The following is a 57,671-nucleotide window of genomic DNA, read 5'->3' on the forward strand; positions in this document are numbered from 1 at the left end:
AGACTGCGGCGCATCGTGAGGTGCTGCGGGCGCGGGTGCTGTTGGCTGCGGCGGACGGCGTCGCGAACAGCGCGATCGCCTCCGAGCAAGGTGTGACGCCGGTGACGGTGCGATCCTGGCGCAGGTCGTTTGAGGCCGACGGCTTGGCGAACTGGGGGAAGGTCGCGCCGGGGCGGGGCCGCAAGCCCTCTATCCCGGAGGAGACGATCGCGAGGATCGTCACGCTCACCAAGACAACCCGCCCGAAGGGGCACACGCACTGGTCCTGCCGGACGATGGCCGATGAGGTCGGAGTCAGCAAGGACACCGTGCAGCGGGTCTGGTCCGAGCTGGGCCTGCAGCCTCATCGGGTCGAGAGCTTCAAGGTCAGCAACGACCCGCGGTTCACCGACAAGCTCGTCGACGTGGTCGGGCTCTACCTCGACCCGCCAGAGAAGGCCGTCGTGCTGTGCATGGACGAGAAGAGCCAGATCCAGGCGCTCGACCGCACCCAGCCCAGCCTGCCGATGAAGAAGGGCCGGGCCGGCACCATGACGCACGACTACAAGCGCAACGGCACCACCACCTTGTTCGCCGCCTTGGACGTGCTGACCGGACGAGTGATCGGCCAGTGCCTGCCGCGGCACCGGCACCAGGAGTTCCTGACCTTCCTCAAGACGATCGACCGGGAAGTCCCCAACGGCCTGCAGATCCACGTCATCCTGGACAACTACAGCACCCACAAGCACGCCGAGGTGCAACGCTGGCTCAGCCGGCACAAGCGCTTCCACCTGCACTTCACCCCGACCAGCAGCAGCTGGCTCAACCAGGTCGAGAACTGGTTCGGCAAGCTCGAAGGCAAGAACCTGCGGCGCGGTGTCTTCGGCAGTGTTCGCGAGCTCATCGCCAGCATCGAGGAGTTCCTCGAGGCCACCAATGACGACCCGACGCCCTACGTCTGGACTGCCACCGCAGAGTCCATTCTCGCCAAGATCGCGCGCGCCCGCGACACCCTCCAACAAGTAGTCAGCTAATCAAGAGACGGACCACTAACAGGCGTTCGCGCTCGCCACCGCCCACGATGCGGCCGGGGCGCTGATCCGAGGTGTCGAACGAGCTCACCTTCGCCTTCGGCGAGTCCGCAGCGACGACGGCGTCCTGCTCATCGAGCCACCAGTCGGGGCGGCGTGGATGAGGTGCCAGCTCATCGCAGCCGCTGCTCGCTACCGTCGTCGTGCACCTCGATCGGCATGACCCACCAGCCCTCAACCCCGCGGGCGGTGTCTCAGGCCAGTACGTCGTCGAGGTGGGCGTGGATGCAGGCCAGGGCGACCGCGTAGGAGCCTGTTACGCCCACCCCCGCAGGCGCGCCCCAGGAAGAGATGGGGCAGGGTCGGACTTGGAGGGATGGTCCCCTCCCCCTGATCCGAGGAGCACCACCTATGGCAACACGCACCGCTCGCACCGCCTGGAACGGCGGGCTCATGGACGGCTCCGGCCAGGTCGAGCTGACCAGCAGCGGCGTCGGCACCTACGAGGTCGACTTCCCCAAGCGCACCGCCGACAGCTCGCCCGGGACCACGAGCCCGGAGGAGCTGATCGCGGCGGCGCACTCGTCCTGCTTCGCGATGTCGATCTCCAACGAGGTCGCGCAGGCCGGTGGCACCCCGCACAGCGTCGAGGTGGTCGCCGACGTCACCGTCGGCCCGGACAGCACCGGCGGCTTCGGCCTCACCGTGCACCTCAAGGCCGTCGTCGAGGTCGAGGGCCTCGACGACGACACCTTCGCCAAGGCCGCCGACGCGGCCAGGTCCGGCTGCCCGGTCAGCAAGGCCCTCGCGGCGATCCCCGTCACCGTCGAGGTCGTCCGCGCCTAGCGCCGTCGTCTCGAGAGCGCAGGGCGGGGCGCGTCGATAGGGTCGACGCGTCCCGCCCTTCCGCATCCCTGGAGCTCCCGTGCCCACCGCTGATCCTGTCGTCACCCTCACCGTCGAGGCGGGGCAGGCCGGGCAGACGGCGGGCGCGCTGCTGGTCGCGGCCGGCGGCAGGGACAGCGCGGTCGCGCGGGTCAACGGCGAGCTGGTCGACCTGGCCCACGTGGTCGCCGAGGGCGACGTCGTCGAGCAGGTGCCCTACGCGAGCCCCGACGGCCTCATGGTGCTGCGGCACTCCGCGGCGCACGTGCTCGCCCAGGCGGTGCAGGCGCTGTTCCCCGGCACGCTGCTCGGCATCGGGCCGCCCATCAAGGACGGCTTCTACTACGACTTCCTGCCCGAGCGGCCGTTCACGCCGGAGGACCTCGCCGCCATAGAGAAGAAGATGAGCGACATCACCCGGCAGCGGCAGACCTTCAGTCGCCGCGTGGTGACCGAGGCCGACGCGCTCGTCGAGCTCGCCGACGAGCGCTTCAAGTGCGAGCTGATCGGCCTCAAGGGGTCGGCCCCGGAGGAGTCGCCCGAGGTCGGCGGCGCGGAGCTCACCATCTACGACAACCACGCGGGGGAGACGCTCGCGTGGAAGGACCTGTGCCGCGGACCGCACCTGCCGACCACGCGCGACATCCCGGCGTACACGCTGATGCGCTCTGCCGCCGCCTACTGGCGCGGCGACCAGAAGAACCCGCAGCTGCAGCGCATCTACGGCACCGCCTGGGCGACCAAGGACGACCTCAAGGAGCACCTGCGGCTGATCGAGGAGGCCGAGAAGCGCGACCACCGCAGGCTCGGTGTCGAGCTCGACCTCTTCAGCTTCCCCGACGAGATCGGGTCCGGCCTCGCGGTCTTCCACCCCAAGGGCGGGGTCATCAAGCGGGAGATGGAGGACTACGTCCGCGCGCGCCACATCGAGGAGGGCTTCCTCTACGTCGGGACGCCGCACATCTCCAAGGAGGGGCTGTTCCACACCTCCGGGCACCTGCCGTACTACGCCGACGGCATGTTCCCGCCCATGGAGATGGAGGGCAGCGACTACTACCTCAAGGCCATGAACTGCCCAATGCACAACCTCATCTACAAGTCGCGCGGGCGGTCCTACCGCGAGCTGCCGCTGCGGTTCTTCGAGTTCGGGTCGGTCTACCGGAACGAGGCCTCCGGCGTCATCCACGGGCTCACCCGCGTGCGCGGGCTGACCCAGGACGACTCGCACTCCTACTGCACGAAGGAGCAGGCGCCGGACGAGATCAAGCACCTGCTGAGCTTCGTGCTGTCGCTGCTGCGCGACTTCGGGATCACCGACTTCTACCTCGAGCTGTCCACCCGTGACGACAGCAAGCCCGACAAGTTCGTGGGCTCGGACGAGGACTGGGCGACCGCGACCGCCGTCCTCGAGCAGTGCGCCCGCGACACCGGCCTCGAGCTCGTGCCCGACCCGGGCGGCGCGGCCTTCTACGGCCCGAAGATCTCCGTCCAGGCCAAGGACGCGATCGGGCGCACCTGGCAGCTCTCGACGGTGCAGTACGACTTCAACCAGCCGCGCGGGTTCGAGCTGGAGTACCAGGCTGCTGACGGGACCCGCCAGCAGCCGGTGATGCTCCACTGCGCGAAGTTCGGGTCGATCGAGCGCTTCATCGGGGTGCTCACCGAGCACTACGCCGGTGCCTTCCCGGCGTGGCTGTCGCCCGTGCAGGTCACCTGCATCCCGGTGCACAGCGACTACGACGGCTACCTGTGGGACGTCGCGGCGAAGCTGAAGGCGGCCGGCATCCGGGTGGAGGTCGACGACTCCGACGACCGGATGCAGAAGAAGATCCGCAACGCCCAGAAGCAGAAGGTCCCCTTCATGCTCATCGCCGGTGGTGAGGACGTCGAAGCGGCTGCGGTGTCGTTCCGCTTCCGCGACGGCACCCAGGACAACGGCATCCCGGTCGACGAGGCGGTCGAGCGCATCGTCGCGGCGGTGCGGGCCCGCACGTGAGCGACCCGACCGCGCACGAGGAGCAGCAGGGCGTCGGGATCCGCGACGCCTTCGATCGGCTCTACACCCCGCACCGCCTGGCCTACATCAAGGGCGAGGGCAAAGAGGGCTGCCCCTTCTGCGACATCCCGGCGCTGTCCGACGACGAGGGCCTGGTGGTCGCGCGTGGGGAGGTCTGCTTCGTGGTGCTCAACCTCTACCCCTACAACGCCGGCCACCTCATGGTCGTCCCGTACCGCCACGTCGCGGGCTACGACGAACTGACCGACGACGAGGCCGCGGAGGTCGCGACGCTCACCCAGCGCGCCATCCGGGCCGTGCGCCACGCGACGGGCGCGATGGGCTTCAACGTCGGCATGAACCTCGGGGTCGTCGCGGGTGCCGGCATCGCCGCGCACCTGCACCAGCACGTCGTGCCGCGTTGGGGTGGCGACACCAACTTCATGCCTGTCGTCGGCCACACCCGCGTCCTGCCGCAGCTGCTCCCCGACACCCGAGCCCTGCTGGCGCAGGCGTGGTCGCGGGTGTAGCCAGAGCCGGACTCCGGCTCCTGGTGGTGGTCGTCTTCCTCACGCCCCTGGCTGTCGTGCTCTCCGGGTCGCTGCGCGAGGTGGGCCTGCCACCGCCCGCCGGCCTGGAGCTGCTGCCGAGCTCGCCGTCGCTGTCGTCGTACGCACGACTGCCCGAGGTCGTGCCGCTGGGGCGGCTGCTGCGGAACTCCCTGCTCGTGGTGGCCGTTGCGGTGCCCGTGACGACCCTGCTCGCGTCGTGGGCGGGGTTCGCGATGGCGCAGCTGCCGCAGCGGCGGCGGCGCGCGGTCGTCGTGCTGGTGACCGCGCTGCTGCTCGTGCCGCTGCCGATGGTGTGGGTGCCGCGCTTCGTGCTCTACCTCGAGCTCGGGCTGCTCGACACGCTCGTGCCGCTGGTCGCGCCAGCGCTCGCCGCGACGACGCCGTTCACGGTGCTGCTGGCCTATCGCGCGTTCCGTCGGGTGCCGCCGGAGCTGTGGGAGGCGGCGCGGCTCGAGGGCGCGTCGGCGCTGACGACCTGGCGGCGGGTGGGGTTGCCGCTCGTGACCGCGACCACCACGGCGATCGCGGCGGTCGGCTTCGTCTTCCACTGGGGCAACTACCTCGACGCGCTGCTCTACGCGCGCTCCGCCGACACCCGGACCTTGCCGCTCGGCATCGGTGAGCTCGCGACCCTCGACGGCGTGGAGCAGCCGGTGCTCTTCGCGGGTGCGGCGCTGCTGGCGATCCCGGCGGTGCTGGCGCTGCTCGCCGTGCAGCGCCCGCTGCTCGGCTCACGGGACGCGACGTGACGGTGCGGCTCGAGGGCCTCGGGCTGCGCCACCCCGGGGCCGAGGGCTGGGCGCTTCGCGACGTGACGCTGACGGTCGAGCCGGGGGAGGTGCTCGCCGTCGTCGGGCCGTCGGGGTCGGGCAAGACCACCCTGCTGCGATTGCTCTGCGGGCTGCTCGAGCCGACCGAGGGCACCGTCGAGCTCCGCGGCGAGCCGCAGCGCGGGGTCCCGCCCGAGCGGCGACCGGTGGCGATGGTCTTCCAGGGCTTCGCGCTCTTCCCCCACCTCACGGTGCGCGACAACATCGCCTTCGGCATGCGGGTCCGCAAGGTGCGCGCTGCCGTGCGGCTGGCCCGGATCGAGGCGGCCGCCGGGCCGCTCGGGCTGACGCCGCTGCTCGACCGGCTGCCCTCGGAGCTGTCCGGTGGCGAGCGGCAGCGCACCGCGCTGGCGCGCGCGCTCGTGCGTGACCCGGCGCTGTTCTGCCTCGACGAGCCGCTGTCGGCGCTCGACCCGCTGCTGCGTGCCGACGCCCGCCGCGGCCTGGCCGAGCTGCTGCGCGCCGACGGTCGCTGCGCGGTGCTCGTCACCCACGACCAGTCCGAGGCGATGACCCTCGGCGACCGGGTCGCGGTCCTGCGGGCCGGTCGGCTCGAGCAGGTCGCGACCCCCCGCGAGCTCTACGACGCCCCCGCGACCCCCTTCGTCGCGTCCTTCGTCGGCACCCCGCCCATGTCGTTGCTGACCGGCGCCGACGGCGTCGCCGGCCCGCTGCGGAGGCCGGGCCTGACCGGTCCGTCGGTGCTCGGGGTCCGCCCTGAGCACGTGGCCGTGGGTGCCGGTGACGACGCGGTCGTCGCCTCGGTGGAGGACCACGGGCACGAGGCCTGGGCGCTGCTCGACACGGCCGCCGGGCGGCTGGTGGCCCGCTGCGTGCCCGGGTCCGCGCCGGCCGTCGGCACCCGGGTCGGGGTCGTGGTCGACCCGGCCCGCGTCCACGGCTGGCCCGCGCCATGACCCCCGCGCAGCCCGGCCCTCCCCGCATGATCATCAGGGGATCTGCACGCGACACGCCGGGGCGCCCCGTGCAGGAGTCCTGATGATCACGGGGCGCCCGCGGTGGGTGCGTCGCCCGTCGTACGACCTGGGCCTGTGGATGCTGCTGCTGCCCTTCCTCGTAGGCGCGGTCGCGCTGGTGCTGGTGCCGGCCGTCGTGACCGCGGGGTTCGCGTTCACGAGGTACGACGGGCTGTCGCCCGCGCGGTTCGTCGGGCTGGACACCTACCGGCAGCTGTTCGCCTACTCGGAGTTCGCGCGCGCCCTCAAGGCCACGGCGATCTTCCTCGCCCTCGCCGTGCCGCTGCGGGTGCTCGGCGGGCTCGGCCTCGCGCTGCTGCTGCACCGGCGCGAGCGGCTCGCCGTCCCGGGCCGGGTGGGGGCCTACCTCCCGACGGTGCTGCCCGATGCCGCGACCGCGCTGGTCTTCCTGTGGGTGGTCAACCCGGTCTACGGCCCGGTTGCCGTCGCGGCGCGGGCTCTCGACCAGACGCCCGGGCCGATCCTGCTCGACCCGCTCGGGGCGCGGCTGACGATCGTGGCGATCGCGGTCTTCAGCCTGGGGGAGGGCTTCCTCGTGACGCTCGCGGCACGGCGCGAGGTGCCGCCGGTGCTCTACGAGATGGCGCGGCTCGAGGGGGCGCGTGGGGTCGGGCTGTTCCGGCGGGTGACGCTGCCGACGCTCGCGCCGGTGCTGGGGCTGTTGACCGCACGCGACCTCGTCACCTCGATGCAGCTCGTCGTCGTGCCGGTGCTGCTGCTCACCCGCGGCGGGCCGCTCGGCTCGACCAAGCTGCTGCCGGTGCTCGCCTACGAGCGCGGGTTCCGCGAGCTGAAGTTCGGTGACGGCGCGGCGATCGCGCTGCTGCTGCTCGTGCTGACCGCGGTGGTGGTGGCGGTGCAGTACCGCCTGCTGCGTCGCTGGACTCGCGGGGCCGGCGTCCTCTAGCGCGAGCCCGCAGGGGTGGCTGATCGTCGCGTGACGACACGCCGGGGCGGGCCGCGACACGATCACCATTCCGCAACGATGGTGATCATCTCCTCACAGGTAGCGGGCCATCAGCAGGTCGTCCACGTCGACCCCGTCGATGCACCACTCGCCGCGCCGCACGCCCTCCACGACGTAGCCCTCGCGGGCGTAGAGCGCCTGCGCGCGGGGGTTCGTCCCGAAGACGCCGAGCCAGATCTTGCGGGCGCCCTGGGCCCTGGCTGCGGTCTCGGCGGCGCGCAGCAGGGCCGTCCCGACCCCTCGGCCACGCCGGTCAGGGTGCACCGCGACCCCCTGGACCCCGAGCACGTGGGCGTTCTCCGCCAGCTCCGTCCAGTGCTTGAGCTTGAGGTAGCCGACGAGCTCGCCGTCGATCTCCGCGACGAGCAGCGTCGACGGCGGCGTCGCGTCGGAGAGGAACGGCCCGCCGCGCGTCATGACGGATGGGAAGCCGGAGCGGCTGTCCCAGGCGACCGCGTCGAGCGCGGCCAGCGTGTCTTCGTCCGACGGCACCGCCCAGCGGGTCGCGACCGTCACGCCAGCACGTGCGGCGGGGCCGGCTCGTGCGCGAGGTAGCGGCGGGTGAAGGTGCCGGTCCCGTGGGTCAGCGAGCGCAGCTCGACGGCGTAGCGGGCCAGCTCGAGCTCGGGCACCTCGGCGTGCACGACCGAGAGGTCGAGGTCGTGGTCGGCCAGCGGCTCGTTGCCGGTCACCCGGGCGCGCCGCCCCGACAGGTCGCTCATCACGGTCCCGACGAAGGCGGTCGGCACGGTCACCGCCACCTCGTGGACCGGCTCGAGCACCGTCGTCCCCGACGCGGCCGCTTCCCGGACGGCGAGGGCACCGGCGGACTGGAAGGCGGCGTCGGAGGAGTCTACCGAGTGGGCCTTGCCGTCGACGAGGGTGACCGACAGGTCGACGAGCGGGCGGTGGACGTCGTCGCCGTGGACGCCGCGCTCCATCTGCGCGCGCACGCCCTTCTCCACGGAGCCGTGGAACTGCGACGGGACCGACCCGCCGACGACCCGCGTGGACCAGACCAGGCCCGAGCCCGACGGCAGCGGCGCGACCTCGAGCACGACCACGGCGTACTGCCCGTGCCCCCCGCTCTGCTTCACGTGGCGGCCGGTCACGGTCACGGGCGCCGCGAGGGTCTCGCGCAGGCTGACCTGGTACGCCGGGGTCGTCACCGCCACGCCGTGGCGTGCGGTGAGCCGGTCGAGCAAGACCTCGGCGTGGGCCTCACCGACGCACCACAGGACGAGCTGCCCGGTCTCCGCCTGGCGCTCGAGTCGCACCGTCGGGTCCTCGGCGACGAGGCGCTGCAGGGCGGTCCCGAGTTTGTCCTCGTCGGCGCGAGACGCGGCCTGGACCGCGACGGGCAGCTGCGGCTCGGGCAGGTCCCAGGCCTGCACGAGCAGCGGGTCGTCCTTGGACGACAGCGTGTCACCCGTCTCCGCGGAGGTCAGCCGCGCGACCGTGCACAGGTCGCCCGCGCCGCAGGACGCCACCGGGCGCAGCGCCGACCCGAGTGGGGTCGAGAGCGCGCCCACCCGCTCGTCGACGTCGTGGTCGGGGTGGCCGCGGTCGGCGAGGCCGTGACCGCTGACGTGCACGGCGACATCGGGCGTCAACGTGCCGGAGAAGACCCGCACCAGCGACACCCGGCCGAGGTAGGGGTCGGTGGTGGTGCGCACGACCTCCGCGACCAGGGGCCCGTCGGGGTCGCAGCTGATCGGCGCGGCTGGGGAGCCGTCGGGTCGGGTGACCGTCGGGCAGGGGTGCTCGAGCGGGGTCGGGAACGCCGAGGTGAGGATCTCGAGCAGCTCGTCGGTGCCGAGCCCGGTCAGTGGTGCGGCGGCGAGCACGGGGTAGAAGTGCCCGCGGGCCACGGCTGTCTCGAGGTCCGCGACGAGCGTCTTGCTGTCGAGCTCCTCGCCCGCGAGGTAGCGGTCCATGAGGGTCTCGTCCTCGGACTCCGCGATGATCGCCTCGATGAGGTCGCCGCGGTGGCCCTCGACGAGCGTGAGGTGCTCCGGGTCCGGGTCGCGCTCGACCCGCTCGCCCGACGACCAGTCCCAGACCCGCTGCGACAGCAGCCCGATCAGGCCGGCGACCGAGCCGTCGTCGGAGTGCATCGGCAGGTAGAGCGGCAGCACCCCGTCGCCGAAGACGCGCTGGCACAGCGCGACGGTGTCGTCGAAGTCCGCGCGCGGCTTGTCGAGCTGGGTGACGACGACTGCCCGGGGCATCCCCACCGCGGCGCACTCGTCCCACAGCTGCTGGCTGAGCGCGTCGACGCCCTGCACCGCCGACACGACGAACAACGCGGCGTCGGCCGCGCGCAGCCCTGCGCGCAGCTCCCCGACGAAGTCGGCGTAGCCGGGGGCGTCGAGCAGGTTGACCTTCACCCCGGCGTGCTCCAGGGGCGCGAGCGCCAGGGACACCGAGCGCTGCTGGCGGTGCTCGACCTCCTCGCTGTCGCAGACCGTCGTGCCGTCCTCGACCCGACCGGGCCGCGCGATCGTGCCCGTGCGGGCCAGCAGCGCCTCGACCAGCGTCGTCTTGCCGGCCCCCGCGTGTCCGACGAGGACGACGTTGCGGACGAGCTCCGCAGGGCGCGGCGCCGGTGCGGGCCCCGCCTTGCCCGTGTCCCTTGCCATGTCGGCCTCCGGCTCGTGGGGGTGGCGGGCGGATGCCCGTGCCCGCACTCTGCCGCGCCGGAGCGCCTCGCGACAAGCCGCCACGGCTAGCCTTGCCCACATGCTCAATCTGCACGTTCGGCCGGCGCTCGCCAAGGTCGTCGACCCGGTCGCCCGCGTCCTGCTCCGGGCAGGCGTCGGTCCCGACGCGATCACCGTCGCGGGCACCCTCGGGGCGGTCACCGGCGCGCTGGTGTTCTTCCCCCGCGGCATGTTCTTCACCGGCACCGCGATCGTGTTCTTCTCCGTCCTCACCGACCTGCTCGACGGCACCATGGCGCGGATGCGCGGCACCTCCAGCCGCTGGGGTGCCTTCCTCGACTCGACCTGCGACCGCATCGCCGACGCGGCCATCTTCAGCGGTCTCGTGCTCTGGTACGCCGGGGACGGCGACTCCCTGCTGCTCTGCGCGGTGGCCGCCTTCTGCCTCGCCGGTGGGTCGATCGTCAGCTATGCGAAGGCGCGCGCCGAGGGCCTCGGCCTGCGCTGCGACGTCGGGCTCGCCGAGCGCGCCGAGCGGCTCATCCTCGTCCTGCTCGGGACCTTCCTCGTGGGCCTCACCGCTCCGGAGTGGGTCCTCGCGGTCGCGCTGTGGCTGCTCGCGGCGGCCACGGCCGTCACCGTCGGCCAGCGGCTGGCCGAGGTCCGCCGCCAGGCGAGCCTCCCGGCGTGACCCGGCTCGCTGGAGTCGTCGCGGGCGTCCTGACCGGGCGCGCGACGGATGCGGCGTACGCCGGTGGCTGGGCCCTCGTGAAGGCACTGCCCGAGGGGGTCGCGGCCCGGCTCTTCGACCGGGGGGCCGACCTGTCGGTGCGGCGCGGAGGCAAGGGCGTCGACCGGCTGCGCGCCAACCTCGCCCGCGTCGCGCCGGGCCAGGACGTCGTCGGCGCCGCGATGCGCTCCTACGCCCGCTACTGGCGCGAGGTCTTCCGGCTCCCGACGATGCCCGTCACCTACGTCGTCGCCCGCACCGAGCCCGTCCACGAGCACCACCTGCGCGACGGCCTCACGGCCGGCAGGGGCGTCGTGCTCGCGCTGCCGCACAGCGGCAACTGGGACACCGCCGCGGTCTGGCTGATCGGCACCGGCACCCGCTTCACCACCGTCGCGGAGCGCCTGCGTCCGGAGTCGCTGTTCGACCGCTTCGTGGCCTTCCGCGAGTCGCTGGGCATGGAGGTGCTGCCGCTGACCGGCGGCGAGCGCAGCCCCTTCGACGTCATGGTCGAGCGGTTGCGCGACGGTGGCTGCCTCGCCCTGCTCGCTGACCGCGACCTGTCGGCCCGCGGGGTCGAGGTCGACTTCTTCGGCGCCCGCACCCGGATGCCCGCGGGCCCCGCCTCGCTCGCGCTGGAGACCGGTGCGGCGCTGGTCCCGGTCCACCTGTCCTTCACCCCCGACGGGTGGTGCATCGAGTTCTTCCCGCCTGTCGCCCACACCGACGTCGCGACGATGACCCAGGCGATGGCCGACGCCTTCGCCGACGGCATCGCGCGGCACCCCGCCGACTGGCACATGCTGCAGCGGCTGTGGCTCGAGGACCTGGAGCCCAGACCCGAGGCAGGCCCGTGAGGGTCGGGATCGTCTGCCCCTACACCTGGGACGTCCCCGGCGGCGTGCAGGCCCACGTGCGCGACCTCGCCGAGTCGCTGATCTCCCAGGGCCACGAGGTGTCGGTCCTCACCCCCGTCGACGAGCCCGACGAGGCAGACCTCCCGTCCTACGTCGTCCCCGCCGGCCGGGCCGTCCCCGTGCCCTACAACGGCTCGGTCGCGCGGCTCGCCTTCGGCCCCCTGTCGCTCGCCCGCACCCGTCGCTGGCTGCGCGAGGGCCGCTTCGACGTCCTGCACGTCCACGAGCCGACCGTGCCGTCGCTGTCGATGCTCGCGACCTTCGCCGCCCGCGGCCCCATGGTCGCGACCTTCCACACCGCCACGACCCGCAGCCGCGCCCTGCAGGTCTTCGGCACCGCTCTGCAGCCGGGTCTGGAGAAGATCACCGGCCGGATCGCGGTGTCGCCGGCTGCCCGCCGGGTCGTCGTCGAGCACCTCGGCGGTGATGCGGTGCTCGTCCCCAACGGCGTCGAGGTCAGCCGCTTCGAGGGCGCGCAGCCGTTCCCCGACCGCGGCGACGCCCCGACGGTGTGCTTCCTCGGCCGCATCGACGAGCCCCGCAAGGGCCTCGCCGTCCTGCTCGAGGCACTGCCCGAGCTGGTCCGCCGCGTCCCCGACGTCCGGCTGCTCGTCGCCGGCCCCGGTGACGTCGAGGAGGTCCGATCCTCGGTGCCGCTGGCCCTGCGCGAACGGGTCGAGCTGCTCGGCCTGGTCAGTGACGCCGACAAGCCGCGGGTCTACGCGAGCGGCGACGTCTACTGCGCGCCCAACACCCACGGCGAGTCCTTCGGCATCGTGCTCATCGAGGCGATGGCCGCCGGCACCCCCGTCGTCGCGTCCGACCTCGAGGCCTTCCGCCGGGTGCTCGAGGACGGGGGAGCGGGCGTGCTCTTCCCGGTCGGTGACGCCGCCGCCCTCGCGGAGGCGCTCGCGGACCTGCTGGCCGACCCGCGGCGCCGCGCGGCGCTGTCGGCGACCGGCCACGAGGTCGTGCGCCGCTACGACTGGGCGACCGTCACCCGCATGGTCCTGGCCGTCTACGAAGCGGTGCGCGAGGCCGCACCGGTCGACCTCGACGACGTCCTCACCGAGGAGCTGCACGGGCTCGCCGACTCCGTCGACGGCAGCGACGACGACCCCGGCCGGCTGCTGCCGGCGCTGCGGTCCTGGATCGCCCGGCTGGACCCGCGGTGACCGGCGTCGGCAGCGTGACCACTGCGGTCGTCGTCCTCGTCCTGCTCGCCTCCTACATCACCTGGACCGCCGGCCGCCTCGACCGCCAGCACGCCCGCGTCGACGCGGCCTGGGCAGCGCTCGATGCCCAGCTCGTGCGACGGGCCGCCGCCGCCCGGGCTCTCGTCCCGCTGCTGCCGCCCGGCCCGGCGACCGACCGGATGGCGGCGCTCGCCCACGACGCCGTCGAGGCCGGTGACGAGGGCAGGGAGACCGTCGAGAACGACCTGACCCGCGCACTGCGGGCCGTCGTCGCGCACGCCCCCGCCGGCGCGGCCCTCGACGAGCTCGCCGCCGCCGGGGTCCGGGTGGGGCTGGCCCGGTCGTTCCACAACAGCGCCGTCAAGGACACCCGCTCGCTGCGCTTCAAGCGGATGGTCCGGGCACTGCGGCTCGCCGGGCGGCGTCGGATACCGGTCTTCTTCGAGATCGACGACACCGCCCTCACCTGACGGCCCCGCGGTCGGCGGCCCTGTCCCGGCACCGGCCCTGTCCCCGGCACCACAGCACGCTTGCCGCGTGGCCAGCACGGGCGCGTCTGCCGGACGTCCGCGGCCCTGGGACGTAGCGTCGCCCCGTGACCACCCGGACGCGCGGCGCCTTCCCCCGGGTCGTCGGCGGCCTGCTGCTCGGCGCCGCCCTGGTCGCCGGCTGCGGCACCGAGCCCGCCGCGCAGCAGCCGCCGGCCGCGGTGCCGGTCAAGGCCACCGCCGCGCCCGCCACGACCCCACCCGTGACAGCGCGCCCTACGCCCACCGGGCCGGCGAGCCCGCTGACCGGCACCCGCCCCGCTCCCACTGCCGGGCTGGTCGCGCTCAAGGTCGACAACTCCCCGCTGGCCCGGCCCTACCACGTCGGGCTCGACCGGGCGGCCGTCGTCTACGAGGAGCTCATGGAGGGCGGGTCGACCCGCTTTCTCGCGCTCTTCGACGGCAGCGACCGGCGCGAGGTCGGCCCGATCCGCAGCGTCCGGGAGAACGACATCGAGCTGCTGCGGCCCTACGGCAAGGTCGCCGTCGGGTTCAGCGGCGGCAACACCGGCGTGAAGCGCAAGTTCGCGGCGGCGGTGCGGGCCGGGCGGGTCCTCGACGCCTCCTACGACGCACTGCCCTCGTCGTACCGCCTGGGGGCCCTGCGCAAGGACGCCCGCAACTTCTTCACGGTCCCGGCGACGCTCGTGCGCCAGCGCCCGCAGGCGGTCGTGCCGCGGGACGTGGGGTTCCGCTTCGGTCCGGCGCTGCCGGGCGCGCCGACCCGCACCGCGCGGGTGGGCTTCTCCCACATCGCCCGCGTCGACGTCCGCTACGACCCGCCGAGCGGGAAGTGGGCGGTGTTCCAGGACGGCCAGCGGATGCGCGGGGTCGCCGCGGCCAACATCGTCGTGCAGCGGGTGCGGGTCCGCGGTAGCCAGTACTCCGACGTCAACGGCCAGGTCAGCCCCTTCTCGGTGACCACCGGGAGCGGCGAGGTCACGGTCCTGCGCGACGGCCGGCGCACTACCGGGACGTGGAAGCGGCTCGGCGCGGCGACCGGCACCCGCTACTACGACGCGAAGGGGCGTGACATCGCTCTCAAGCCCGGCCCCACGTGGGTCCTGCTGCTGCCTTCGGGGCGACCGTTGACCTTCGGCTGACCTAGGATGAGGGCGCTCCCGCTCCCTCTGGAAGGCCCGCCATGACAAGCCCTGTGACCGGTTCCCCGCTCGTCAAGCGCGGCATGGCGGAGATGCTCAAGGGCGGCGTGATCATGGACGTCGTCAACGCCGAGCAGGCCCGGATCGCCGAGGACGCCGGGGCCGTCGCGGTCATGGCGCTCGAGCGCGTGCCCGCCGACATCCGCCGTGACGGTGGCGTCGCGCGGATGAGCGACCCCGACATGATCGACGGCATCAAGGCCGAGGTCTCCATCCCGGTCATGGCCAAGGCCCGCATCGGCCACTTCGTCGAGGCCCAGGTCCTGCAGGCGATCGGCGTCGACTACATCGACGAGTCCGAGGTCCTCACCCCCGCCGACTACGCCCACCACATCGACAAGCAGTCCTTCACGGTGCCGTTCGTCTGCGGCGCGACCAACCTCGGCGAGGCGCTGCGCCGCATCTCCGAGGGCGCGGCGATGATCCGCTCCAAGGGCGAGGCCGGCACCGGTGACGTGTCGCAGGCGACCACCCACATCCGCACCATCCTCGGCGAGATCAAGCGCCTCACCGTCATGGACTCCGCGGAGATCTTCGAGGCCGCGAAGGAGATGCGGGCCCCCGTCGAGCTGGTCCGCGAGACCGCCGAGCTCGGCCGGCTGCCCGTCGTGCTCTTCACCGCCGGCGGCGTCGCGACTCCGGCCGACGCGGCGATGATGATGCAGCTCGGCGCCGACGGCGTCTTCATCGGCAGCGGCATCTTCAAGTCCGGTGACCCCGTGTCGCGCGCCCGCGCGTGCGTCGAGGCCACCGCGTTCTTCACCGACGCCGAGCGCATCGCCAAGGTGTCGCGCGGTCTCGGCGAGGCCATGGTCGGCATCTCCGTCGACTCCCTCGGCGCGGGGGACCTGCTCGCCAAGCGCGGTTGGTAGCCCCGCTCGTCGGCGTGCTCGCCCTGCAGGGCGACGTCCGGGAGCACGTGGCCGCGCTCGAGGCAGCAGGGGCGCGTACGACGCCCTTGCGGGCGCCCGGTGAGCTCGCCGGTCTCGACGGGGTCGTGATCCCGGGCGGGGAGTCCACCGCGATCGGCCGCCTGCTCGGGCTGTTCGACCTGCTCGAGCCGCTCCGGGACGCCGTCGCACAGGGCCTTCCGACGTACGGCTCCTGCGCCGGGATGGTGCTGCTCGCCGACGAGGTGCTCGACGGCCTGCCCGGTCAGCCGCTGCTCGGCGGGCTCGACGTGTCGGTGCGGCGCAACGCCTTCGGGTCGCAGGTCGACAGCTTCGAGGCCGACGTCTGCTTCGCCGGGTCGCCGCTGCACGCCGTCTTCATCCGCGCGCCCTGGGTCGAGCGCGTCGGCCCGTCGGTCGAGGTGCTCGCCCGCGTTGCGTCCTACGACGCGAGCGCGCCGCTGCAAGGCCGACCGCAGGACGCCACGGACGGCGATGTTGGTCGGGCCGCCGGTAGGGTCGTGGCGGTGCGGCAGGGCGCGGTGCTCGCGACCGCCTTCCACCCCGAGCTCACGGGCGACACCCGCGTGCACGGACTGTTCGTCGAGATGATCCAGGAGGCGCGGGGATGAGCGGCCACTCCAAGTGGGCGACGACCAAGCACAAGAAGGCCGTCGTCGACGCCAAGCGCGGCAAGCTGTTCGCCAAGCTGATCAAGACCATCGAGGTCGCGGCCCGCACGGGTGGCCCGGACCCGGCCGGCAACCCGACGCTCGCCGACGCGATCGCCGGTGCCAAGCGGCTCTCGGTCCCGTCCGACAACATCGAGCGGGCCATCAAGCGCGGCAGCGGCGAGATGGGCGACGCCGCGGCCTACGAGGAGATCACCTACGAGGCCTACGGCCCGGGCGGCGCCGCGCTGCTGGTGGAGTGCCTCACCGACAACCGCAACCGCGCGGCCGCCGAGGTCCGGATCGCCATCACCCGCAACGGCGGCAACCCGGCCGACCCCGGCTCGGTGGCCTACCTGTTCGGCCGCAAGGGCGTCGTGCTCATCACCAAGACCGACGGGCTCACCGAGGACGACGTGCTGACGGCTGTTCTCGATGCCGGCGCCGAGGACGTCAACGACCAGGGCGAGGCCTTCGAGGTGCTCTGCGACCCCACCGACACCCGCGCCGTGCGCGACGCCGCCACGGAGGCCGGCCTCACGGTCGACTCCGCGGACATGGCCTGGCTGCCTTCGCTGTCGGTGCCGCTCGAGGACGAGGCCGCCCGCAAGGTCCTCAAGCTGGTCGACGCCCTCGAGGACCTCGACGACGTGCAGAACGTGTGGGGCAACTTCGACGTCTCCGACGAGGTCCTCGAGTCCGTCTGACCGCCCCGCCCGGCCGCGGGGGCGTCAGACGAGCGAGATGACGGTGCGGCGCTGCTCGAGGCGCAGCAGGTGGCGCAGCAGGTCCGGGTCGAGCCGGCGCAGCGCGTCGACGGCCGCGGGGTCGAACTGCGTGCCCGCGTGGCGGTCGAGCTCGTCCAGCGCTGCGGTCAGCGACAGCCCCTGGCGGTAGGGCCGGTCCGAGGTCATCGCGTCGAGCGCGTCGGCGACCGAGAACAGCCGGGCCTGCACCGGGATCTGCTCGCCGACGAGGCCGCGCGGGTAGCCCAGGCCGTCCCACCGCTCGTGGTGGGTGAGGACCAGCTCGGCGACGACGGGGGAGAAGCCCGCCTCGCTGACGATCCGGAAGCCGATGTCGGGGTGGCGGTCCATGACCGCGCGCTCGGCCTCGTCGAGGGGACCCTGCTTCTGCAGGACCGCGTCGGGGACGCCGATCTTGCCGACGTCGTGCAGCAAGAACCCGAAGGCCAGCTGCGGGTCGGCGGCCAGCGCCGGGTCGACCTCCTCGAGCAGCGCCTGACCGAGGGCGGCGACCCGCTCGACGTGGCCGCCGGTGGTGGAGTCGCGGGCGTCGATCGCCCCGGCCAGCGCGGCGGCGGTCGACCGGTGCCGGTCGGCGAGCTCGGCGGCCGCGGCGTCGGCGACGGCCTTCGCGGCCGCGAGGTCCTCGGCGAGCGCCTGCAGCCGCACGACGGAGTCGCGGGTCTGGCGGAGGTACTGCTGCTGGCCGACCCGCACGAGCAGCGGCGGCACCAGGAACGCGACCAGCCCCCACAGCCCCGCGGTCGTCCAGGCGTAGCCGAGCGCGGCCGCCAGCACGCCGTACGCCGCGAAGTGGGGAAGCGACCACGACAGGTCCGTGCGGAAGACCTCCGCGGGCGTGCGTCGCTGGTCGAGGCCGACCACCAGCGCGACGAGCCCGTTGTCGACCGCGAAGTAGCCCAGGCCGCTCGCCAGCCCCGCGACCCCGAGCGCGGGCAGGGACGACCACGGGAGCAGCGCGAAGGGGACCGCGGCGACCCCGGCGGCGACGACGAGCGCGGCGGTGTTGAAGACGTACTGCTCGGCCCGCCGGCTGCGCGCGGCCGCGGTCGTGGCCAGTCCGGCGGCCCCGGCGGCGACGACAGCGGCGACCGGCTCGCCCGCGGCCAGCGCCGCCAGCACCGGCACGGCCGACAGCGAGACCGTCGTCGAGCCGTAGACCTCTTCGCCGAGCAGCTCGGCCGCGACCGCGAGACCGGCGAAGACGGCGACGGCCAGCAGGGAGGCGGGCGGGGCGGCCAGCAGCACGACGGCCAGCACGACGACGGCGCCGAGCAGAGCGCCTGCGACGGCGGTGACGACAGCGCGCTGCATCCGGCGTACCCCCTTTTAGACCCATTCCCGTGAGACCGGTCCCGAGAGTGGCACGCAGTGCACCGCCCAGCACCGCGCCACGCCGGGGCGCGCCTCCCCTCGGCGCGCCCGACGGCCCCCTAGTCTCGGGGAACAGGTGTTCTACAGGCGGGAGCCGGGCGTGCGGGTGCTGGGGGTCGACCCGGGGCTGACGCGGTGCGGGCTCGGCGTGGTCGAGGGCGCGCCCGGGCGGGCCACCCTGGTCGCCGTGGGTGTGGCGCGCACACCGGCCGACGCAGAGCTGGGCGCGCGGTTGGTCGCGCTCGAGGAGGAGGTCGAGCGCTGGCTCGACCTGCACCGTCCCGACGCGGTGGCCGTCGAGCGGGTCTTCGCGCAGCACAACGTCCGCACCGTGATGGGCACCGCGCAGGCCGGCGCCGTCGCCATCACCTGCGCGGCCCGCCGCGGCCTGCCCGTCGCGCTGCACACCCCGAGCGAGGTCAAGGCCGCCGTCACCGGCTCCGGCCGCGCCGACAAGGCCCAGGTCGGCGCGATGGTCACCCGGCTGCTGCGCCTCGACGCGCCCCCCAAGCCCGCCGACGCCGCTGACGCCCTCGCCCTCGCGATCTGCCACCTGTGGCGCGGGGCCCAGCAGCAGCGGCTCGCCACAGCGCTGGCCGGAGCACGGACAGGAGTACGCCGGTGATCGCGTCCGTCGAGGGGGTCGTGACTGCCCTGACCCCGGACGGCCTCGTGGTGCGGGTCGGCGGGGTGGGGCTCGCGCTCCACACGACGCCGGGCACGAAGGCGCGCGCCCGCGTGGGCGAGCAGGTGGCCTTCGCCACCAGCCTCGTCGTGCGCGAGGACAGCCTGACCCTCTACGGCTTCGGCGAGGACGACGAGCGGCTCGTCTTCGAGATGCTGCAGTCCGCGAGCGGTATCGGGCCGAGAGTCGCGCAGGCCGTGCTGTCGGTGCACGCCCCCGACGCGGTCCGCCGCGCGCTGCTCACGGAGGACCTCGCCGCGTTGTGCCTCGTGCCCGGCATCGGCAAGAAGGGCGCCCAGCGGATGGTGCTCGAGCTCAAGGACAAGGCCGCCGCCCTCGGGGTCCTCGACGACACGCCCGCGCCCGTCGCGGCCGGGCTGCCCGCCTGGCAGGCGACGCTCGGGGCCGCGCTCGGCGGCCTGGGCTTCACCACCGCGCAGGTCGACGACGCCGTCGCCCGGCTGGCAGAGTCGCGACCGGACGCCACCGACGCCGACGTCCCGGTGCTGCTCAAGGAGGCCCTCGCGATGCTCGGACGCGCCCGGTGACCCTGCCCGAGCAGCCGCTCGACGAGGAGGAGCAGCGGGTCGAGGCCGCGCTGCGGCCGCGCCGGCTGGACGAGTTCGTCGGGCAGGAGCGGGTCCGCGAGCAGCTCACCCTCGTGCTGGAGAGCGCCAAGCGCCGTGGCCGGCCGCCGGACCACGTGCTGCTCTCCGGCGCGCCCGGGCTCGGCAAGACCAGCCTCGCGATGATCATCGCGCAGGAGCTCGGCACCCCGATCCGCATCACCAGCGGCCCCGCGCTCGAGCGGGCCGGCGACCTCGCGGCCCTCGTCAGCAGCCTCACCGAGGGCGAGGTGCTGTTCATCGACGAGATCCACCGCATCGCCCGGCCCGCGGAGGAGCTGCTCTACGTCGCGATGGAGGACTTCCGCGTCGACGTGGTCGTCGGCAAGGGTCCGGGGGCGACCGCGATCCCGCTCGAGGTGGCGCCGTTCACCCTCGTCGGGGCCACGACCCGCTCGGGCCTGTTGACCGGCCCGCTGCGCGACCGCTTCGGCTTCACCGCCCACATGGAGCCCTACAGCCCGGCCGAGCTCGAGCAGGTCCTGACCCGCTCCGCCGGTTTGCTCGGGGTCGACCTGCGCCCCGACGGGGCCGTCGAGGTCGCGGGCCGCTCGCGCGGCACGCCGCGCATCGCCAACCGGCTGCTGCGCCGGGTCCGCGACTACGCCGAGGTGCGCGCCGACGGTGTCGTCACCCGCGCGATCGCCCGCGACGCGCTGGCGGTCTACGACGTCGACGAGCTCGGCCTCGACCGGCTCGACCGCGCGGTGCTGGAGGCCCTCGTCCACCGCTTCGGCGGCGGCCCGGTCGGGCTGTCCACGCTCGCCGTCGCGGTCTCCGAGGAGGCCGAGACCGTCGAGGAGGTCGCCGAGCCCTTCCTCGTGCGCTCCGGGCTGGTGCTCCGCACCCCCCGCGGCCGGGTCGCCACGCCGGCGGCCTGGACCCACCTCGGGCTGCGCCCGCCGGGCCCCGTCGGGGGCGTCGACGTGCTGCCGCTCGACCTCGGTGACGGGCTCGACAGCGCCGGCTGAGCCACTCGGGAACCCCCTGCCCGGTCCGCTCGTCGTCCTCCCGAGGCCCCGCCTCGCGCACCGGCACCCGGTTTGCGGCTAGCGTTCGGTGGTCGCGCCCCTCCCGATGAGGGCTGACGGGCGCCCGCTTCTCGACTCAAGGAGTCACTCGGCCGTGGCACGTTCAGGTCCAGCGTCGCGCAACCAGCTGCACGTCGGCAGGTACTTCGGTGCCCTCGCGGCGCTGTTCGCGATCATGTACTCCGTCGTCTGGTTCGGTGGCGACGACGGTCCGCTCACCCCGAAGCTCGGCCTCGACCTGCGCGGTGGCGCGAGCGTCGTGCTACAGGTACAGCAGGAGCAGGGCGACACGCCGCCGACCCAGGCGCAGCTCGACACGGCCATCGAGATCATCCAGCGCCGCGTCAACGGCCTGGGTGTCGCCGAGGCCGAGGTCGTCACGCAGGGCAGCAACATCGTCGTGTCGGTGCCGGGCGGCACCCGGGAGTCGCTGCGGGCCCTCACCGTGACGGCGCAGCTGCGCTTCCGCGAGGTCCTCAACCAGGCGGCCGGCAGCCCGCAGCCGATCCCGACGGCCGTGCCCACGACCGTGCCGACCGGCAGCCCGGCTCCGACTGCCAGCGCGCCGGCCGTCAACCCGGCACCGAGCGCCACGAGCAACGGCCGCGCCGTCCCGCCGGCCCTGCTCGGCGTCGCCGCGCCGACCCCCACTCCCACCGCGACGGCGACCTCCGCGGCCAGCCCGGCCGCTACCCCGAGCGGCGCGGCCAGCCCGACGCCGACCGCCTCCGGCGGGCCCGCCTACACCGGGCCGAAGTCCGGCGACGTCTACACCCCGCAGGCCTTCGAGGCGCTCGACTGCAGCGTCCCCGGCGCCCGCGAGGGCGGTTCGCTCGACAAGCCCGAGCAGCAGATCATCGCCTGCTCCGACGACGGCGCCGTGAAGTACCAGCTCGACGCCGCCGCGGTCATCGGCACCGACGTCAAGGGCGCGACCGCGAGCCTCGACCAGTTCGGCACCGGTTGGCAGATCGTCGTGAGCTTCACCGGTGAGGGCCAGAAGAAGTTCACCGACCTCACGGTGAAGACGACCGGCAAGAACGTCGCGATCGTGCTCGACGGCCTGGTGCTCTCGGCCCCGACGATCAACGAGCGCATCGACGGCGACGCCCAGATCACCGGCGACTTCAACCGCAAGTCCTCGGCCGAGCTCGCCAACACCCTCAAGTACGGCGCCCTGCCGCTGTCGTTCACGACCGGCCAGGTCGAGGTCGTCTCGGCCACCCTCGGCGACGACCAGCTCAGCGCCGGGCTCATCGCCGGCGGCATCGGGATCGCGGTCGTGATCGTCTACGCGATCCTCTACTACCGCATCCTCGGGCTCGTCACGATCTTCGGGCTCGGCGTCGCCGGATCGTTGGTCTACGGGTCCGTCACGATCCTCGGCGACCAGATCGGCTTCGCGCTGTCGCTCGCCGGCATCGCCGGCTTCATCGTGGCCGTGGGCATCACCGCCGACTCCTTCATCGTCTACTTCGAACGACTGAAGGACGAGGTGAGAGAGGGGAGAAGCCCACGCAGTGCCGCCGACCGCGCGTGGGTCCGGGCCAGGCGCACGATCCTGTCCGCCAACTCGGTCAGCTTCCTGTCCGCCATCACGCTGTACTTCCTGTCGGTCGGCTCGGTCCGCGGCTTCGCGTTCACCCTCGGCCTGTCGACCCTGATCGACGTCGTCGTGGTGTTCCTGTTCACCCGGCCGCTGGTGTCGTTCCTGTCGCGCTACCCGTGGTTCACGAACGAGAAGCTGTCCGGTCTCGCGCGTCCGCGCGGTGCAGTCGACCCCACGCCGGGCAAGCCCGGTCCCACCGCTCCCCAGGAGGCCTGACATGGGCATCGGCAGCAGGCTCTACCGCGGCGAGACCGAGTTCCAGATCATCGGCAAGCGCAAGCGGTTCTACGCCATCGCCATCACCCTGGTCGCCATCAGCTTCGCGAGCATGATCTTCCGCGGCTTCAACCTGGGTGTGGAGTTCAAGGGCGGGGCGGTGTTCCAGTGGCCGTCCAACAGCTCCTCGGTCGAGGACGCCCGCGCGCTGTTCGAGGACCTCCAGCTCGAGGAGGTCATCGTCCAGACCGTCGGGCGCTCCAACGGCGAGGAGGACCTCAAGGTCCAGACCCCGCCGATCACCGACAAGCAGATCGACGACGTCATCGTCGCCATCACCGAGCGGTTCCCGGAGGTCCAGGAGTCGCAGATCATCTCGTCCAACGTCGGGCCCGCCTGGGGAGAGCAGGTCACCAACAAGGCGATCCAGGGCCTGGTCGCCTTCCTCGTCCTGGTGATGATCTACATCTCGATCCGGTTCGAGCCCAAGATGGCCTTCGCGTCGATCGTCGGGCTGCTGCACGACCTCGTCCTGGCCGCCGGCATCTACTCCCTCACCGGCTTCGTCGTCACCCCAGCGACGATCATCGCGCTGCTCACCATCCTGGGCTTCTCGCTGTACGACGCGGTGGTGGTCTTCGACAAGGTCGAGGAGAACACCCGCGGGATCGCCGGCGGCAGCTCGACGACCTACACCGAGGCCGCCGAGCTCGCGCTCAACCAGACCTTCATGAGGTCGGTCAACACCACGCTGATCGCCCTGCTCCCGGTGTCCGGGTTGCTGTTCGTCGGGGCGTTCCTGCTCGGCGCCGGCACGCTCAAGGACCTCGCGCTCGCGCTGTTCGTCGGCATGGCTGCCGGCGCTTACTCCTCGATCTTCCTGTGCACCCCGCTGTTCGTGGAGCTCAAGGAGCGCGAGGACGCCTACATCAAGCTGACCCAGCGCGTCCTCGCCCGCCGCTCCGGCCAGGTGAGCAAGGCCGGCGGCCGCTTCGCGCAGCGCGCAGCGGCCCGCGCCGCCGGGCAGCCGCTCCCGCCCGACGAGGACCTCGCGGCCGGTGACGGCCCGACCGCCACTGCCGTCGTGACCCCCGCGACCGCCCAGCCCGCGGCCGGCACCCGGCGCCCGCCGCAGGCGAAGAGCAAGGGCGGCCGCCCCGGTCAGCCGAGCGGCAAGAAGAAGCGGAAGAAGCGCTAGTGGACCTGACGGCGCTGCTGCGGGAGCGGGTCCTCGACGTCCCTGACTTCCCGACCCCTGGCATCGTCTTCAAGGACATCTCGCCGGTCCTCGCCGACCACGACTGCTTCACCGCCGTCGTCGACGCGATGGTGGCCGACCACCCGGTCGGCAGCATCGACAAGGTCGTCGGCATCGAGGCCCGTGGCTTCCTGCTCGCAGCCCCCGTGGCCTACCACGTGGGGGCCGGGCTGGTCCCGTGCCGCAAGCCCGGCAAGCTGCCACGCGAGACCCACGAGGTCCGCTACGACCTGGAGTACGGCACCGACGCCCTGCAGGTCCACCGCGACGCCTTCGCGCCGGGGGAGCGGGTCCTCGTCGTGGACGACGTCCTCGCCACCGGCGGCACCGCGGCCGCGGTGGTCGAGCTCGTCCGCCGGGCCGGTGCGGTCCCGGTCGCGCTGTCGGTGCTCATGGAGCTGACCTTCCTGCCGGGCCGCGCGACCGTCGAGGCCGCCCACCCCGGCTTGCCGGTGCACGTCCTGCTGCCTGTCTGACAGACAGGCGACTGGCCCGCCCGTAGACTCGGCTGCACCCCGAGCCTGAGGAGCCGCCCGTGGCAGGTGACGTCACCCCCGTCGCGAGCCCGCCCGGCGACAGCACCGACGAGGACGCCCTCGCCGCCGTGTCGCCGCAGGCACAGCCGCGCCCGGCCGACGCCACTGCCGAGCCTGCTCCGACGGGCGGTTCCGGCGTACCCCTGCTCGACGACGACGAGGACCCCGACACTGGTCCGCCGACCGGGCGCCGGGTCCGGGCTCGGCTGGCCCGGCTCACCCGCTCCGGGCCCGGCGAGGTCCTGCCGGTCCTCGAGCCGCTGGTCCGCACCATCCGCGCGTCGCACCCCAAAGCCGACGTCAAGGTCGTGCAGCGCGCCTACGAGGTCGCCGAGCAGGTCCACGACGGCCAGCGCCGCAAGAGCGGCGATCCCTACATCACCCACCCGCTCGCGGTCACGACCATCCTCGCCGAGCTCGGGATGGACACCACCACGCTGGTCGCCGCGCTGCTGCACGACACCGTCGAGGACACCGCCTACACCCTGGCCCAGGTCGAGGACGACTTCGGCGCCGACGTCGCGCACCTCGTCGACGGCGTCACCAAGATCGACAAGGTGAAGTTCGGCGACGCCGCGAAGGCCGAGACGATCCGCAAGATGGTGGTCGCGATGGCCCGCGACCCGCGGGTGCTCGTCATCAAGCTCGCGGACCGCCTGCACAACATGCGGACCCTGCGCTACATGCCGCAGGACAAGCAGGAGCGCACTGCCCGCGAGACCCTCGAGATCCTCGCTCCGCTCGCGCACCGCCTCGGCATGAACACCATCAAGTGGGAGCTTGAGGACCTGTCGTTCGCGACCCTCTACCCCAAGAGGTACGACGAGATCGTGCGCCTGGTCGCGGAGCGGGCGCCCTCGCGCGACACCCAGCTCGCGGAGGTCGTGGAGCGGGTGTCGACCGACCTGCGGGCCGCCAAGATCAAGGCGACCGTGACCGGGCGGCCCAAGCACTACTACTCGATCTACCAGAAGATGATCGTGCGGGAGCGCGACTTCGGCGACATCTACGACCTCGTCGGGATCCGGGTCCTCGTCGACGACGTGCGCGACTGCTACGCCGCGCTCGGCACCATCCACGCGCTGTGGTCGCCCGTGCCGGGGCGCTTCAAGGACTACATCGCGATGCCCAAGTTCAACATGTACCAGTCGCTGCACACGACGGTGATCGGCCCTGAGGGCAAGACCGTCGAGATGCAGATCCGCACCCAGGAGATGCACAAGCGCGCGGAGTACGGCATCGCGGCGCACTGGAAGTACAAGGAGGGGCCGGTCGACAGCGCCCCCGGCGCCCCCTCTCGCGGCGACGAGATGGCCTGGCTGCGCCAGCTGCTCGACTGGCAGCGCGAGGCCTCGGACCCCGACGACTTCCTCGACTCGCTGCGCTTCGACCTGCACTCCACCGAGGTCTTCGTCTTCACGCCCAAGGGCGACGTCATCGCGCTGCCCGCCGGCTCCACGCCGGTCGACTTCGCCTACTCGGTCCACACCGAGGTCGGTCACCGCTGCATCGGCGCCCGGGTCAACGGCCGGCTGGTGCCGCTCGAGTCGACCCTGGAGCACGGCGACGTCATCGAGGTCTTCACCTCGAAGGCCGAGACCGCCCACCCGTCGCAGGACTGGCTGCAGTTCGTCAAGAGCCCCCGGGCGCGCAACAAGATCCGGCAGTGGTTCGCCAAGGAGCGTCGCGAGGACTCCGTCGAGGCCGGCAAGGACGCGCTGACCCGCGCGATGCGCAAGGCGGGCCTGCCGCTGCAGCGGCTGCTCGGCGGTGACGGGCTGCTCGCGGTCGTCAAGGAGCTGCGGCTCGCCGACATCACCGCGCTCTACGCCGCCGTCGGCAGCGGTGAGGTGTCGGCGCAGACCGTCGTGCACAAGGTCGTGCAGTCCCTCGGGGGCGCCGACGGGGCCGCGGAGGACCTCGCCGAGACCGCTGTCCCGACCCCGCGCAAGGCGCGCACCCGCACCCCGGGCGACCCGGGCATCGTCGTCAAGGACGTCAGCGACGTCTGGGTCAAGCTCGCCAAGTGCTGCACGCCGGTGCCCGGCGACGACGTCGTCGGTTTCGTCACCCGCGGCCGCGGCGTCTCGGTCCACCGCCGCGACTGCGTCAACGCCGACCAGCTGCTCGCCGAGCCCGACCGCGTCGTGGCCGTCGAGTGGGCCCCGACCGCCGGCTCGCTGTTCCTCGTCAACATCCAGGTCGAGGCGCTCGACCGCACCCGGCTGCTGTCCGACGTCACCCGGATGCTCTCCGACGCGCACGTCAACATCCTGTCGGCGACGGTGACGACGACCCGCGACCGCGTCGCGGTCTCCCGCTTCTCCTTCGAGATGGCCGACCCGAAGCACCTCGGGCACCTGCTCACCCAGGTCCGCGCCGTCGAGGGCGTCTACGACGCCTACCGCGTCACCAGCTGACCTGACTCGCGCGGACGTCAGTTCAGGACGACCACGCCGATCCGTCGGGCAGCCTCGGCCAGCGACCGGTCGAAGGTCGCGAGCCGCGCCCCGTGCGTCACTGCCGTGTCGAGCACGCAGCAGTCGGGGAGCTTGAGGCCGGTCGCGACACGGAGCTCCGCGAGTCGAAGCGGCTCGTCGTCGTCACGCGGCGCCACCGCCACGCCCATGGCGGTGATGTCCGAGAGCAGCTGTGCCGCGCGGCCGACACGCGCGCCGCCGACGAGCACCTCGGTCAGGGTCATCGTGTGCAGGAGGAAGCCCTCGGCCGCGCCTGCGTCCAGCACGCTGGTTGCGTCGGCATGGTGCTCGTCACCGGCGGAGAAGTGGGCGACGAGCACGCTGGCGTCGAGAGCGATCACTCCGGCCAGTCGGCGCGCAGCTCGTCGAGGTAGCCCTCGCCGAAGGCATCGGGGTAGGCGCCCTTGGACACGCTCACGGCCGTGCGCCGCGCCTGCGTCACGCGCGCCGACTCGTCGGCCAAGGCGCTGTCACCGGCATCGACCAGTCGCAGGAGAAGTCGAGAGCGGGACTCGTTCGGCCAGCGTGCCGCTGCGCGGTCCAGGGCCCGGGCCACCTCGGGTGTCTCGGTGATCTGGTGTCGCGGTCGGGCTGTGGGCACGCGAAGAGTGTACCACCAATACGTCGGGTGACCCACCGACGCGGGGCCCGGTGGACGACGAGAGGCCGGCCCGCGGTGCGGACCGGCCTCTCGTCGTACGGGTTGCTGCTAGGCGGTCTTGAGCTTGGCCCGCAGCTTGGTGATCTTCAGCTCGGTCTTGGGCTTGCCGTCACCCGCGGGCTCCGAACCACCGGCCGCGACCTTGAGCAGCACGTCGAGGCCACCCGTGATCGTGCCGAACGGGGTGTACTGCGGCGGCAGCTGGGTGTCCTTGTAGACGAGGAAGAACTGGCTGCCGTTGGTGTTGGCGCCGGAGTTGGCCATCGCGACCGTGCCCGCGGGGTAGGTCGCCCCGGCGAGGTTCTCGTCGGGGAAGGCGTAGCCCGGGCCGCCGCTGCCGGTGCCGGTCGGGTCGCCGCACTGCAGGACGAAGATGCCCTCGGTCGTGAGCCGGTGGCACGACGTGGCGTCGAAGAAGCCGAAGTGGGCCAGCGAGCGGAAGTTGTTGGAGGTGCACGGCGCGGCCTTGGAGTTGAGCTCCAGGACGACCTTGCCTCGGTTGGTCTCCATCGTCGCCACGGCGGTCTTGACGCGCTCGACCCCGGTCGGGGGCGGCAGCGCCGGGAGCACCTTGCCTCCCGACGGCTCGCCGGTCTTGTTGTAGGCGCACGTCGTCGCGGTGTTGGCCGCGGGCGACGCGGTGGGTGTCGGGTTCGAGCTCGCGACCGTGTCGTCGTCGCCACCCAGCACGCTGCTCGCGGCGAAGGCCGCTCCGGCCCCGATCACCACGATCGCGATGACGGCGGCGATGACGGTCTGGCGCTGCTTGCGGCGGGCCTCGGCTGCCGCACGTCGCGCCGCCTGTCGCTCCGCGCGCATCCGTGCGAGCTCGCGCTCGCGCTTGCTGCTGGCCACGCCGGGTCCTCCTGAGTCGGGCTCCATGGTGCTCACGGCCCTGATCCTAGGGAATACCGGTCGATCAGGCCGCAAGCGCGCCGGTAGGGTCGTCCTCTCACACCTGCAACAGGAGGGACGGACGTGCTGGTCCGCGGGTTCCCGGCCGGCTCGTTCGGGACGAACTGCTTCGTCGTGGCGACCGGTCCCGGTCAGGAGTGCGTCGTCGTCGACCCCGGACAGGACGCCGTCCCCGGTCTCGACGACCTGCTGCGCGAGCACCGCCTCCAGCCGGTCGCGGTGCTGCTGACCCACGGCCACATCGACCACATGTGGTCGGTCGTGCCGGTCTGCGGGGCCCACGGCATCCCCGCCTACGTCCACCCCGACGACCGCGCGCTCCTGTCCGACCCGGCCCGCGGGCTGTCGATGGCGGTGGGCTCCCAGCTGTTCGGCGGGATGACCTTCAGCGAGCCCGACGACGTCGTCGAGCTGTCGGAGGCCGGGCCCATCGAGCTCGCCGGGGTCCGCTTCGAGGTCGACCTCGCGCCGGGCCACACGCCCGGGTCGATCGTCTTCCGGACCGGCGATGACGAGCCCGTCATGCTCGCCGGCGACCTGCTCTTCGCCGGCTCGATCGGTCGCACCGACCTGCCCGGCGGCGACTGGGGCCAGATGCAGGACTCACTGCGCCGCGTCGTGCTGCCGCTCCCTGACGAGACCGTCGTCCTGCCCGGTCACGGGGCAGCGACCACGATCGGCCGTGAGCGCGCGACCAACCCCTTCCTGCAGGAGCTCGTCCCCGCCCCGCCGACCCGGGGGCTGTAGGTGTTCACCGCCCCGAAGGGCACCTACGACGTCCTGCCCGGCTCGGCCTTCCTCGAGGTCCGCGACGCGCTGCTCGCGCCCTCGGTGCTGGCCGGTTACGGCTGGGTCGAGCCGCCGGTCTTCGAGGACACTGCGCTGTTCTCCCGCGGTGTCGGGGAGTCCACCGACGTCGTCAGCAAGGAAATGTTCACCTTCACCGACCGCGGCGACCGCTCGCTGACGCTGCGGCCGGAGGGCACCGTCGGGGTCCTGCGCGCCGCGCTGCAGGCCGGCCTCCACCGCGGCCAGCTGCCGGTCAAGCTGCGCTACGCCGGGCCGATGTTCCGCGCCGAGCGCCCCCAGGCCGGCCGCTTCCGGCAGTTCCAGCAGGTCGGTGTCGAGGCGCTCGGTGTCGACGACCCGGCGCTCGACGCCGAGGTCGTTGCCCTGGCCTGGCGCGGCTACGCCGAGGTCGGCGTGACCCAGGCCCGGCTGCTGCTCACCTCGCTCGGCGACGCCGCCTGCCGACCCGCCTACCGCGACGCGCTGCAGGCCTTCCTCGCCGGGCTCGACCTCGACGCGGAGACCCGCCGCCGCGCCGAGCTCAACCCGCTGCGCGTCCTCGACGACAAGCGCCCCGAGGTCCAGGCCCAGCTCGCCGACGCGCCTCTCATCAGCACCTCGCTGTGCGCCGACTGCGCGACCCACCTCGAGCAGGTACGCCGGCACCTCACGGCGATGGGCGTCCCCTTCGAGGACGCGCCCCGGCTCGTCCGTGGGCTCGACTACTACATGCGCACGACCTTCGAGTTCGTCCACGACGGCCTCGGCGCGCAGTCCGCGATCGGTGGCGGTGGCCGCTACGACGGGCTGTCGGAGCTCATCGGCGGGCCCGCGCTGCCCGGGATCGGCTGGGCCCTCGGGGTCGAGCGCACGATGCTCGCCCTGGAGGCGGAGGGCGTCGCGCGCGGGGCCGCGCCGGCCGCGCAGGTCTTCGTCGTACCCCTGGGGTCTGCTGCCAAGGACCGCGCCGTGCTCATCGTCGACGCCTTGCGCCTGGCCGGCGTCGCGGCCGACCTCGCCTACGGCGACCGCGGCATGAAGGGCGCCATGAAGGCCGCGGACCGCAGCGGGGCGGCCTATGCCGTCGTCCTCGGCGACCGCGACCTCGAGGCCGGCGCCGCGCAGGTCAAGGACCTGCGCACCACCGACCAGACCGCCGTACCCCTCGACGACGTCGTCGAGGTCCTGAAGGAGAAGCTCCTGTGATCCGCACCCACGAGGCCGGGACGCTCCGCGAGGAGCACGCCGGCCAGACCGTCACGCTGGCCGGCTGGGTGGCGCGTCGCCGCGACCACGGCGGCGTGGCCTTCCTCGACCTGCGCGACCGCAGCGGGGTGGCCCAGGTCGTGGTCCGCACCGACGCCGCGGACGAGCTGCGCAACGAGTTCTGCGTCGCCGTCACGGGCGTCGTGCAGGTCCGGCCGGAGGGCAACCGCAACGACGCGCTGCCGACCGGCGCGATCGAGGTGGCGGCCGAGACCGTCGAGGTGCTGTCGACCGCCGAGCCGCTGCCGTTCCCGATCGACGACCACGTGGAGGTGGGGGAGGAGGCGCGGCTGCGCCACCGCTACCTCGACCTGCGTCGCTCCGGCCCGGCCGCGGCGATGCGGCTGCGCTCCGACGTCAACCGCGCCGCCCGCGAGGTCCTGCACGCCGAGGGCTTCCTCGAGGTCGAGACCCCGACGCTCACCCGCTCCACCCCCGAGGGCGCCCGCGACTTCCTGGTGCCGGTGCGCCTGCAGCCCGGCTCGTGGTACGCCCTGCCGCAGTCCCCGCAGCTGTTCAAGCAGCTGCTCATGGTCGGTGGGCTGGAGCGCTACTTCCAGATCGCCCGCTGCTACCGCGACGAGGACTTCCGCGCCGACCGGCAGCCGGAGTTCACCCAGCTCGACATCGAGATGAGCTTCGTCGACCAGGACGACGTCATCGCGGTGGGCGAGAAGGTCGTGCGGGCGCTGTGGGCGCTGATCGGCCACGAGATCGGCGAGATCCCGCGGATCTCCTACGCCGAGTCGATGCGCCGCTACGGCAACGACAAGCCCGACCTGCGCTTCGACCTCGAGCTCGTCGAGTGCACCGACTACTTCGCCGGGACGCCCTTCCGGGTCTTCCAGGCCGACTACGTCGGTGCGGTCGTCATGCCCGGTGGGGCCGCGCAGCCGCGCAAGCAGCTCGACGCCTGGCAGGAGTGGGCGAAGCAGCGCGGCGCCCGGGGTCTGGCCTACGTCCTCGTGCAGGAGGACGGCACGCTGACCGGCCCGGTCGCGAAGAACCTCTCGGAGACCGAGCTCGCCGGCATCGCCGCCCACGTCGGTGCGGCCCCCGGCGACTGCGTCTTCTTCGCCGCGGGCGAGACCGGCCCGTCGCGCTCGCTGCTCGCCGCCGCCCGCCTGGAGATCGGCAAGCGCTGCGGGCTCATCGACGAGTCGGCCTGGTCGTTCGTCTGGGTCGTCGACGCGCCGCTGTTCGAGGCCGCCTCCACGGCGGTCGCCTCCGGTGACGTGGCGGTCGGCGCCGGTGCCTGGACAGCCGTCCACCATGCCTTCACCTCGCCCAAGCCGGAGTGGGTCGACCGCTTCGAGGAGTCACCCGGCGAGGCGCTGGCCTACGCCTACGACATCGTCTGCAACGGCAACGAGATCGGTGGCGGCTCGATCCGCATCCACCGCCGCGACGTGCAGGAGCGGGTCTTCGCGATGATGGGCATCAGCCCCGAGGACGCCGAGGAGAAGTTCGGCTTCCTGCTCGAGGCCTTCAAGTACGGCGCCCCGCCGCACGGCGGCATCGCGCTGGGCTGGGACCGGGTCGTGATGCTGCTGTCGGGCTCGGACTCGATCCGCGACGTCATCGCCTTCCCCAAGACCGGTGCCGGCTACGACCCCCTCACCGGCGCCCCGACGCCCATCACGACGCAGCAGCGCGCCGAAGCCGGCGTCGACTGGACCGCCCCCACCCCCTGACCCCCGGGGAGGAGGGGGCTACCAGCGGGAGCGGACGGTGAGCGGGCCGCTGGTGAACGGGTGCTCGTCACGGAAGCCCAGGCTCGAGTAGAGCGCCCGCCCGCCGGTGTTGTCGGCGTACATCCCGAGGGTCACCACGTCGCAGCCCTCGTCGAGCAGGTCCCGGGTCAGCCACGCGGTCACCGCCGCGCCGAGGCCCTGGCCGCGGGCGGACGGCGCGACCGCGATGCCCGACAGGTGCCCGACGCCGGTCGCGCCGGAGGTGTCCGCGGCGCAGGCGAGCAGCCCGGACGCGCCGAGGACCCCGACCCAGCGGCGGGCGTCACCGGCGCGCGGGTCCACCGACGCGGCAGGGTTCGCGACCGCGAGGAAGTCCGCCAGCAGGTCGACGTCGGTGACCTCGACGACCCGCTCCTCGCCGGCGCGGACCGCAGGCGCGACGTCGGTCCAGCGGAAGTCCCAGTCGGTGCCCTGCAGCTCGACCCAGGCGGGCAGCAGCGCGGCGGTCCCGCGGGGCAGCGTCACCCGCTGCTTGGTCCGCAGCTCGGGCGCGAGGTCCCCGACGAGCTGGGCGACCGCGAGCGGTGAGCCGAGCGCCGACAGGTAGGACACCCGCTCCTCCGCGTCGGTGCCGAGCCAGGCCACCGCCCCCTCGCCGAGCCAGCCCGTCACGAGGTCGCGGCGCAGGGTCCCGCGCGCAAAGGGGTCGTGCCCGGTCGCGACGAGCACCTCCGCCGCCGAGCCGAGCACCGTGACCGCCACACCTCGACCCTACGGCCGGGCAGGAAAGCGGTAGAACAGGGTCGAACTACCTCAACTCCGACCCTGACCCGTGCCGAAGGAGCAAGACGTGGGAGTACGACGCAAGGCCGCTGCCGGGGTGGCGCTCGCCCTGGGCGTGACGCTCGTGCCCGCCGCGGAGGCCAAGGTCGTCGCCTCGCCGGAGAACCGCTTCGCGGTGCTCGTCGGCATCACCGACTACCGGTCGCCCACCAAGGACACCGTGGGTGGGGTCGGTGACGTCGAGACCGTCCGCAAGGTGCTGCTCAACCGCGGCTGGCGCAACGACCGGATCATGGTCCTCACCGACGAGCAGGCCACCGGCGCCCGCATCCGCTCGGGGATGCAGTGGCTCGTCGACAACTCCCGCGCCGGCCAGACGTTCTCCTTCTTCCACTACTCCGGCCACGTGAAGCAGAACGACGGCCACGAGCGGCTCTGGCCGATCGACCGCGAGTTCATCGCCGACACCACCGTGGCGAGCACGCTGGGCAAGATCCGCGGGTCGTCGTGGGTCAACATCAGCGGCTGCGAGGCAGGCGGCTTCGCGGAGAGCCTGCCCGATTCCGACACGTTGTTCACCGCCTCGAGCGGTCGCTACGAGAAGTCCTACGAGCACCCCGACTGGAAGAAGTCGATCTGGAGCGGGCTGGTCTTCGACGCCGGCATCCACAAGGGCAAGGCCGACGCCGACGGCGACAAGAAGGTCAGCGTGCAGGAGGCGGTGCAGTACGCCGCCCCGATCGCCAAGCAGATGACCGCCGCGCAGCGCCCCTACGGCCGTCAGACCCCGGTCGTGCTCGGCGACAAGCGCTCGCTCAACCTGGCCGCACCCCGCGTCTGAGGTCCACGTCTAGGGTCGTGGCGTGACCGAGTCCCTCTTCGACGCCGCCGAGCGCGCGGCCGAGGAGCGGGTCGCGCCGCTGGCGGTCCGGATGCGGCCGCGCACCCTCGACGAGGTCGTCGGCCAGCAGCACCTGCTCGGCCCCGGTCAGCCGCTGCGTCGGCTGGTCGAGGGCGACGCGCCGCTGTCGGTCGTGCTGTGGGGTCCGCCCGGCACCGGCAAGACCACGATGGCGCTGCTCATCGCGACCCAGACCAAGCGCCGCTTCCGGGAGCTGTCCGCGGTGACGGCGGGCGTCAAGGACGTCCGGCAGGTCGTCGAGGAGGCCAAGCGGGCGCTCGGCGAGACCGGCGCGCAGACCGTGCTGTTCGTCGACGAGGTGCACCGCTTCTCCAAGACCCAGCAGGACGCGCTGCTGCCGAGCGTCGAGAACCGCTGGGTCACCCTCGTCGCCGCCACCACCGAGAACCCCTTCTTCTCCGTCATCAGCCCGCTGCTGTCACGGTCCCTGCTGCTGACCCTCGAACCGCTCACCGACGACGACGTGCGCGCGGTCGTCCGCCGCGCCGTCACCGACCCGCGCGGTCTCCCAGGGGTCACCCTCGAGCCCGACGCGGAGGACTTCCTGGTCCGCCTCGCCGGCGGTGACGCCCGCCGTGCCCTCACCGCGCTGGAGGCGGCCGCCGTCGAGCCGGTGCTGACGCTGGAGGTCCTCGAGCGGGCCGTCGACCGGGCCGCCGTCCGCTACGACCGCGACGGCGACCAGCACTACGACGTCATCAGCGGCTTCATCAAGTCGATCCGCGGCTCCGACGTCGACGCCGCGCTGCACTACCTCGCCCGGATGCTCGAGGCGGGGGAGGACCCGCGCTTCATCGCGCGCCGCCTCGTCGTGCACGCCAGCGAGGACATCGGCATGGCCGACCCGTCCGCGCTGCAGGTCGCGGTCGCCGCCGCGCAGGCGCTGGAGCTCATCGGGCTGCCCGAGGCGCGCATCAACCTCGCGCAGGCCGTCATCCACCTCTCGCTCGCCCCGAAGTCCAACGCCGTGATCGCGGCCGTCGACAGCGCCGTCGCCGACGTGCGCGCCGGCCTCACGGGCACGGTCCCGCCGTACCTGCGTGATGCCCACTACCCGGGGGCGAGCACGCTCGGCCACTCGGGCTACCGATACCCTCACGACTTCCCGGGACGGGTCGTCGCGCAGCAGTACGCGCCCGACCCGGTCGTCGGGCGGGAGTACTACTCGCCTGGCGGTCTGGGGGTCGAGCGCGTCGTCTCCGAGCGGCTCGCCGGGCTGCGCGAGGTCCTGCGCGGAGACCGGCGGGTGGTCCCGGAGGACGTCGCGACCGGCTTCCGTCCCCGCTGCAACCCCGCACCACCCCGTCCCGAGGAGCTCGGGCAAGACAAGGAGCAGTAAGTGGTCAGCGTCGGCGACGTCGTCGGGCTCGTGTTCGCGATCTTCTTCGCGATCCTCGTGCTCGTCCTGTGCTTCCTGCTCGTGCGCCTCACGCGCGTCATCGACGAGACCCGCAAGCTGGTCGAGGGCATCACCGACAAGACGGTGCCGCTGCTCGGTGAGGTGACGACCTCGGTGACCCACGTCAACGAGGAGCTCGTCCGCGTCGACGCGATCACGGCCAACGTCCAGTCGATCACCGCCAATGCGTCGTCGTTGACCTCGCTGTTCGCCGCGACCCTCGGCAGCCCCGTCGTCAAGGTCGCCGCCTTCTCCTACGGCGTGCGCCGGGCCGCGGCCAAGCGCTCGCACGCCGACGTCGAAAAGCAGGTGCGGGCGCAGCTGAAGAGCGAGAAGACTGCAGCCAAGGCGCCCGCGGTGCCGGCCGCTGCGAAGAAGGCGAAGAAGAAGTGACCCGCAGGCTGTTCTACGTCGCGCTCGGCGCGACCGTGGGCGTCCTCGTCGTGCGCAAGGCGCAGGAGGCGGCGGCCAAGCTCACGCCGGCCGGGATGGCCGGCGGGCTGACCGGCGCGATCGGGGGGCTCGGCGACGCGATCCGCGACTTCGGCGCGGAGGTCCGCGCGGGCATGGCCGAGCGCGAGGACGACCTGCGCAGCCAGCTCGGCCTCGACGGCACCAACGACCTGATCGACTCCTGACGATGCGCTCCGACGAGATCCGCTCCCGCTTCCTCGGCCACTTCGAGGGTCGCGGGCACTCCGTCGTGCCGTCGGCCAGCCTCATCGCCGACGACCCGACGCTGCTGCTGGTCAACGCCGGCATGGTGCCGTTCAAGCCCTACTTCCTCGGCGAGCAGCCCGCCCCGTGGCCGCGCGCCGCGTCGGTGCAGAAGTGCGTGCGCACCCTCGACATCGACGAGGTCGGCAAGACGACCCGCCACGGCTCGTTCTTCCAGATGGCCGGCAACTTCAGCTTCGGCGACTACTTCAAGGCCGGCGCGATCGAGCTGGCCTGGGAGCTGATGACCAAGAGCCAGTCCGACGGGGGCTACGGCCTCGAGGAGGACAAGCTCTGGATCACCGTCTACCTCGACGACGACGAGGCCTACGACCTGTGGCGCGGCATCGGCGTCTCCGAGAGCCGCATCCAGCGCCTCGGCAAGAGCGAGAACTTCTGGTCGATGGGCGTCCCCGGGCCGTGCGGGCCCTGCTCGGAGCTCAACTACGACAGAGGAGAGGCGTACGGCGAAGCGGGCGGGCCGGCGGTCAACGGCGAGCGCTACCTCGAGCTCTGGAACCTCGTCTTCATGCAGTACGAGCGCGGGCCGGGCACGGGCAAGGACGACTACCCGATCCTCGGTGACCTCCCGAGCCAGAACATCGACACCGGCATGGGCATGGAGCGGATGGCCGCCGTGCTGCAGGGCGTCGACAACCTCTACGAGATCGACACCTCGATGGCGATCCTCACCCAGGCGGCGGCGCTGACGGGGGCGCGCTACGGCGCGGACCACGCCTCCGACGTACGCCTGCGGGTCGTCACCGACCACGTCCGCACCGCGCTGATGCTCGTCGGCGACGGCGTGACCCCCGGCAACGAGGGCCGCGGCTACGTCCTGCGGCGCATCGTGCGCCGGGCGGTCCGTGCGATGCGCCTGCTGGGCGCCGGCGAGCCGGTGATCCGCGAGCTGACCGAGTCCGCGATCGGTGCGATGGGGCCGCAGTACCCCGAGCTCGTCACCGACTCCTCGCGGATCCACACCGTGATGGCCGCGGAGGAGGCGTCGTTCCTCGAGACGCTGTCCAAGGGCGCGACCATCTTCGACGCGGCCGTCCCGGCGGCCCGTGCGTCGGGGGGCGTCCTCGCGGGGGCGGCGGCCTTCCAGCTGCACGACACCTACGGCTTCCCGATCGACCTCACGCTGGAGATGGCAGAGGAGCAGGGGCTGTCGGTCGACGAGGAGGGCTTCCGGGCCCTCATGCTCAAGCAGCGGACCCGGGCCAAGGAGGACTCCCGCCGCAAGAAGGTGCACGCCGACGTCTCGGCGTACCGCTCCCTGCTCGACCTCGCGGGCGCGTCGGAGTTCACCGGCTACACCTCGGTGTCGTCGGAGGCGACGGTGCGCGGGCTGCTCGTCGACGGTGAGGTCGCGTCTGCGGCCCGCGAGGGTGACGACGTCGAGCTGGTGCTGGACCGCACCCCCTTCTACGCCGAGGGCGGTGGGCAGAAGGCCGACCAGGGCCGGATCGTGCTCGCCGACGGCACCGTGCTCGAGGTCGGCGACGTGCAGCGCTCGCTGCCGGACCTCGTCGTGCACCGCGCCCGCGTCGTGTCCGGTGCGGTCGAGGTCGGGGCCTCGGTCCTGGCCGAGGTCGACATCGAGCGGCGCCGCGCGATCTCGCGCGCCCACACCGCGACCCACCTGGTCCACCAGGCGCTGCGCGCGGCCCTGGGGGAGCAGGCCACCCAGGCCGGATCCGAGAACAACCCCGGCCGCTTCCGCTTCGACTTCGCCTCGCCCGGCGCGGTCCCGGCCTCTGCGCTGCGCGACGTCGAGCAGGAGATCAACGAGATCGCGCTGGCCGACCTCGAGGTGCGCGCGTTCGTCACCACGCAGGAGGAGGCGCGCCGGATCGGGGCCATGGCGCTGTTCGGCGAGAAGTACGGCGACCAGGTGCGGGTCGTCGAGGTCGGTGACTACGCGCGCGAGCTGTGCGGTGGCACCCATGCGGCGCGCTCCGGTCAGCTCGGCGTCGTGAAGCTGCTCTCGGAGGCCTCGATCGGCTCCGGTGTGCGGCGTGTCGAGGGCCTCGTCGGGCTCGACGCCTACTCCTTCCTCGCCCGCGAGCAGGCACTGGTGTCGCAGCTCGCCGGGCTGCTGAAGGTCCCGTCCGACGAGCTGCCCGACCGGGTCGCCGGCCTGCTCGAGAAGGTCCGCGACGCCGAGAAGGAGCTGGGCGCGCTGCGTGCCGGTCAGGTGCTGCAGCGGTCCGGTGAGTTCGCTGCGGGCGCCGTGGACCTCGGCGGCGTGCGCTTCGCGGGCATCGTCGCGCCCGACGGCACCCCCGGTGACCTGGTCCGGTCCTTGGCGCTCGACGTCCGCGGCCGCCTCGACGGTCCGTCCGCGGTGCTCGTGGCCGCCGGAGGGGAGCGGGTCACGCTGGTCGCCGCGGTCAGCCCGGAGGCGATCGCCCGGGGTGTGACCGCGGGTGCGCTGCTGCGGGCCGCGGCCGAGGCCGTCGACGGCAAGGGTGGCGGCAAGGACGACGTCGCGCAGGGCGGCGGCACCAAGCCGGCCGGCATCCCCGACGCGCTCGTCCGCGCCGAGGCCCACCTCCGCGCGTCACTCACCTGACGCCCGCCCCGCGCCCTGACTGCGCCCGGACATGTTCCGCCCCGCCCGTTTCTCGCGACGATCTTCGCCCTGTTGCGATTCGCTGAGCGTGACCTGCCGCAAGGAGACGAAGATCATCGCGCTAGGGGAGCCGGGGGTGGGGTCGTGACCACCACACGGCCGGGAGTGGTCCTGGCGGTCGACGTCGGCACCGTCCGCGTGGGCGTCGCCGCCTCCGACCCCGACCGGCTGCTCGCGTCACCGGTCGAGACCGTCGCGGCTCCCGGCCTCGCCCGGGTCGCCGAGCTCGTGGCCGAGCGCGCCGCGGTGGTCGTCGTCGTGGGCCTGCCCACCAGCCTGTCGGGCCGCTCGGAGTCCGCGAGCGCCGACATGGCCCGCGACTACGCCGCGCAGCTCGCCCCGCTGGTCGCACCCGTGCCCGTCGAGCTGGTCGACGAGCGCCTCACCACCGTCACGGCCACCGCCGCCCTGCGCGCGTCAGGCAAGAAGGGCAAGGCCGCCCGCGCCGTCGTCGACCAGGCCGCGGCGGTCGCGCTGCTGCAGGGCTACCTCGACCGACGGCCCACCCCCTGACAGACACAGCAGCGTCGGCGGGCCGCCATGTCCGCGCGGGCGTTCCCGACGTAGGCTCGCCGATGTGACCGATCTGCTCGACCTGCGCGAGGACCGCCCCGGCCCGCGGCCCAGCAAGCGCCTCCCGAAGCCGGTCGGGCTGCTCGTCGTGGCGGTGGTGCTGCTCGCGATCGTCGGCGGCGTCGTGCTCGGTGGCAAGGCGCTGGTCGGGAGCTTCCGCAGCAACCCCGACTTCGAGGGCTCGGGCAGCGGTCAGGTCGTCGTGCAGATCCGCGACGGCGACACTGCTCGCGCCATCGCCGCGACCCTGCTCGACAAGGGCGTCGTGAAGAGCATCGGCGCCTTCACAGAGGTCGCGGCCGACGACACCCGCAGCCGCGGCCTGCAGCCCGGCTTCTATCAGCTCCGCGAGATGATGAGCGCCGAGGCCGCGCTCACGCTGCTGCTCGACCCCGCGGCACGTCTGCGCGGGCGGGTCACGATCCCCGAGGGCACCTCGGTCGAGGGGGCGCTCGAGCTCATCGCGAAGAACACTGAGGTCCCGCTGGCCGACCTCAAGGCCGCCGCGGGCAACCCCGGCGCGCTCGGGCTGCCCGCCTACGCCAAGGGCCGGCTCGAGGGCTTCCTCTTCCCCGCCACCTACGACGTCGAGCCCGGCACCAGCGCAGTCGAGGTCCTGCAGACGATGGTCCAGCGCTACGACGTGGAGGCCGAGACGGTCGACCTCGTCGCGGGCGCCCAGGCACTGGGTCTGACGCCGTACGACGTGCTTGTCGTCGCGAGCCTCATCGAGCGCGAGTCGCGCATCGACGACGAGCTGCCCCAGGTCGCGCGCGTCATCTACAACCGGCTCGAGCAGAAGATCCCGCTCGGCATCGACGCGGCGGTGCTCTACGGCCTCGGCCGACGCGCCGGCGGGCTCACCCAGAGCGACCTGCGCAAGGACACGCCCTACAACACCCGCATCAAGCAGGGCCTGCCGCCGACCCCGATCGCCAACCCCGGCACCGCCGCGCTGCTCGCCGCGCTCGCCCCCTCCGACGGCGACATCCTCTACTACGTCCTCGCCGACAAGGACGGTCGTCACCTCTTCACAGCGGACTACGACGAGTTCCTGCGGCAGAAGGCGAAGTCCCAGCGCGAGGGCATCTTCTAGGTGCGGGCCGCCGTCCTCGGCTCGCCGATCGCCCACTCGCTCTCACCTGCGCTGCACCGCGCGGCTTACCTCGCGCTCGGTCTGGACTGGACGTACGACGCCGTCGAGTGCACGTCCGGTGAGCTGGCCGCGTTGCTGTCCGGACTCGGTCCCGAGTGGGCGGGCCTGTCCCTGACGATGCCGCTCAAGCAAGCGGTCCTGCCGTTGCTCGACACCGTCACCGACCTGGCCCGCGACGTCGCCGCCGCCAACACGGTGCTGGTGCGCGACGGGGTGCGGCACGGCGACAACACCGACGTGCACGGGATCGTGGCCGCGCTGCGCGAGGCGGGGGTGGCTGCCGTCGGCCGGGCGATCGTGCTGGGCGGGGGAGCGACGGCCCGGTCGGCGTTGGCGGCGCTGCGCGAGCTCGGCTGCGACGACATCGGGCTGGTGGTCCGCTCGGAGCCGGTGGAGACCCTCGCGGCGGGGGAGCGGTTGGGGTTGTCACCGCGCGTGGTCGGGCCGGAGATGATCACCAAGGCGGACCTCGTGATCAGCACCCTGCCCGTCGGCGCGGGCGATGCGCTGCGCGAGCACGTCGTCGGCGTACCCGCCCTGCTCGACGTCGTCTACGCGCCCTGGCCCACCGCGCTCGCCACCGCCTGCGGGGGAGTGGTCGTGGGGGGAGCGGCGATGCTGCTGCACCAGGCTGCCCGCCAGGTCGAGCTCATGACCGGCCGCCCCGCCCCACTCGAGGCCATGCGCGCGGCCCTGGCCTGAAGCATCCCGGCTCGTGGTCCGAACTGCGTCCAGTCCCGCCCTCACGCATGACGGCCACGGGGGCTCATGCGCGGACCGCCACCTGAGCCCGCGGAGGTGGAAGCAGTTCGGATCCGAGCACGGGCGACGACCCGCTCGTCCGGCAGGGTGACGTGAGGCTCGCGCACCCCACTGCGGGCCCGCCCGTGGGGACAGCGCCGTGACCGGCGCTCAAGCCCGTGACCGTCGGTGACGATGGAGTCCTATCGGACGGTCAGGGCCTGACCGTCCCCGAAGGGAGCCCCCGCATGTCCGACCTGCACTCCGGAAGCCGCTCGGACCGACTCGACAGGGCGATCCACGGGCTGCTCGCGCAGACCCCGGAGATCGAGGCCGCCGCGGTGGTGTCCTTCGACGGGCTCCCCATGGCCTCGGCACTGCCCCCGTCGATGGACGAGGACCGCGTCGCCGCGATGAGCGCCGCGCTGCTCTCGCTCGGTGAGCGCGCTGCCCAGGGCCTCGGCCGCGGTGAGCTGTCCCAGGTCTACATCGAGGGCGACTCCGGCACCGTCTTCCTCATCTCCGCCGACGACGAGGCTGTCCTCGTCGCCGTGGCCGCCCAGGGCGCCAAGGTCGGGATGATGCTCTACGAGGTGAAGCGCTGCGCCGCGGCCGTCGCCGAGGTCCTCCGCGAGGAGGGCACCCAGGCGGAGGAGCCCGAAGTCGCCGCCGTCCCGGCCCAGCCCGAGCCGGTCCTTGCGGCCGTCCCGGACTACTCCGCTCCTCCCGCGCAGGCCGACGCCGCGGCCGGCTGGTCGTCGTACGCCCCGTCCGGGTCTGTCCTGCCCGGCGAGACCTCGGCCTGGTCCTAGCTCGAACCCACCCCCCTGACCTGACGGGATCGACGTGAGACTCGAGGGAACGCTCGACGCGTTCAGCCTCCCCGACATCTTCCAGCTGCTGAGCTACACGAAGAAGACGGGGACGCTGCACCTGCGCCGCGACAGCGCGCACGGGGTCGTCCACCTGCGCGACGGTGCCGTCACCGGCGCCCGCTCCGACGTGGCGCGACAGGCCCTCGGCCGCCGTGTCGTGGGCGCCGGCCTGGTCGACGACGAGAGCCTGGAGAAGGCCGTCGAGGTCGTCTCCGGCGACCCCGCGACCGGCCTCGCCAAGGCGCTGCTCGACCTCGGCGCGATCGACGGCGAGCTGCTGCGCGGCCTTGCGGCCGAGCACGCCACCGACTCCGTGTTCGACCTACTTCGCTGGCCCGACGGCGAGTTCGCCTTCGTCGTCGACGAGACCGACCCCGATGACCTCGGAGCCGCCCTGTCGGTCGAGGACGTCGTCACCGAGGGTCGTCGCCGCCTCGAGACCTGGCCCGAGCTCACCGTCGCGGTGCCCTCTCCCGACGCGGTCGTGTCCGTCGTCCCGTCTCCCACCGGTGACCCGGCGCTCGCCCGCGACGAGTGGTCGCTGGTGGCCCTCGTCGACGGTCGACGCAGCGTCGCCGACCTCGTCGTGCTCTCGGGCAAGGGGGAGTACGCCGTCGTCAGCGCGCTCGCCGGTCTGGCCGCGCGCGGGCTCGTGTCCCTGACCGGTGGCGACGACGCCGTCCTGCGGCGCCAGGCCCTGCTCGCCCAGCTCGAGGGCCTCCCGGCGCCGGTCGCTGCGGCGCCCCCGCAGCCCCCTGCCGTCATCGAGGCTCCCGTCCAGCGCAAGCCGGTCATCCCGGAGCGCCCCGAGCCCTTCACGCCCGCCCGGCAGCCCGAGCACGTCGAGGAGGTCCCGGCGTACGTCCGCTCCGCTCCCGAGCCGGTCCACGCCAGCGTGTCGACCCCGCCGCCCTCTGCTCCCGCCGCTACCGTCACCCAGACGGTCGGCTCGACGGCCCTTGCCCCCGAGGCCGCCCCGTCGCACCTCATCGAGCGGGATCCCAGCGTCAACAAGAGCCTGCTGCTCCGTCTCATCGCAGGCGTGAGGGGGTTGTAGGTGAGCAGCCGCACTCCGGGCCGCCGCAAGCACGGCGGCACCGCGGTCAAGATCGTCGTCACCGGGCCGTTCTCGGCCGGCAAGACGACCCTGATCCGCACCATCAGCGAGATCACGGTCCTGTCGACCGAGAAGGACATCACCGACAACACCCGGTCCCGCAAGGCCGAGACGACCGTCGCGATGGACTTCGGCCGCATCACGATCGACCGCGACCTGGTCCTCTACCTGTTCGGTACGCCCGGTCAGGACCGCTTCGACTTCATGTGGGAGATCCTCGGCGAGGGCATGCTCGGCTACGTCCTGCTCGTGGACGCGACCCGGCCCGACAGCATCGAGGAAGCCGTCGGCATCCTCGCGGCCTTCCGCAAGATGGCCCGCGTGCCCTTCGTCGTCGGCCTCAACCGCGCCGCCGGCCTCGACCCCTCCGACGAGGCCCGCGTCCGCGCCGCCCTCGCGCTCGGTGACGAGGTCCCGGTCGTCCCCTGCGACGCCACCGACCGCGAGTCGGTCAAGGCCGTCCTGCTCGCGCTGCTCTACTCCGTCGTGGACCAGCTCGACGCCGCCGAGCCCGCCCGCGCCTGATGCTCTCGCTCTTCCGACGTCGCAAGGGCCGCCACCAGCTCGGTGCCGCCGTGACGTCGATCCCGGCCCTGGCCCCTGCGGTCCCAGCCCCGGTTCACCCGCGTACGCCGGAACCCGCGCCCGCACCCGCGGCCTCTGGGATGACCGGCTCCTTGCCTTCGCCCCCGCCCCCGCCCGTGGTCGCGCCGGCGCCGGTGGCCGTGGCCGTCCCGCCGCCGGTCGCGGTCGGGCGGGTGGTCGCGGCCGTCGCCGCGCCGCAGCTCGGGCCGCGCGTGGAGCTCGGCTTCCGCGACGGCTCCCGTGCCTCTCTCGACCCGTCGTCGGAGCAGGCCAGGGCTCTGGAGGACATCGCGGCGGTCCTCACCCGCAAGGACTGACGCGGCCGACTGCTCCGAACGGGTCAAGGACGACGGGGGTCGGGCCGAAGGAGTCAGTGTGATCGACGCCCCTCCTGCGCCCACGGTGGTCGATGCCGTGCCGCGTCCTCGTCCGGCCGCACGAGAGCGGCTCGGCGACGCTGCTGTCGGTGCCGTGCTTGCCTACTGGGCCACCTACCTGACGTGGGGGACCGGCGGCCGCGAGCCGCACCGACTCTCCTACCTCGCAGCGCTCGTCCTCGTCGCGTTCGCGGTCGTCCAGCCTTGGCGCTCGGTGAGCCCACGCCTGTTGCTGTGGGCCAACGCGCTGGGTCTCGCGGCGGGCCTGGTGGTCCTCACCGCTCCGACAGGGCTCGAGGGCCGGGACGAGGCCGCGTCCTACGCGATCGTCGGCCAGCTCGTCGTGCTCGTCGCGGCATGGGCGAAGGACCCGATCCGTCGCCTCGCGGTCGTGGCAGCAGTGCTCGTCTTCGGCATCTTGCAGCTCTCGATGGGCTGGCTCGCCTGGTGGGGCGGCGCGGATCCGAGCAACCCGTTCATCGGCACCTTCTACTGGCACAACCAGGCAGGCATTGCCCTCGCAGCAGCTGCGGTCGCCGCGTACGGCTGCTTGCTGCTGCTCGACGGACCGCTGCGGACGCTGTCCTGGGTCGTGGCGCCCCTTGCCGCTGCGGGGACGGTCGTGAGCACCAGCCGAGCGTCGATGGGCGGCCTGGTCCTGGGCCTCGTGGTCGTGCTCGCTCTCGGGGCGTGGCAGCGCGCTTGGCGTGCGTCTGCTCGCGTGTTGGTCGCCGCCGCGGCAGGGTGGGTGACCTCACTGGTCCTCGTCTCTCCGGTCTTCTTCGCCTCGGCTGACGGGGGCGGCGTGTCGCCGCTCGCCGGGACATCCGCTCGTGGCGCAGCCGAGCCCCTGTCGGGCAACACCGACGCCCGGCTCTACTCCTGGGACCTGGCGGTCGACGTTTTCCGCGAGTGGCCGCTGACGGGCGCGGGCTTCCACGGCTTCAAGAGCGCGAGCAGCCAGCTGGTGGGCGAGCCCCAGCAGTTCGCCCACTCCCACAACGGCTTCCTTCAGGCGGCCGCTGACGGCGGCCTCGCCCTCGCGCTGCCGGTGTGGATCGGTGCGCTCGCTTTCGCGTGGATCGTCCTTCGCCGCGTGGTTCGTGAGGGCAGAGCGCTCGAGCCGGCGCTCTTGGTCGCGCTTCCCGTGCTCGGTCTTCTCGTGCTCCATGCGGGCATGGACTTCGACTGGAGCTACCCCGCGCTCGCCTGCGCCACCGGCCTCGTCGCGGCGATCTTCCTGACCGCACCGAGTGTCGACGAGTCGACGCACTCCCGTCGCGCGGGTGCTGCTGTGGCACTTACCCTGCTCGTGCTGGCCGCGGTCGGCGCCTGGGGCGGCGGACTGGACCTCAACGCCACGGTCGGAGGCGGCGCGTGAAGCAGCTCGGCGACATCCTGCTCGAGGGCGGCCACGTCACCCCGGAGCAGCTCGCGGACGCCGTCGAGGAGCAACGCCGGCTCGGTCGCAGCCTCGGCCGTGTGCTCGTCGACCTCGGGGTGCTCACCGAGGGCCAGCTCGTGGGCGCGCTCGCGACCCAGATCGGGCTGAAGTTCGTCGACCTCTCCGACTACCCCGTGGACGGGTCCGCGGTGAGCAGGGTCCCGGACTCGGTCTGCCGGCGCCACAACGCACTGCCGATCGGCTACGAGGACGGCAAGCTCGTCGTCGCGATGGCCGACCCGGCCAACGTCTTCGCGATGGACGACATTCGGTCGATGACCGGCATGGAGGTCAAGCCGGTCGTCGCGACCAAGCCCGACGTCCTCGCTGCGATCAACCGCTACCACCGCGGTGACGCCGAGATGGACGACCTCACGATGGCCCTCGATGCGGGCCAGGACGACGAGGACGACCTCACCAAGGTCAAGGAGATCGTCGAAGACGCTCCCATCGTCAAGTTCGTCAACCTGCTGATCACCCAGGCGATCCAGGACCGGGCGTCGGACATCCACATCGAGCCCACCGAGCGCGACCTGCGCGTGCGGTTCCGCATCGACGGCGTACTCCACGAGATCATGCGCTCGCCGAAGACCATCACCTCCGGTGTGACGTCCCGCCTGAAGATCATGGCGGACATCAACATCGCCGAGCGGCGCATCCCGCAGGACGGCAGGTTGTCGGTCAACGCCAACGGCAAGAAGATCGACCTGCGTGTTGCCACGCTCCCGACGGTGTGGGGCGAGAAGGTCGTCATGCGCATCCTGGACAACACGACGGCCATGATGAAGCTGTCGGACCTCGGCTTCGGCGACGAGAACTACGAGGTCTACTCGAAGAGCTTCGTCAAGCCCTACGGGATGATCCTCGTGACCGGCCCGACGGGTTCCGGCAAGTCGACGACGCTCTACGCGACGCTCAACATCGTCAGCAAGCCCGAGGTCAACGTCATCACCGTCGAGGACCCGGTCGAGTACCGCATCCCGGGCATCAACCAGGTGCAGGCCAACCCCAAGGCGGGCCTGACCTTCGCCGCGGCGCTGCGCTCGATCCTGCGCTCCGACCCCGACATCGTGCTCCTCGGTGAGATCCGCGACCGGGAGACGGCGCACATCGCGATCGAGGCTGCGCTCACCGGCCACCTGGTCCTGTCGACCCTGCACACCAACGACGCGCCGTCGGCGATCGTGCGCCTCACCGAGATGGGCATCGAGCCCTTCCTCGTCGGGTCGGCGCTCGACTGCGTCCTCGCACAGCGCCTCGCCCGCAAGCTGTGCGGCAAGTGCAAGGAGGCCTACGTCCCCACCCGGGAGGCCCTTGCCGAGATGCGCTTCCCCTGGTCGCCCGACGAGCCGCCGCCGACGCTCTACCGCCCGATCGGCTGCAGTGCCTGCTCCAAGACCGGCTACAAGGGGCGACTGGCCCTGCACGAGGTCATGGCCGTCAGCGAGGAGATCGAGAAGCTCGCTGTCGAGCACGCCTCCGCGCTCACCATCTCCAAGGTCGCGCTCGAGCAGGGGATGATCACGTTGCGCAACGACGGCCTGACCAAGGTCAAGGCCGGCCACACGTCGATGGAGGAGATCCTGCGCGTCGTCGTCTGACGGGCGGGTGGGCCAAACGGCTCAAGGCACTCACCCCGAGGGCCGATGCCCGAGGGGAGACCCGGCGCCTCCGCGCCGGTACGAGAAGGGACAGCAGGTGGACCAGCACTCCCAGGCCGGCGGCATGGACGGGTTCTTCGCGTCCACGCCACCCGCCCCTTCTCCGCTCGACCCGCAGTGGCAGGCCGCCCCTCAGATGGAGGCTCACGACCCGCTGGGAGCGGCATCTTCGGGATCGGTGAGCTTCGACCTGGACGCTCCGGTCGCCGCTCCGACCGCCACGCTGTCGATGCCCCTCGCACCTGCTGCCGTTCCCCTGGTGGCCGCGCCGGCCGTCGCCGCGCCCGCACCGAGCTGGGAGCCGCCCGCGTACGTCCCGGCCCAGGCTGCGGAGGAGGTCGTCGAGTACGAGGAGGTCGAGGAGGACGAGGACCTTCCCGTTGACCGGGGCCTTGTCCGCATCGGCGCCGAGGACTCGTCCGATGACAGCGCCTTCCTGGCCGATCTTCTCGTGCACGTGATCGACGCTGGTTGCTCGGACCTCCACGTGACCGTGGGTGCGCCGCCGACTGTCCGAAAGAGCGGCTCTCTCGTCGCGGTGGAGGACTACGCGGTCCTCACGCCCCAGGTCGTGCAGAAGACCCTCTACGCGATCATGTCGCAGAAGCAGCGCGAGAAGTTCGAGTCCGAGCTCGAGCTCGACTTCGCCTACTCGCTTCCGGGACGAGCCCGCTTCCGCGTCAACGTCTACAAGCAGCGCGACGCCATGGGCGCGGCCTTCCGCCTCATCCCCTACGAGATCAAGGCGCTCGAGGACCTGGGCGTCCCGCCGTCGATCAGCAACCTCGCGATGCTTCCGCGCGGCTTCGTCCTCGTCACCGGTCCCACGGGCTCAGGGAAGTCCACGACCCTGGCGGCCGTCGTCGACCTCGCCAACCGTCAGCGCAACGACCACATCATGACCGTCGAGGACCCGATCGAGTTCCTCCACCAGCACAAGAACTGCCTCGTCAACCAGCGCGAGGTCGGCGAGGACACCTGGTCGTTCAAGAACGCGCTCAAGCACGTCCTGCGCCAGGACCCCGACATCATCCTGGTCGGCGAGATGCGTGATCTCGAGACGATCGAGATCGCCCTGACCGCGGCTGAGACCGGTCACCTCGTCATGGCAACCCTGCACACCCAGGACGCCGCGCAGACCATCGACCGCGTCATCGACGTCTTCCCGCCGTCACAGCAGCAGCAGGTCCGAGTGATGCTCTCCGGGGCGCTGCAGGGCGTCGTCTGCCAGCAGCTGGTCAAGACCGCCGACGGCAAGGGCCGCGTCGTCGCGACCGAGGTCATGATCGCTACCCCGGCGATCCGCAACCTCATCCGTGAGGGCAAGACCCACCAGATCTACTCGGCTCTGCAGGCCGGCGCGAAGCACGGCATGCAGACGATGGACAGCAGCCTCGCGACTCTCGTGCGGCAGGGCAAGATCACGTACGACGCGGCGTTGGAGAAGTGCCACCACGTCGAGGACTTCAACCGGCTCTGCGGCCGCTGAGAGGGATTGACTCATGGCAACGGCAACGTTCGAGTACAAGGTCCGCGACAAGACCGGGGCGATCAAGACCGGCAAGCTCGATGCGGAGTCGCAGGCGCAGGTCGCCAGCAAGCTCAAGGGCATGGGCTACGCCCCCGTGAGCATCACCCAGGCGAACTCCGGCATGTCGAAGGAGATCTCCTTCGGGCGCAAGAAGAAGGTCAAGCTGCGCGACCTTGCGATCTTCTCCCGTCAGTTCGCGACGATGATCAACAGCGGTCTGAGCCTGCTTCGCGCGCTCAACATCCTGTGCGAGCAGACCGAGAGCAAGGAGCTCGCCCGCGTACTCGCCGAGGTCCGCAACGAGATCGAGACCGGCAACAGCCTCTCGGCCGCTATGGCGAAGTTCCCCGACGCGTTCCCGCCGCTCATGGTCAACATGTGCAAGGCCGGTGAGGTCGGTGGCTTCCTCGACTCCGTGCTGCTGCAGATCGCCGAGAACTACGAGGCCGAGGTCAAGCTCAAGGGCAAGGTCAAGGCCGCGATGACCTATCCGGTCGTGGTCTTCGTCATGGCCATCCTCATGTGCCTGGTCATGCTCATCTTCATCGTGCCGGTCTTCGCGAAGATGTTCGAGAGCCTTGGCAGCACGCTGCCACTGCCCACCCGTGTGCTGGTGATGCTCAGCGGGGTCCTCAAGACCGGTGGGCCGATCTTCCTGCTGGGGGGCATCGGTCTGACGGTCTGGTGGGGCAAGGTCAAGCGGACCGAGCGGGCCCGCAACATCGTCGACCCGCTCAAGCTCAAGGCCCCAGTGTTCGGGCCGCTGTTCCAGAAGATCGCGCTGAGCCGCTTCACCCGCAACCTCGGCACGATGATGAAGAGCGGTGTGCCGATCCTGCAGAGCCTCGACATCGTCGCGGACACCACCGGCAACGTCGTGCTGGCCCGCGCCATCCGTGACGTCCAGGACAGCGTCCGTCAGGGTGAGTCGCTCACCAAGCCACTGATGGACCATCCGGTGTTCCCGCCCATGGTCGTGCAGATGATGGCCGTCGGCGAGGACACCGGTGCGCTCGACACCATGCTGCTCAAGATCAGTGACTTCTACGACCAGGAAGTAGAGGCGACCACTGAGTCGCTCACGGCGCTTATCGAACCCCTCATGATCGCCTTCCTGGGGACCGTGGTCGGCGGCATGATCGTGGCGCTGTACATGCCCATCTTCAAGGTCTTCGACCTGATCGAGTAGTTTGCTCGCTCGACGAGAGGCGTCGCCCGACAGGGTCGGCGCCTGTCGTCGTTTCGGCCCGAAAGTTTTTTCTTTCGGACCTCAAGGACCCCCGAAGCCGGCCCGAAGTAGTAGTTGTCATCGAGCCGCACGACCGAGCAAGGGCACACCCGCTGTGAGGCGGGGTCGCAAAGCCAGGGGACCCACCGGGTCAGCCCAGCCACCTCGGCCGGACCTCCTCCCGGAGGGCCGCGCAGGGGAACCAGCACCACGCGCGGCTCACATCCAGATCAGTCCCGGAAGGACACAGCCATGCTGGCTCGCATTCGTAAGGCCAAGGAGAACGGCGAGGGCGGCTTCACCCTCATCGAGCTCCTCGTCGTCATCATCATCATCGGCATCCTCGCCGCCATCGCCATCCCGACCTTCCTCAACCAGCGCAAGAAGGGCTGGGACGCGTCGGCAAAGTCCGCGCTCAAGAACGCCGCGACCGCGCAGGAGTCCTACTTCACGGACGCCTCGACCTACATCGACGACGACGACTTCACCGACAATGTTGGCCTGGACGCCGAGGGCTTCAACGCCACCAGCACCGTCACGCTGACCACGGTCACCGCGACTGCCGCCGCCTACTGCATGCAGGCGTTCCACACGAGCAACACGACCAACGTGTGGAAGCTCGACAGCGCCACCGGCTCCCCGGTGCTCGGCACCTGCTAGTCCAAGCAATGCACGAGCGGGGCGGCCTTCGGGTCGCCCCGCTTTTGTGTTGTCCGGGGCTAAACCCGACATGGTGTCGAGCCGATTCCTAACGCATGCGCCAGCGGGGAGAAGACGACGGATTCACGCTCATCGAGTTGCTGGTCGTCGTCATCATCATCGGGGTCCTGTCCAGCATTGCGATCCCCTCGTTTCTCAAGCAGCGCGAGAAGGGCTGGAAGTCGGCGGCTGTCAGCGACATGAAGAACGCCGCTACAGCTGTCGAGACGCTCGCCTCCGCGAACGAGGGTAGCTACCTGGTCGCGAACGGAGCCGATCAGGACTCGGCGTTCCTGCAGGACGAGGGGTTCAACCCCACGCGGTTTGTGAGCCTGGTCGTTTCGGCGACCAGCTCGAGCTACTGCATCACAGGTGTCACGACGCAGCTGCCCGACAAGACCTTCCAGTTCCGGAGCACTACGGGTGTCGTCGACATCTCGAACGGCGTCGTGCCGCCCTGCTGATGGGCCGGTCGGCTCAAGACCAGGATCCGTCTGGACGAAGCAGATGACCAGGAGGTTCCACCGTGCTTCGTAGTCCTGCTCCCCGCGAGCATCGCCAGGATGACGACGGGTTCTCACTCGTCGAGACCGTGGTGGCGCTCGGCCTTGCTGCGACCGTCCTGCTGGGCCTGCTCGGGGCGGGCCTGTTCTCGGTCAAGTCGGCTGTGACCGCGCGGCAGAATGCCTCGGCTGGTGACCTGCTCAACAAGGCTCTTGAGGACGCACGGAGCCTGGACTTCGCGGCGATCACCATGCGCACGACGGATCTCGGTACGGACCCGCGCATCAGCGCCGGGACCCCGAGGACGTTCAACCCGGGGACCGGCACGGCAGAAGCAGTCGACGCTCGCGACGTCGGGGCCATCTTCCCGCACATCGCGACGCAGACGACGACCAACGCCACCTACACCGTCGCGCGCTACGTGACGCTGCCGCCGGGCACCGTCTTCGACGCCAACGGGCTGCCGAGTGCGCGCCGGCTGTCGGTCATCGTCTCCTGGACCCAGAACGGCAAGCTGCGGACGCAGACCACGAGCACGATCTTTACCAAGACGCGCCGTGGTCTGCCGTTGCCCTTCTTCACCTTCGCCTACAACGGTCCCGCCACGGTCGTCGGCGGCACGGCGACGATCAGCAAGAACCCTGGCAACGACCTCAGCTACGGGCTGCTCGTCCGCAACCAGGGCGCCCGTGACGCGTGGACCATCACGTCGAGCACGTCGTCTTTGGGCTGGCGCTACTACATGGACACCGACAAGAACGGCATCTGGTCCGGGGATGCGAGCCCCTCGGGTGAACCGGAACTGTCGGCCGCCAGCACAGGACTCCTGGAGTCGGGCGCCCTGCCCTTCTACGTCGTGGCGCACCGCGTGATCGGCGCCACCGAGTCGGAAGGGACGACCACGACGATCTTCACGGCGACGTCCGAGGCGCAGCCGACCATCCCCGGCAAGAACGTCATCACCTCCCTCATCATCACCAACGGAGCCGTGGTGGTGCCGACGTCCTCGGCCTCGCCAACCCCCTCGCCGACCGCGGGTGCGACCCCGTGCACGCCCGGCAACAACGTTAACGTGGTGGACGACCTCACCGAGCCGGCGGCTACGCGCCCCAACGGCAACGCCTACTCGCTGACGGACCTCAACCTCACCAACGGCCCAGGGACGCGAGACTCAACGACCCAGGGCATCGGCACGATGAGCGCTGAGCGGGGGGCGTTGCAGAGCCAGCTCTGCAACTGGTCCACCGACCAGCAGACCAACCAGGCGGGCCGACTGCTCATCCCCGGCGGCGTGGCGCCGTTCGGCGTGGCGGAGTGGCGATACAAGGCCCGTTCCAACAACGGTGAGTCCTTCGACGGCACCGCTGTGCTGGTCCTGCACCTGCAGTGCGTCGACCCCTCGGTGACGCTGACAGCGTCTGTGTCGTCCGTGGCAAACAACGCCCCGACCCTGCAGAAGTCCGCGACGGCGACGTCGCCGTCGTCCTGCAACGCGGGCGGCTTCCGCCGGTTGGACATCCCACTGGCCTTCCCCGGTTCGTTCAATGTCGGCACCGGAGCCAACGACTACCTGTCGGTCAAGCTCACCACCTCCGGCAACGTTCGGCTCGCCCACGGCCTGTCGACCCCGACGTCGCGACTGGTGGTGGCGGTCAAGTGACTCTCCTCACGCGATTGCGCTCGGACGACTCCGGCGTCAGCCTGGCCGAGGTCCTCGTCGCCATGACGCTCGCCCTGGTCGTCGGGACGATGGTGCAGGTCGGCTTCCTCAACGCCTCTCAGCTGTTCCGCATCACCGAGGCGGAGACCGACGGCCAGACCGACGTCAAGACGACGGTCCAGCGGCTCGGGCGCGACATCCGGGCGGCCCGCAGCCTCGACGCCGGCGCGTCGCCGTCGCAGCTGGTGGTGTGGGTCGACACCAACTCCGACTACAAGAAGCAGAACTCGGAGATCGTGACGTGGAACTTGCAGGCCTCACCGTCGGTCGCGGGGCAGTTCGACGTGACGCGGACGGACGGTGCCGGCTCGCGACGGCAGTCTCGTCTCATCGTGAGCAACCTCGCGTTCTGCTATCGCGTCACGGCTGCGAGCGGTTGCCTCGCCACGCCACTGACGCAGGCTCAGGCCGAGAGCGTGCGTGTGGTCTCCAGCAACATCGTCTACGACGCCGTCGTCTCCCAGGGGACCGATCCCCGCACGGCCCAGTTCTCCGAGCGGATGAGGAACGTGATCTGATGACCGTCCTGCGGCGCCTTCAGCAGCGAGTAGCCCGAGGGCGGGGCGACGACGGCTTTTCCATGATCCTCGTGGTCTGCATCACCGCGACCGTTCTCGGCCTGGTTGCCGTGACGACAGCGTCTGCCATCCGTGCGTTGAGCTCGTCCGACGAGCACAACAGCTTCGAGGGAGCCCTGGCAGCCGCGGAAGCCGGCATCGACCGGACGCTGTCGACGATCAACCTGGCCTACAACGGCACTCCCAAGGTGCTCGACTACACGACTCCGGCGCCGTGCGCGGTCGCTCCACCCACTGCGGCACAGGTCGCCAACGCCGAGGCCGAGCGGACCTGGATCCTCGGCGAGCTCGAGGCACTGCCGTCCAGCTGCCTCCAGAACAGCGGGTCTGGCGAGTTCCTGGCCGTGCGCCCGGCTGGTCGGCAGGCGGTCTACTCGCTCGGATGGAGCCCGACCGCCACGGCTCCGCGCGCAGAGCGCCGGCTCGTCAAGGCGGAGTACCTCTTCGCTCCCTACAAGCCGACCAACGCTCTGCTCACCCAGGGCGGAGTCGACTTCAGCGGCTCCGTGGCGATCACCTCGCCGAACGCCAGTACCTCGGCCGACGTGCACTCCAACAGCGACATCCTCGGCTACAACAACAGCCTCAACGTCCAGGGGGCGATCTCCGCGTCCGGCACTCTGCCGGGTGCCTGCCCCGCTGGTGTCACGGGCGGCTGCACCTCCCTTGCGGACCTGCAGGACGTGCCGGTCGTGAGCGCGCTCGCGCTCTATCTCGACTCCGCCCGCAGCAACGTGGGCATCTGGTTCGACCTGTGCCCTGACGGTCGGGTCCGCACCCCGAGCACGACGGCCAACGCGCTTCCCTGCACGGGAGCCGATGTGGGCGGCTCCGGTTACCGCGGCTGGGAGTTCACCGCTGGCTCGGGGACGACTGCGCCGCTCTGGACCCTGCCGAGGACCGCGGGAGGGCCCTTCGAGGGCACGTACTACGTCTACGAGGGCGACGCCAAGGTGGGTGACAGCGGCAACAGCTCGACCCTGTGGCCGATCACTGTCATCGCCGAGGCCAAGCGCACCGGCGTGGTCAACGCGGCGACCTGCGACAAGCTGGGTGGCAACATCGAGTGGAAGCTGTTCAACCTCACCCCCAAGCTCCCGGGCATCCAGTTCCTCGCCGACGCCAACCTCACCGGGGACGCCAATGCCAACGCAGGGTCCGGCCTCTTCCTCGCGGGCGACAAGATCGACCTGCAGACCAGCAGCGCGGTGATCACGGGCGCCGTCGTGGCGTCCAACAGCTGTGCTGCGCAGGGATCCAACACGGTGCAGGGCATCACGCTGAACTACGACGACTCGACGGAGAGCGCCCTCAAGGACATCATCCGCACGACGCTCTGGCTGGAGTACCCGTCAGCCTGAGCCACGTGGGCTCGCGTCGCTGGTAGACAGCCGACGTGGACGTCTTCCTGGCTGCGCTCTGCGCGCTTCTCGGTCTTGCCATCGGATCGTTCCTCAACGTGGTGATCCACCGCGTGCCGAGGGGCGAGTCGGTGGTCAGCCCACCGAGCGCGTGCCCGCAGTGCGGCAACGCCATCCGGCCAAGGGACAACGTGCCGGTGCTCGGTTGGCTGCTGCTCAAGGGCAAGTGCCGCGACTGCAGCGAGCCGATCAGTGCGCGCTACCCGCTCGTGGAGGCCCTCACCGGGGTCCTGTTCGCGGTCATGGCGCTGCGGTTCGGTCTCGACTGGGTGCTGCCGGCGTTCCTCTACCTCGCGGCGGTCGGGCTGGCGCTCGCGCTCATCGACCTCGACACCAAGCGGCTGCCGGACGCGCTGACGCTGCCCAGCTACGTCGTGGGGGCGGTGCTCCTCGGCGTACCTGCCGTGCTCGACGACCGGGGCGACGACTACGTCAGGGCGCTGCTGGGTGCAGCCGTGATGTTCGGGCTCTACTTCGCGCTGTGCTTCGCCTACCCGGCCGGCATGGGCTTCGGGGACGTCAAGCTCAGCGGCGTGCTCGGGCTCTATTTGGGATTCCTGGGCTGGGGTGAGCTCGTCGTGGGGCTGTTCCTCGGGTTCTTCCTCGGCGGGGTCTTCGGGATCGCGCTCATGGCCGTCAAGAAGGGCGGTCGCAAGACGGCTGTGCCCTTCGGCCCGTTCATGCTCCTGGGCGTGCTCGTGGCGGTGCTCGTCGGCGGCGATCTGGCCCAGGCGTACAGGGACCTGATCGGCGTCTGACAGGGCGGGATTGCGCCGTACGGCGCAGCCGTGTCACCCACATCGCTCAAGCCCGGGGCCGGAGAGTCCGATGCGGAGTGGGACACCGACCAAGAGGTCGGGACCTCGCGGCCGGTAGGTCGCTGCACGAGGGGACCAGGGCAGTGGCAGGCAGACCAGTGGTGGGTCTCGACATCGGGACGTCCGGTGTGCGGGCCGCCGAGCTGAGCACGGGCAAGGGCCCGGCGACGCTCGAGCGGTTCGGGCAGGTGGCACTCCCTGCGGGAGCGGTTCGCGACGGCGAGGTGATCGACGTCGACACGGTCGCGTCGGCCATCAAGCAGCTGTGGGCGCAGGCGAAGTTCAGCACCAAGAAGGTCGTCGTGGGGGTGGCCAACCAGAAGGTGGTCGTCCGCCAGGTCGACCTCCCGTGGCTGCCGACCGCCGAGCTGAAGAAGTCGCTCGCCTTCCAGGTGCAGGACTTCATCCCGATGCCGGTGGAGCAGGCGATCCTCGACTTCCACCCGCTCGAGGAGTTCACCAACGACTCCGGCGCCCGGATGCTTCGCGTGCTGCTCGTCGCCGCGGCCCGCGACATGGTCGGCAGCGCCATCGAGGCCGTCGAGAAGGCCGGCCTGCAGCCGAGCATGGTCGACCTCAACAGCTTCGCCGTCCTGCGCAGCATGGTCGGCCCGGAGACCGGGCTCGGCAGCATGCAGGCCGAGGCCCTCGTCGACGTCGGCGCGAGCGTCACCAACATCGTGGTCCACCAGGGCGGCGTCCCGCGCTTCGTGCGCATCCTGCTCATGGGTGGTGGCGACATCACCGACGCCGTCGCCGAGCGCATGGGCGTCCCGATGGACCAGGCCGAGTCGGTCAAGCAGACCACCGGCCTCGCGACCGTCGCCGGCGCCGCCGAGGCGCACCCTGCCAACCGCGCGATCGAGCAGACCGGCAGCGCGCTGGTCGAGGAGATCCGCGGCTCGCTCGACTACTACCTCGCCCAGCCCGGCGCCGCGCGCGTCGGTCGGGTGGTTGTCTCCGGTGGCGGCTCGCGCCTCACCGGTCTGGTGGAGCGGCTCTCGGCCGCGACCCGCCTCCCGGTCGAGTCCGCTCGCCCGATGTCCCTGCTCAAGATCGGCAAGACCGGCCTGACCAACGAGCAGCTCGCCTACGTCGAGCCGATGGTCAGCGTCCCGGTCGGCCTCGCCCTCGGAGTGGCCTCATGACCGCCGTGACCCAGGAGACCCGCCTCGTCGGCACCGGTCTCGCCCTCCTCCCGCGGGTCAACCTGCTCCCGCCGGAGATCGAGGAGCGCAAGAAGCTCAAGCAGATCCAGGTCGGCCTCGGTGCAGCCGTGCTCGCCTCGGTCGGCGTCGTCGGTGTCCTGGTGATGGCCGCCAACGGCAGCCTCAACAGCGCCAACGAGGAGCTCGCCACTGCGACCACGCAGAGCACGCAGCTCAAGGCCGAGGCCGCGACCTACGCCAACGTCACCGCGGTCTACGCGCAGGCGGCCGCCGCCCAGGCGCTGCTCACGCAGGCCATGGGCGAGGAGGTCCGCTACTCCCGCTTCATGAACGACCTCAGCCTCACCGTCCCGGACAACGTCTGGGTCAAGGCCGTGGCGTTCTCCCAGGGCGCGGCCCCGGGCGCAGCCGGCACCACAGAGCCCGGCATCGGCACGGTCACCTTCAGCGGCGTGGGCTTCAGCCACGACGACGTCGCGGTCTGGCTCGAGTCGCTCGCGACCCAGAAGGGCTACACCAACCCCGACTTCACCAACTCGACCGAGACGCTGATCGGGACCCGCAAGACGGTCACCTTCACCTCCACGGTGCAGATGACCGCTGCTGCTCTCTCCGGGCGCTACACGAAGCCGCTGGGAGGCTGACATGGACAAGCTCAAGCAGTACGTCGCGCTGACCGTCGTCGGCTGCCTCGCGGTCCTCGCCGCCGGCTGGTTCCTGCTGGTCTCGCCCAAGCGGTCCGAGGCCTCCGAGGCGCAGCTCGCCGCGGACGCGCAGGTCACCGCCAACAGCGCCCTGCGCACCCAGATCGAGGTCCTCAAGGCCCAGGCCAAGAACCTCCCGAAGGAGCAGGCCAAGCTCGCGGCCGTCGCGGCCAAGATCCCGTCCAACCGCGCGATGCCGGCTCTCATCCGGGCCCTCACCACCGCCGCCGAGGACGCGGGCGTCGAGCTCGTCACCCTCGCCCCCGGCGCGACCGCCGTCGCGGCTCCCGCGGCTGCTGCCCCGGTGGCCCCGGCCGCGGGCGCAGCCCCGGCAGCCCCCGTCGCCGGTGCGGCCACCTCGGCCGCCG

At 71.9% G+C, this 57,671-nt stretch carries 57 protein-coding genes and 1 riboswitch (1 of these 58 running past the window's edge); of the genes, 50 read left to right on the forward strand and 7 right to left on the reverse strand.

Annotated elements, in window-relative coordinates:
* The 7 genes from Q8R60_04795 to Q8R60_04825 all read left to right on the forward strand — a co-directional run.
* The coding region (locus Q8R60_04795) for an IS630 family transposase (protein MDP3711785.1) at positions 1–1,013 on the forward strand (1,013 nt) is incomplete at its 5' end.
* A gap of 408 nt (positions 1,014–1,421) precedes the next feature.
* The gene (locus Q8R60_04800) at positions 1,422–1,856 is read left to right on the forward strand and encodes an OsmC family peroxiredoxin (GenBank protein MDP3711786.1); all 435 of its coding nucleotides are present in this window, start codon (positions 1,422–1,424) and stop codon (positions 1,854–1,856) included.
* Between the two features lie 148 nt (positions 1,857–2,004).
* Complete coding sequence (gene thrS, locus Q8R60_04805) at positions 2,005–3,891, forward strand: threonine--tRNA ligase (GenBank protein ID MDP3711787.1); 1,887 nt, start codon at positions 2,005–2,007, stop codon at positions 3,889–3,891.
* A complete protein-coding gene (locus tag Q8R60_04810) occupies positions 3,888–4,421 on the forward strand; it encodes an HIT domain-containing protein (protein ID MDP3711788.1) in 534 nt (177 codons plus the stop codon). Before thrS ends, Q8R60_04810 begins: the two co-directional genes overlap by 4 nt.
* Positions 4,422–4,447: 26 nt before the next feature.
* Entirely contained in the window at positions 4,448–5,212 is a 765-nt protein-coding gene (locus tag Q8R60_04815; protein ID MDP3711789.1) for an ABC transporter permease subunit, read from the forward strand.
* Entirely contained in the window at positions 5,209–6,210 is a 1,002-nt protein-coding gene (locus Q8R60_04820; GenBank protein ID MDP3711790.1) for an ABC transporter ATP-binding protein, read from the forward strand. Before Q8R60_04815 ends, Q8R60_04820 begins: the two co-directional genes overlap by 4 nt.
* 82 nt (positions 6,211–6,292) lie before the next feature.
* Positions 6,293–7,198, forward strand: a complete 906-nt coding sequence (locus Q8R60_04825; GenBank protein MDP3711791.1) for a sugar ABC transporter permease — start codon at positions 6,293–6,295, stop codon at positions 7,196–7,198.
* A gap of 93 nt (positions 7,199–7,291) precedes the next feature.
* Here Q8R60_04825 and Q8R60_04830 read toward each other — a convergent pair whose 3' ends face one another.
* Together Q8R60_04830 and Q8R60_04835 are read right to left on the reverse strand one after the other, a co-directional pair.
* Positions 7,292–7,774: a GNAT family N-acetyltransferase gene (locus tag Q8R60_04830; protein MDP3711792.1), complete on the reverse strand. Its 483-nt coding sequence runs from the start codon at positions 7,772–7,774 to the stop codon at positions 7,292–7,294.
* Complete coding sequence (locus Q8R60_04835) at positions 7,771–9,900, reverse strand: elongation factor G-like protein EF-G2 (protein ID MDP3711793.1); 2,130 nt, start codon at positions 9,898–9,900, stop codon at positions 7,771–7,773. Before Q8R60_04835 ends, Q8R60_04830 begins: the two co-directional genes overlap by 4 nt.
* A 100-nt stretch (positions 9,901–10,000) precedes the next feature.
* Here Q8R60_04835 and Q8R60_04840 point away from each other — a divergent pair, with 100 nt between their 5' ends.
* From Q8R60_04840 to Q8R60_04875, 8 genes are all read left to right on the forward strand, one after another.
* A complete protein-coding gene (locus tag Q8R60_04840) occupies positions 10,001–10,612 on the forward strand; it encodes a CDP-alcohol phosphatidyltransferase family protein (GenBank protein MDP3711794.1) in 612 nt (203 codons plus the stop codon).
* Positions 10,609–11,508 (forward strand): phosphatidylinositol mannoside acyltransferase, encoded by a 900-nt coding sequence (locus Q8R60_04845; protein ID MDP3711795.1) that lies wholly within the window; start codon positions 10,609–10,611, stop codon positions 11,506–11,508. Before Q8R60_04840 ends, Q8R60_04845 begins: the two co-directional genes overlap by 4 nt.
* Positions 11,505–12,743 (forward strand): glycosyltransferase family 4 protein, encoded by a 1,239-nt coding sequence (locus Q8R60_04850; GenBank protein ID MDP3711796.1) that lies wholly within the window; start codon positions 11,505–11,507, stop codon positions 12,741–12,743. Before Q8R60_04845 ends, Q8R60_04850 begins: the two co-directional genes overlap by 4 nt.
* Complete coding sequence (locus Q8R60_04855) at positions 12,740–13,234, forward strand: hypothetical protein (GenBank protein ID MDP3711797.1); 495 nt, start codon at positions 12,740–12,742, stop codon at positions 13,232–13,234. Before Q8R60_04850 ends, Q8R60_04855 begins: the two co-directional genes overlap by 4 nt.
* Positions 13,235–13,359: 125 nt before the next feature.
* The gene (locus tag Q8R60_04860) at positions 13,360–14,415 is read left to right on the forward strand and encodes a DUF3048 domain-containing protein (GenBank protein MDP3711798.1); all 1,056 of its coding nucleotides are present in this window, start codon (positions 13,360–13,362) and stop codon (positions 14,413–14,415) included.
* A gap of 41 nt (positions 14,416–14,456) precedes the next feature.
* Positions 14,457–15,347, forward strand: coding sequence for a pyridoxal 5'-phosphate synthase lyase subunit PdxS (gene pdxS, locus Q8R60_04865; GenBank protein ID MDP3711799.1), 891 nt, complete (start codon positions 14,457–14,459; stop codon positions 15,345–15,347).
* A complete protein-coding gene (gene pdxT, locus Q8R60_04870; GenBank protein MDP3711800.1) occupies positions 15,341–15,997 on the forward strand; it encodes a pyridoxal 5'-phosphate synthase glutaminase subunit PdxT in 657 nt (218 codons plus the stop codon). Before pdxS ends, pdxT begins: the two co-directional genes overlap by 7 nt.
* Complete coding sequence (locus Q8R60_04875) at positions 15,994–16,743, forward strand: YebC/PmpR family DNA-binding transcriptional regulator (GenBank protein MDP3711801.1); 750 nt, start codon at positions 15,994–15,996, stop codon at positions 16,741–16,743. Before pdxT ends, Q8R60_04875 begins: the two co-directional genes overlap by 4 nt.
* Before the next feature lie 24 nt (positions 16,744–16,767).
* On the opposite strand, the gene Q8R60_04880 is transcribed toward Q8R60_04875, so the two are convergent.
* Positions 16,768–18,117, reverse strand: coding sequence for an HD-GYP domain-containing protein (locus tag Q8R60_04880; GenBank protein MDP3711802.1), 1,350 nt, complete (start codon positions 18,115–18,117; stop codon positions 16,768–16,770).
* Positions 18,118–18,277: 160 nt separating this feature from the next.
* On the opposite strand from Q8R60_04880, the gene ruvC reads away from it, so the two are divergent.
* The 7 genes from ruvC to Q8R60_04915 all read left to right on the forward strand — a co-directional run bounded on the left by ruvC (position 18,278) and on the right by Q8R60_04915 (position 26,558).
* The gene (gene ruvC / locus Q8R60_04885; GenBank protein ID MDP3711803.1) at positions 18,278–18,802 is read left to right on the forward strand and encodes a crossover junction endodeoxyribonuclease RuvC; all 525 of its coding nucleotides are present in this window, start codon (positions 18,278–18,280) and stop codon (positions 18,800–18,802) included.
* Complete coding sequence (gene ruvA, locus Q8R60_04890; protein ID MDP3711804.1) at positions 18,799–19,410, forward strand: Holliday junction branch migration protein RuvA; 612 nt, start codon at positions 18,799–18,801, stop codon at positions 19,408–19,410. Before ruvC ends, ruvA begins: the two co-directional genes overlap by 4 nt.
* A complete protein-coding gene (ruvB, locus tag Q8R60_04895; protein MDP3711805.1) occupies positions 19,407–20,459 on the forward strand; it encodes a Holliday junction branch migration DNA helicase RuvB in 1,053 nt (350 codons plus the stop codon). Before ruvA ends, ruvB begins: the two co-directional genes overlap by 4 nt.
* A 154-nt stretch (positions 20,460–20,613) precedes the next feature.
* On the forward strand, positions 20,614–22,344 hold the full coding sequence (secD, locus tag Q8R60_04900) for a protein translocase subunit SecD (protein ID MDP3711806.1): 1,731 nt from the start codon (positions 20,614–20,616) through the stop codon (positions 22,342–22,344).
* Between the two features lies 1 nt (position 22,345).
* Complete coding sequence (secF, locus tag Q8R60_04905) at positions 22,346–23,542, forward strand: protein translocase subunit SecF (GenBank protein ID MDP3711807.1); 1,197 nt, start codon at positions 22,346–22,348, stop codon at positions 23,540–23,542.
* Positions 23,542–24,078: an adenine phosphoribosyltransferase gene (locus Q8R60_04910; protein ID MDP3711808.1), complete on the forward strand. Its 537-nt coding sequence runs from the start codon at positions 23,542–23,544 to the stop codon at positions 24,076–24,078. The genes secF and Q8R60_04910 overlap by 1 nt, the downstream gene beginning before the upstream one ends.
* Positions 24,079–24,137: 59 nt before the next feature.
* A complete protein-coding gene (locus Q8R60_04915) occupies positions 24,138–26,558 on the forward strand; it encodes a bifunctional (p)ppGpp synthetase/guanosine-3',5'-bis(diphosphate) 3'-pyrophosphohydrolase (protein ID MDP3711809.1) in 2,421 nt (806 codons plus the stop codon).
* Between the two features lie 17 nt (positions 26,559–26,575).
* Here the strand turns inward: Q8R60_04915 and Q8R60_04920 are convergent, their stop codons facing one another.
* The 3 genes from Q8R60_04920 to Q8R60_04930 form a co-directional block, all read right to left on the reverse strand.
* The gene (locus Q8R60_04920; GenBank protein MDP3711810.1) at positions 26,576–26,959 is read right to left on the reverse strand and encodes a PIN domain-containing protein; all 384 of its coding nucleotides are present in this window, start codon (positions 26,957–26,959) and stop codon (positions 26,576–26,578) included.
* A complete protein-coding gene (locus Q8R60_04925) occupies positions 26,956–27,219 on the reverse strand; it encodes a hypothetical protein (GenBank protein MDP3711811.1) in 264 nt (87 codons plus the stop codon). The genes Q8R60_04920 and Q8R60_04925 overlap by 4 nt, the downstream gene beginning before the upstream one ends.
* 108 nt (positions 27,220–27,327) lie before the next feature.
* Positions 27,328–28,134, reverse strand: a complete 807-nt coding sequence (locus tag Q8R60_04930; GenBank protein ID MDP3711812.1) for a peptidylprolyl isomerase — start codon at positions 28,132–28,134, stop codon at positions 27,328–27,330.
* Positions 28,135–28,257: 123 nt separating this feature from the next.
* Between Q8R60_04930 and Q8R60_04935 the strand changes: the two genes are divergently transcribed.
* The 3 genes from Q8R60_04935 to aspS are packed head-to-tail and all read left to right on the forward strand — an operon-like array spanning position 28,258 to position 31,943.
* Entirely contained in the window at positions 28,258–28,941 is a 684-nt protein-coding gene (locus tag Q8R60_04935) for an MBL fold metallo-hydrolase (protein ID MDP3711813.1), read from the forward strand.
* Entirely contained in the window at positions 28,942–30,189 is a 1,248-nt protein-coding gene (gene hisS, locus Q8R60_04940; GenBank protein ID MDP3711814.1) for a histidine--tRNA ligase, read from the forward strand. It abuts the gene before it with no gap.
* A complete protein-coding gene (gene aspS, locus Q8R60_04945) occupies positions 30,186–31,943 on the forward strand; it encodes an aspartate--tRNA ligase (GenBank protein MDP3711815.1) in 1,758 nt (585 codons plus the stop codon). The genes hisS and aspS overlap by 4 nt, the downstream gene beginning before the upstream one ends.
* Positions 31,944–31,961: 18 nt before the next feature.
* Here aspS and Q8R60_04950 read toward each other — a convergent pair whose 3' ends face one another.
* Entirely contained in the window at positions 31,962–32,705 is a 744-nt protein-coding gene (locus tag Q8R60_04950; GenBank protein ID MDP3711816.1) for a GNAT family N-acetyltransferase, read from the reverse strand.
* Positions 32,706–32,793: 88 nt separating this feature from the next.
* Here Q8R60_04950 and Q8R60_04955 point away from each other — a divergent pair, with 88 nt between their 5' ends.
* From Q8R60_04955 to pilO, 25 genes are all read left to right on the forward strand, one after another.
* Positions 32,794–33,567, forward strand: coding sequence for a caspase family protein (locus Q8R60_04955; GenBank protein MDP3711817.1), 774 nt, complete (start codon positions 32,794–32,796; stop codon positions 33,565–33,567).
* 22 nt (positions 33,568–33,589) lie between these two features.
* Positions 33,590–34,987 carry a replication-associated recombination protein A gene (locus Q8R60_04960; GenBank protein MDP3711818.1) on the forward strand — a complete coding sequence of 466 codons (1,398 nt, stop codon included), beginning with the start codon at positions 33,590–33,592 and terminating at the stop codon, positions 34,985–34,987.
* Positions 34,988–35,440, forward strand: a complete 453-nt coding sequence (locus tag Q8R60_04965) for a DUF948 domain-containing protein (GenBank protein MDP3711819.1) — start codon at positions 34,988–34,990, stop codon at positions 35,438–35,440.
* On the forward strand, positions 35,437–35,685 hold the full coding sequence (locus Q8R60_04970; protein MDP3711820.1) for a DUF6167 family protein: 249 nt from the start codon (positions 35,437–35,439) through the stop codon (positions 35,683–35,685). Before Q8R60_04965 ends, Q8R60_04970 begins: the two co-directional genes overlap by 4 nt.
* Before the next feature lie 2 nt (positions 35,686–35,687).
* Complete coding sequence (gene alaS, locus Q8R60_04975; protein MDP3711821.1) at positions 35,688–38,342, forward strand: alanine--tRNA ligase; 2,655 nt, start codon at positions 35,688–35,690, stop codon at positions 38,340–38,342.
* Between the two features lie 144 nt (positions 38,343–38,486).
* Positions 38,487–38,915, forward strand: a complete 429-nt coding sequence (ruvX, locus tag Q8R60_04980) for a Holliday junction resolvase RuvX (GenBank protein ID MDP3711822.1) — start codon at positions 38,487–38,489, stop codon at positions 38,913–38,915.
* Positions 38,916–38,979: 64 nt separating this feature from the next.
* Positions 38,980–40,071, forward strand: coding sequence for an endolytic transglycosylase MltG (gene mltG / locus Q8R60_04985; GenBank protein MDP3711823.1), 1,092 nt, complete (start codon positions 38,980–38,982; stop codon positions 40,069–40,071).
* Positions 40,072–40,833 (forward strand): shikimate dehydrogenase, encoded by a 762-nt coding sequence (locus tag Q8R60_04990; protein ID MDP3711824.1) that lies wholly within the window; start codon positions 40,072–40,074, stop codon positions 40,831–40,833.
* A 287-nt stretch (positions 40,834–41,120) separates the two neighbouring features.
* Entirely contained in the window at positions 41,121–41,684 is a 564-nt protein-coding gene (locus tag Q8R60_04995; GenBank protein ID MDP3711825.1) for a roadblock/LC7 domain-containing protein, read from the forward strand.
* Positions 41,685–41,718: 34 nt separating this feature from the next.
* Positions 41,719–42,804: a DUF4388 domain-containing protein gene (locus Q8R60_05000; GenBank protein MDP3711826.1), complete on the forward strand. Its 1,086-nt coding sequence runs from the start codon at positions 41,719–41,721 to the stop codon at positions 42,802–42,804.
* Positions 42,805–43,389: an ATP/GTP-binding protein gene (locus tag Q8R60_05005; protein ID MDP3711827.1), complete on the forward strand. Its 585-nt coding sequence runs from the start codon at positions 42,805–42,807 to the stop codon at positions 43,387–43,389. It begins immediately after the preceding gene.
* 176 nt (positions 43,390–43,565) lie between these two features.
* Complete coding sequence (locus tag Q8R60_05010) at positions 43,566–43,766, forward strand: hypothetical protein (GenBank protein ID MDP3711828.1); 201 nt, start codon at positions 43,566–43,568, stop codon at positions 43,764–43,766.
* 58 nt (positions 43,767–43,824) lie between these two features.
* The gene (locus tag Q8R60_05015; protein MDP3711829.1) at positions 43,825–45,207 is read left to right on the forward strand and encodes an O-antigen ligase family protein; all 1,383 of its coding nucleotides are present in this window, start codon (positions 43,825–43,827) and stop codon (positions 45,205–45,207) included.
* Positions 45,204–46,871: an ATPase, T2SS/T4P/T4SS family gene (locus Q8R60_05020; GenBank protein ID MDP3711830.1), complete on the forward strand. Its 1,668-nt coding sequence runs from the start codon at positions 45,204–45,206 to the stop codon at positions 46,869–46,871. Before Q8R60_05015 ends, Q8R60_05020 begins: the two co-directional genes overlap by 4 nt.
* 97 nt (positions 46,872–46,968) lie before the next feature.
* The gene (locus Q8R60_05025; protein ID MDP3711831.1) at positions 46,969–48,420 is read left to right on the forward strand and encodes a type IV pilus twitching motility protein PilT; all 1,452 of its coding nucleotides are present in this window, start codon (positions 46,969–46,971) and stop codon (positions 48,418–48,420) included.
* 13 nt (positions 48,421–48,433) lie between these two features.
* Positions 48,434–49,651 (forward strand): type II secretion system F family protein, encoded by a 1,218-nt coding sequence (locus Q8R60_05030; GenBank protein ID MDP3711832.1) that lies wholly within the window; start codon positions 48,434–48,436, stop codon positions 49,649–49,651.
* A 132-nt stretch (positions 49,652–49,783) separates the two neighbouring features.
* Positions 49,784–49,858: riboswitch (cyclic di-GMP riboswitch) on the forward strand.
* A gap of 84 nt (positions 49,859–49,942) precedes the next feature.
* Positions 49,943–50,350, forward strand: coding sequence for a prepilin-type N-terminal cleavage/methylation domain-containing protein (locus Q8R60_05035; GenBank protein MDP3711833.1), 408 nt, complete (start codon positions 49,943–49,945; stop codon positions 50,348–50,350).
* A gap of 95 nt (positions 50,351–50,445) precedes the next feature.
* A complete protein-coding gene (locus Q8R60_05040; protein ID MDP3711834.1) occupies positions 50,446–50,853 on the forward strand; it encodes a prepilin-type N-terminal cleavage/methylation domain-containing protein in 408 nt (135 codons plus the stop codon).
* Positions 50,854–50,915: 62 nt separating this feature from the next.
* Positions 50,916–52,553 (forward strand): hypothetical protein, encoded by a 1,638-nt coding sequence (locus Q8R60_05045; GenBank protein ID MDP3711835.1) that lies wholly within the window; start codon positions 50,916–50,918, stop codon positions 52,551–52,553.
* Complete coding sequence (locus Q8R60_05050; GenBank protein ID MDP3711836.1) at positions 52,550–53,131, forward strand: hypothetical protein; 582 nt, start codon at positions 52,550–52,552, stop codon at positions 53,129–53,131. Before Q8R60_05045 ends, Q8R60_05050 begins: the two co-directional genes overlap by 4 nt.
* Positions 53,131–54,552, forward strand: a complete 1,422-nt coding sequence (locus tag Q8R60_05055) for a hypothetical protein (GenBank protein MDP3711837.1) — start codon at positions 53,131–53,133, stop codon at positions 54,550–54,552. The genes Q8R60_05050 and Q8R60_05055 overlap by 1 nt, the downstream gene beginning before the upstream one ends.
* 35 nt (positions 54,553–54,587) lie before the next feature.
* On the forward strand, positions 54,588–55,370 hold the full coding sequence (locus Q8R60_05060; protein ID MDP3711838.1) for a prepilin peptidase: 783 nt from the start codon (positions 54,588–54,590) through the stop codon (positions 55,368–55,370).
* A 161-nt stretch (positions 55,371–55,531) separates the two neighbouring features.
* Complete coding sequence (pilM, locus tag Q8R60_05065; protein ID MDP3711839.1) at positions 55,532–56,578, forward strand: type IV pilus assembly protein PilM; 1,047 nt, start codon at positions 55,532–55,534, stop codon at positions 56,576–56,578.
* Positions 56,575–57,243, forward strand: coding sequence for a PilN domain-containing protein (locus Q8R60_05070; protein MDP3711840.1), 669 nt, complete (start codon positions 56,575–56,577; stop codon positions 57,241–57,243). The genes pilM and Q8R60_05070 overlap by 4 nt, the downstream gene beginning before the upstream one ends.
* A 1-nt stretch (position 57,244) precedes the next feature.
* A protein-coding gene (gene pilO, locus Q8R60_05075) for a type 4a pilus biogenesis protein PilO (GenBank protein MDP3711841.1) crosses the window boundary here: on the forward strand, positions 57,245–57,671 show its 5' portion. The gene runs 278 nt beyond the window's last position; the window shows 427 of its 705 coding nt (coding positions 1–427); the start codon lies at positions 57,245–57,247; its stop codon lies off the right edge, out of view.

The organism is Mycobacteriales bacterium (assembly GCA_030697205.1).
Classification (GTDB): domain Bacteria; phylum Actinomycetota; class Actinomycetes; order Mycobacteriales; family SCTD01; genus JAUYQP01.

Bases quoted from the DNA above. Each gene is read 5' to 3' on its own strand.
- Q8R60_04800 (MDP3711786.1), top strand. From the start codon at position 1,422: ATGGCAACACGCACCGCTCGCACCGCCTGGAACGGCGGGCTCATGGAC.
- Q8R60_04825 (MDP3711791.1), top strand. From the start codon at position 6,293: ATGATCACGGGGCGCCCGCGGTGGGTGCGTCGCCCGTCGTACGACCTG.
- Q8R60_04835 (MDP3711793.1), bottom strand. From the start codon at position 9,900: ATGGCAAGGGACACGGGCAAGGCGGGGCCCGCACCGGCGCCGCGCCCT.
- Q8R60_04840 (MDP3711794.1), top strand. From the start codon at position 10,001: ATGCTCAATCTGCACGTTCGGCCGGCGCTCGCCAAGGTCGTCGACCCG.
- pdxS (MDP3711799.1), top strand. From the start codon at position 14,457: ATGACAAGCCCTGTGACCGGTTCCCCGCTCGTCAAGCGCGGCATGGCG.
- Q8R60_04875 (MDP3711801.1), top strand. From the start codon at position 15,994: ATGAGCGGCCACTCCAAGTGGGCGACGACCAAGCACAAGAAGGCCGTC.
- Q8R60_04880 (MDP3711802.1), bottom strand. From the start codon at position 18,117: ATGCAGCGCGCTGTCGTCACCGCCGTCGCAGGCGCTCTGCTCGGCGCC.
- secF (MDP3711807.1), top strand. From the start codon at position 22,346: ATGGGCATCGGCAGCAGGCTCTACCGCGGCGAGACCGAGTTCCAGATC.
- alaS (MDP3711821.1), top strand. From the start codon at position 35,688: ATGCGCTCCGACGAGATCCGCTCCCGCTTCCTCGGCCACTTCGAGGGT.
- Q8R60_04995 (MDP3711825.1), top strand. From the start codon at position 41,121: ATGTCCGACCTGCACTCCGGAAGCCGCTCGGACCGACTCGACAGGGCG.
- Q8R60_05030 (MDP3711832.1), top strand. From the start codon at position 48,434: ATGGCAACGGCAACGTTCGAGTACAAGGTCCGCGACAAGACCGGGGCG.
- Q8R60_05035 (MDP3711833.1), top strand. From the start codon at position 49,943: ATGCTGGCTCGCATTCGTAAGGCCAAGGAGAACGGCGAGGGCGGCTTC.
- Q8R60_05040 (MDP3711834.1), top strand. From the start codon at position 50,446: ATGCGCCAGCGGGGAGAAGACGACGGATTCACGCTCATCGAGTTGCTG.
- Q8R60_05055 (MDP3711837.1), top strand. From the start codon at position 53,131: ATGACCGTCCTGCGGCGCCTTCAGCAGCGAGTAGCCCGAGGGCGGGGC.
- Q8R60_05070 (MDP3711840.1), top strand. From the start codon at position 56,575: ATGACCGCCGTGACCCAGGAGACCCGCCTCGTCGGCACCGGTCTCGCC.